Origin of the sequence: Nocardia alba NBRC 108234 (assembly GCF_001612665.1) — a bacterium.
GTDB classification, from domain to species: Bacteria; Actinomycetota; Actinomycetes; order Mycobacteriales; family Mycobacteriaceae; genus Nocardia; species Nocardia alba.
In genome coordinates this window covers 172,522-222,849 of the sequence record NZ_BDAX01000023.1, presented here as the reverse complement: position 1 = coordinate 222,849, position 50,328 = coordinate 172,522, and the positions used below count along the sequence as shown (strand labels likewise).

The window sequence follows — 50,328 nt, the reverse complement described above, 5'->3', positions numbered from 1 at the left end:
CTGGGACTACCGATCCTGGTACCCGACCCAGCCCTTCAGTTCCCCGCTCCCCATCGCCTACTCCCCCGGCACCTTGATCCGCCCTCGCCACTGCCCCAAGAACTCCTTCTTGAACTCATCGAAGTACCCACCCTCGATACTGCCCCTGATGCGGTCAACGAGCCGAATCGTGAACCGCTCGTTGTGAATCGTGCACAACGTCGCCGAAAGCATCTCCTTCGCCTTGAACAGATGATGCAGATACGCGCGGGTGTAGTGCGCGCAGGTATAGCAGTCACACTCCTCGTCGATAGGAGTGAAGTCCCGACGGAACCGCGCGGTGTTGATGTTGAACCGGCCCTCGTCGACATAGATCGCGGCATTACGCGCCACCCGCGAGGGATTGACGCAGTCGAACGTATCCGCCCCGTTCTCGATCGCCGTGAACATGTCCTCCGGCTCGCTGATCCCCAGCATGTGGCGTGGTTTTGCCTCGGGCAGCTCATCACAGCACCATCCGACAGTAGTGCCGAGGTTGTGCTTTTCGAGCGCTCCGCCGATGCCGTATCCGTCGAATTCCGTTCCGCCCACACCCCGGATCGACTCCAGTTCACGACAAGCCTTGCGCCGCAGATCTTCGTACTGCGCGCCCTGGATCACCGCGAACAGCGCCTGATACGGCCGATGCCCGCGTACCGCCGTGAGCCGTTCGTGTTCGTCGATGCAGCGCTGCGCCCACTCGTGCGTGCGCTGCAGCGACTTCTCCTGGTAGCCACGGGTATTCATCAAGGTGGTCAGCTCGTCGAAGGCGAACATGATGTCCGCGCCGAGTTCGTGCTGGATGCCCATCGACACCTCGGGTGTGAATCGATGCTTCGATCCATCCAGGTGTGAACGGAAGGTGACCCCGTCGTCATCGACGGTGGCCAGCCGCTCCTTGCCCGCCGCGATCACCTGATCGGATCGAATATCCACGGCCTCCATGGCGAGGACCTTCTTGAACCCCACCCCCAGCGACATGACCTGGAACCCCCCGCTGTCGGTGAAGGTGGGCCCCGGCCAGTTCATGAACTTCCCGAGCCCACCCGCCTCATCGACAACGTCGGCGCCGGGTTGCAGATACAGGTGGTAGGCGTTGGCCAGCAGCGCCTGCGCCCCGATCTCGCGCATCGTCTCCGGCAGCACAGCCTTCACCGAAGCCTTGGTTCCCACCGGAATGAAGGCGGGCGTGGCGATCTCGCCGTGCGGGGTGGAGATCACCCCGGTCCGACCGTGCCTGCCCCCGTCCAGACGGGTACCTACTTCGAAGGAGAACTCGCTGCGATCAGCCACCGCCCCATCGTGCCAGCCCTGCGCACCGCCCCCGGGGCCGCACTCCCCGACCCCGAGGAGGGGACGCCGACGAAGTCGGCGGTTCGCGCCCGTCCCGTCGATCAGGCGCCGTTGCGTAGGCGACGAAGGAGCAAGCAACGGTGCCTGATCGACGGGACCGCCAGGGGCGCGAACTCGAGCGCGCCAGCGCTCAATCAGATACAGCCGCGAACTGGGCGTTGTACAGGTTGTAATAGGGTCCGCGCTCGGCCAGTAGCCGATCGTGGGTGCCGTGTTCGACGATGCGACCTTTGTCCATCACGACGATCAGATCCGCGTCACGGATCGTCGAAAGCCGATGCGCGATCACGAAACTGGTGCGGTCGCGGCGCAGGGCCGCGGTGGCGTGCTGGACCAGCGACTCGGTACGGGTGTCGACCGAGCTGGTCGCCTCGTCCAGAATCAGGATCGACGGTTTGGCCAGGAACGCGCGGGCGATCGTGATGAGCTGCTTCTCGCCCGCGCTCACCCCGCCGCCCTCCTCGTCGATGATCGTGTCGTAGCCGTGGGGCAGCGCGTGCACGAACCGGTCGACGTAGGCCGCCGTGGCCGCGGCCTGGATGTCGGCTTCCGACGCCGTCGGGTTGCCGTAGGCGATGTTCTCGCGGATGGTGCCCTTGAACAGCCACGTGTCCTGCAGCACCATGCCGATGCGCGAGCGCAGGTGATCGCGGGTGATGGTGGTGATGTCGACGTCGTCGATCGCGATGGTGCCCGCGTCGAGTTCGTAGAAGCGCATCAGCAGGTTCACCAGCGTGGTCTTGCCCGCGCCGGTGGGGCCGACGATGGCGACCACATGGCCGGGATCGGCTACCAGCGAAAGCCGTTCGATGACAGGCGTTTCCGGGTCGTAGCCGAAGGACACCGCTTCGAACTCCACCCGTCCCCGATCCACCGGGCGCGCGTTCTCCAGCACCGGGTCGGGGGACTGTTCCTCGGCGTCGAGGATCTCGAAGATCCGTTCCGCCGAGGCGACGCCGGACTGGAGCAGGTTCGCCATCGCGCCGATCTGGGTGAGCGGCTGGCTGAACTGGCGCGAGTACTGGATGAACGCCTGCACATCGCCGAGCGACAGGTTGCCGGTGGCCACTCGGAGCCCGCCGACCAGCGCGATGAACACGAAGTTCACGTTTCCGAGGAACATGATGGCCGGCATGATCAGGCCGGAGATGAACTGTGCCTTGAAGCTCGCGTTATAGAGCTTGTCGTTGCGCTTGTCGAACTCCTCGCCGACCTCGCGGCCGCGGCCGAACGCGGTGATGATCTCGTGGCCGGTGTAGGCCTCTTCCACCGAGGAGTTCACCTCGCCGGTGTATCTCCACTGGTCGACGAAGTGTGGCTTGGATCGCTTGGCGATCTGCGCGGTGACCACGATCGCGGCGGGCACCGTGAGCAGCGCCAGCAGCGCCAGCAGCGGCGAGATCCAGAACATCATGATCAGGATGCCGATCACGGAGAACACCGAGACCAGCAGCTGGCTCATCGTCTGCTGCAGGCTCTGCGAGACATTGTCGACGTCGTTGGTGACGCGGCTGAGCACGTCACCGCGCGGCGCGGTGTCGAAGTAGCGCAGCGGCAGCCGGTGCAGCTTCTGCTCCACCTCGTCGCGCAACCGCTTCACGGTCTGGTTGATGACGATATTGAGCAGGTAGCCCTGCAGCCAACCGAACACCGCGGCGGCCACGTACAGCGCGAGCACGAGCATCAGCACGTGCCCGACAGCCTCGAAGTCGATGCCGGTTCCCGGGATCACGTTCATCGCCGAGAGCATGTCGGCGCGGGTGTTCTCGCCCTGGTCGCGCAGCAATTCGACGGTCTGGTCCTTGGTGAGCCCGGGCGCGAGCTGCTTGCCGACGAAGCCGTCGAACACCAGGTTCGTCGCCTTACCGAGCAGGTACGGACCCAGCGTATTGAGCACCACGGAGGTGATCACCAGCGCGACGATCACCGCGACCGTGAACTTCTCGGGAGCCAGCCTGCTCAGCAGTCGCTTCAGCGACGGCTTGAACGATTTGGCCTTGGATTGCGGGCCCCCGGGTACGGGTCCACCTGGCCTCATCGGGCTTCCTCCACACTCAGCTGGGACTCGACGATCTCGCGGTATTCCGAGCAGGTCCGCATCAGTTCGTCGTGGGTTCCGATGCCGGCCATCGCACCGTCTTCGAGGACGACGATCTGGTCGGCGTCGCGAATCGTCTGAATCCGCTGGGCCACGATGATCACCGACGCGTCGGCGGTCTCGGGCTTCAGCGCGGCGCGCAGCCGGGCGTCGGTGGCGACATCGAGCGCGGAGAACGAATCGTCGAACAGGAAGATTCGTGGTCTGCGGACCAGCGCGCGGGCGATACACAGCCGCTGACGCTGACCGCCCGACACCGTGGTGCCACCCTGGGCCACCGGAGTATCGAGCCCCTGTGGCATCTCCCGCACGAAATCGGCCGCCTGGGCGACCTCGAGCGCGTGCCAGAGCTCGTCGTCGGTGGCGTCGGGCTTGCCGTAGCGCAGGTTGGTCGCGATGGTGCCGGAGAAAAGGTATGCCTTCTGCGGCACCAGTCCGATCCCATTTCGCAGGAGTTCGAGGTCTAGATGGCGCACATCGGCGCCGCCGATGTAGACCGCGCCATCGGTGACGTCGATCAGGCGCGGGATCAGGTTGAGCAGCGTGGTCTTGCCGGCTCCGGTCGACCCGACGATGGCGGTGGTGGAACCGGGTTCCACCTGGAACCGGATACCGCGCAGCACCGGCTTCTCCGCGCCGGGGAAAGCGAATTCCGCGAACCGCATGTCGACGGTGGCCTGGTCACCCGCGAACGACTGCGGCGACCCCGGCGGCTGGACCGAGGACTCGGTCTCCAGCACTCCGCCGATCCGATCGGCGGAGACGGCCGCACGCGGGGCCATCATCGCCAGGAACGAAGCCATCATGACGGCCATCAGGATCTGCATGACGTAGGACAGCATCGCGGTGAGCGAACCGATCTGCATGGTGCCGTTGTTCACGTGGTGACCGCCGAACCAGATCACCCCGACCGCGGTGAGATTACTGATCAACATCACGGTCGGGAACATCAGCGCCATGAGCTTGCCGACGCGCACAGACGCGTCGGTGAGCGCGGTGTTGGCCGTGCCGAAACGCCAGATCTCCTGCCGCTCACGCACGAACGCGCGCACCACCCTGATACCGGTGATCTGCTCGCGCAGCACTCGGTTGACCCCATCGATGCGTTCCTGCATCTGCCGGAACCCGGGCACCATCCTGGCCACGATCGTGCCCATGGACAGCGCGAGGGCGGGCACCGCGATCAGCAGCAACCACGACAGCCCGAGATCCTCGCGCAGCGCCATGATGACGCCGCCGATACACATGATCGGCGCCATCACCAGGATGGTCACCGACATGACGATGAGCAGCTGAACCTGCTGAATATCGTTGGTCGAGCGGGTGATCAGCGACGGTGCGCCGAACATCCCCACCTCTCTGGCCGAGAAGGTCTCCACCCGGTGCAGCACGCCGCCGCGCATGTCGCGACCGGCGCCCATCGCCGCCTGCGCGCCGAAGTACACCGATGCCGACGATGCCACGATCTGCACGCAGCTCACCGCGAGCATCCACAGACCGGTGTTCCAGATATAACCGATATCGCCCTTGGTGACGCCATCGTCGATCAGGTCGGCGTTGAGACTGGGCAGGTAGAGCATCGCGATAACCGAGATCAGCTGGAGAACGAGGACACCCGCCAGCTGAGCGCGGTACGGGGCCAGATAGGTCCGCAGCAGGGAGATCAACATGATGGTCGAAGGCTACAGCGCGCGGGTGACCAGCGCCGAGCACTTTTACCCACCCTGTGGATAACTATCGGACTGTGGATAACCTCAGGTCCCCGCGGGTGTGCGCGGCTCGCGCCGCACCCAGGCGCCGGGGTCGGCGACCAGCTCACCGATGAAACCCGGCAGCCGGTCGGTGGCGACGTCGGCGATGGTGACGTTCTCCAGCACCGCCCGGATATTGACGCGCAGCGCGATCCACACCTGCTGCAGAGGTTCCGCCGCGCCGGGGTAGCGCACATCTTCGGGCCGCTGTCCGCGCACCGACGCCAGCGGCGATTCCACCGCGCGGATCACATCGGCCACCGAGATCTCGGTCGCGGGCCTGCCGAGGCGATACCCGCCGTCGGGCCCGCGCCTGCTCAATACCAGCTCGGCGCGACGCAGTTCGGCCAACACCGTCTCCAGCACCTTCGGTGGGATCTGCGCGGCGGCGGCGATGGCCTCGGACTTGACGACTCCATCGGCCGCGGCGAGTTCGAGCAGCGTTCGCACCGCGTAATCGACCCTGGCGGTGATATGCACGGTGTCGAACTTACGCGGTGCCGCATGCGGTCAGTACGCAGGTCGCCGCGTCGAGCAGGGTCCGCTCCACCAGCTCGTCGGTGGCGCCGGGCGCGAGTTCCGACGACACCAGCGCCACTCCGAGCACCTCGATCGCCGCCGAGGCTCGCAGCCGAGAGCTCTGGGTCGGGCTGGGCCCGGCCAGCCACTCCCGCAGCTCACGGGTGGGTTCCATCAGGTCGGGGTAGCGATCGGCGATGGCGTTGACGATGGCCGCGGTATCGCGCACGCAGAGCGCGCCCGCGTCGCGATGGCGGATCATGCCGCGCAGGTAGGTGCGCAGGACCGCGCGGATACCTTCGTCGTTGTACGGAACGGCCTCGATATCGTCGACGATGGCGCGCATGTGATCGATGATCGGATCGATGATCGCCATAAGCAGATCGAGCTTCGACGCGTAGTGGTAATAGAGCGAAGCCTTGGTGATTCCCACCACATCCGCCACTTCGCGCAGGCTCGTCTGCTCGAAGCCCTTGGCGGAGAACAGCTGCACCGCGGCGTCGCGGATCGCCTGTTTAGTGCCCCCACCTGCGGTGACGGTGTCGATGGTGTCTCGGGCGGGCATGGCGGAAATCCTCCCATGATTCGATGTGACGGATCCTGTGTCCCCGATATCGAGGTTGCTCCTCCACTTATTCACTAGGTAGTCTACCTACCGCACGGTAGGCAGAAAACGATGTTGTGGAGGCGGGTCCCGCTGGGGTGGCCCGCGAGTGCTGTCTACGAGCCATGCCACCCACCCGTTCTTCGCGCTAGGAGCACACGCGTGTCCGTATACCTGTACCGCTGGGGAAAGTTCGCTTTCCGCCGCAAATGGATTGTGTTGCCGGTCTGGCTACTGCTGTTCGTGCTGCTCGGCGGTCTCGGCGCCACGCTGAGCAAGCCGATGTCCAACGACTTCAGCATGCCCGAGCTCCCGTCGGCACGCGCCAACGAAATCCTCGACAAGCACTTCGAAGGCATGTCGAAGCAGTTCTCGATGGATGCCGTCACCGGCACCTACGTCATCGGCGCGCCGGAGGGCCAGAAGCTCACCGATCCCGCCAACCGGGCCGCGATCGAGGCGTTCATCGCCAAGCTCAACGACCTCGCGATCGTCGATCACGAGCAGAAGCTGTCCAGCCCGGTCGCGGCCACCGAGGAGATGGGCTGCCTGGCCGCCCCTGACCCGTCGAAGTGCTCGTCCGCCCCGCTCAACGTGCTGAACGAGACCGCGCCCAACACTGTCGGCGTGCTCAGCGTCCCGTTCACCATCAAGGCCGTCACCGACGTGACCGACGCCGAGCGCGATGCCGCCTACGAGGTCGGCGCCGAAGCCCGCAACGCCGGGCTGACCGTCGAGCTCAGCGGCTCGATCGCGATGAAGCAGGAACAGCCCAGCGGCAAGTCCGAACTGATCGGCATGGGTGTCGCGCTGATCGTGATGGTGGTGGCCTTCGGCGCCATCGTCGCCGCGGTCGTGCCCATCATCACCGCCATCGTCGGCCTCGGCGCCGCGACCTCGCTGATCATGCTCGGTACCTCGGTGATGGAGGTGCCCGCCTTCACCACCTTCCTGGCCTCGATGATCGGCATCGCGCTGTCGATCGACTACGCGCTGTTCATCGTCTCCCGGTACAAACACGAACTGGCCGTGCGTGATTCGGCCGAGGAAGCCGCCGGTACCGCACTCGGCACCGCCGGTTCGGCCGTGGTCTTCGCCGGTCTCACCGTCATCATCGCGCTCGGCGCGCTCGGCATCGTCGGCGTGGAGTTCCTGACCTTCATGGGTCTGGGTGGCGCCATCGCCGCCGCGTTCGCCGTGCTCACCGCCGTCACCCTGATGCCCGCGCTGATGGGTGCCTTCGGCAAGTCGCTGTTCAAGCCGAAGCTGCCGATCGTGGCCCAGCACGATCCGGAAGACGAGACCTCGGTCACCAACGGCCAGCGCTTCGCCAAGGTGATCGCCAAGGCCCCGTGGGTCGCGCTGGTCCTGTCGGTGGTCGTGCTCGGCGCGCTCGCCGCGCCTGCCGCCGGTCTGAACCTCGGCCTGCCCGGCGACGACAGCATGCCGAAGACCTCCACCATCCGTAAGGCCTACGACCTGCGGACCGAAGGCTTCGGCGAAGGCAGCAACGGTGTGCTCATGGTCGCCGCCGACCTGAGTGGCACGCCCGAGGCCGAGCGCAAAGCCGCCGTCGGCGCGCTGCGCGCCAAGCTCGAGTCCTACGAAGGCATGGACTACGTCACCGAGCCGGTGTGGAGCAAGGACAACCAGGGCGCCATCCTCAACGGTGTCCCGAAGTCCGGTCCGAACAACCAGGCCACCAAGGACCTGGTCGCCGAAGCACGTGGCGCGGAAGCGGATCTGAACGCGAAGTACGGCATGGCCTACGGCATCACCGGCACCACCGCCATCTACGCCGATGTCGACCATGTGCTGCTCAGCAAGATCCTGCCGTACCTGGCGATCGTGGCCGGTGCCGCGTTCATCCTGCTGATCCTGGTATTCCGCTCGATCCTGGTCCCGCTCACCGCCGCGCTCGGCTTCCTGCTGTCGATGGGCGCCACCTTCGGCGCGACGGTGCTGATCTTCCAGCAGGGCAAGTTCGGCCTGATCGAGGATCCGCAGCCGCTGGTCAGCTTCCTGCCGATCATGTTGATCGGCTTGGTCTTCGGCTTGGCCATGGACTACCAGGTGTTCCTGGTAACCCGCATGCGCGAGGAATTCGTGCACGGTAAGTCGGCCAAGGACGCGATGGTCTCCGGTTACCACCACGGTGCCCGCGTGGTGACCTCGGCCGCGATCATCATGATCTCGGTGTTCGGCTCCTTCATCCTGGAGACCGACGTCACCGCCAAGTCGTTCGGTTTCGCGCTGGCCGCCGGTGTGGCGATCGACGCGTTCATCGTTCGCATGATCGTGGTGCCGGCACTGCTGGTGATCATGGGCAAGTGGTCGTGGTGGATGCCGAAGTGGCTCGACCGCATCGTGCCCGATATCGACGTCGAGGGCGCCAAGCTCGAGCAGCTGCGCGCCGACAAGGTCGAAACGGTGAAGCACCCGGTTTCGGTCGGCTGACCCACCCATCACGAGCACGGCCCCGCAATCCGCTACCGGATTGCGGGGCCGTTCTTTTCGCTTGTCCGCGCTGCACCGGTGCTTGATATCGCCGTTGCTGGGCACCAGACTCAGGGCAGTTCGACCGGCTACACCTCCGATCCGCGCTTCGCACCGATCCACGAGGAGAAGAACCGTGTCCATCTATCTCTACCGGTGGGGCAAGCTGGCCTTTCGCCGCAAATGGGTTGTGCTGCCCGTCTGGTTGCTGTTCTTCCTGGTGCTCGCGGGGCTGGGATCCTCGTTGCAGAAGCCGATGACCGACGACTTCAGCATGCCGAACCTGCCCTCGGAGCGGGCCACCGAGATCCTCGACAAGCACTTCCCCGGTATGTCGGAGGCATTCGCGTTCGACGCGGTGACCGGCACCTATGTCGTCGGCGCGCCCCCGGGCCAGAAGCTCACCGATCCGGCCAACCGCGCCGCGATCGACGGCCTGATCGGCGACCTGGAGCAGCTCGAGATCGTCGACCATGCCGAACCGATCGTGAACCCGATCACCGCGACCGAGGAAATGGGCTGTCTCACTGGACAACCCGATCCATCGAAGTGCAGCGGCGCGCCCCTGAACGTGCTGAGCGAGACCGCGCCCGAGACCGTCGCGTACTTCAGCGTCCCCTTCGCGATCACCGACTTCGCCGACATCACCGCCGAGGCACGCGACGCCGCCTACAACGCCGGCGACTCCGCCCGCGCGGCCGGGCTGACGGTCGAGATCAGCGGCACCATCGCGATGGAACAGGAGATGCCGAGCGGCAAGTCCGAGATGATCGGTATGGCCGTGGCATTGGTGGTGATGATCGTGGCGTTCGGTGCCATCGTCGCCGCCTTCGTGCCGATCATCACCGCGATCGTGGGGCTGGGCGCGGCGACATCGCTGATCTTCCTGTCCACCTCGGTGCTCTCGGTGCCGAGCTTCACCACCTTCCTGGCCTCGATGATCGGCATCGCGCTCTCGATCGACTACGCGCTGTTCATCGTCTCGCGCTACAAACATGAACTGGCGGTGCAGGATTCCGCTGAAGAGGCGGCCGGTACCGCGTTGGGTACGGCGGGTTCGGCGGTGGTGTTCGCCGGGCTCACCGTCATCATCGCGCTGGTCGGGCTCGGCATCGTCGGGGTCAGATTCCTGACCTTCATGGGTCTGGGTGGCGCCATCGCGGCGGCGTTCGCCGTACTCACCGCGATCACCCTGATGCCCGCGCTGCTCGGCGCCTTCGGCAAGGCGCTGTTCAAGCCGAAGCTGCCGCTGATCGCCCAGCACGATCCAGAGGACGACAGCGTCGTCACCAACGGCACCCGCGTCGCCAGGGTGATCGCCAGGTTCCCCGCCGTCACGATGCTGCTGGCCATCGTGGTGCTCGGCCTGCTCGCCGCGCCGGCGCTGAACCTGAATCTCGGCCTGCCGGGCGAGGACAGCCTGCCCAAGTCGACCACCGTCCGTAAGGCCTACGACCTGCGCACCGAGGGCTTCGGCGAGGGCAGCAACGGTGTCCTGCAGGTGGCCGTCGACCTCAGCGAAACCCCCGTCGACCAGCGCGCGGCGGCGCTCGACGCTCTACGCGACAAGCTGCGGTCCTATTCCGATATGGATCTGGTCACCGAGCCGCAGATGAGCAAGGACGGCGCGGGCGCCCTGATCAACGGCATACCGAAGACCGGCCCCAACGCGCAGTCGACGAAGGATCTGGTGCAGTCGGCGCGCGCCGCGGAATCCGATCTCAACGAGCAGTACAAGATGTCGTACGGCATCACCGGAACCACCGCCATCTACGCCGATATCGACCATGTCCTGTTGAGCAAGATCGTGCCGTACATGGCGATCGTGGCCGGTGCCGCGTTCATCCTGCTGATCCTGGTATTCCGGTCCATTCTGGTCCCGCTCACCGCCGCGCTCGGCTTCCTGCTGTCGATGGGCGCCACCTTCGGCGCGACGGTGCTCATCTTCCAGGAGGGTGAACTCGGGCTGATCAAGGATCCCCATCCGCTGGTCAGCTTCCTGCCGATCATGTTGATCGGCTTGGTCTTCGGCCTGGCCATGGACTACCAGGTGTTCCTGGTCACCCGCATGCGCGAGGAGTACGTGCACGGCGCCGACCCCACCGACGCGGTGATCAAGGGCTATCACCACGGCGCGCGCGTGGTGACCTCGGCCGCGATCATCATGATCTCGGTGTTCGGTTCGTTCCTGCTCGAATCCGATGTCACCGCCAAGTCGATGGGTTTCGCGCTGGCGGTGGGTGTGGCCTTGGACGCGTTCGTCGTCCGGATGGTGCTCATTCCCGCTTTGCTCGTGCTGCTGGGCAAGTGGTCGTGGTGGATGCCGAAGTGGCTCGACCGGATCGTGCCCGATATCGATATCGAGGGCTCGCGGCTGCGCGAGGTCCAGGCCGCGCAGCGATCGGTCGTGGCGACACCCACAGGCTGAGCGTCGATGGCCGGGGAGCTCTGGTTCCCCGGCCATTTCCTACTGACTCGGTTGCGGCACTTCGCATTCGGTGACACGCGGATTGAGCCCGATGTAATTCGTCGGCCCCGCCGCGGCGGTGACCGCGATGGTGGCCCAGTCCGAACATTGCTTGGGCAGGTGGGCGAAGTGGTGGCGTTGCCCGGCGGCGAGCAGCCCGACGGCGAGCCAGCCGAGCACGACGAGGACCATAAGTTTTCCCCCGAGCCCCATCCCGGACTTCGCGGGTGGCGGCTGTCGCCCGCGCATAATCATCGTTCCTTCCAGGATTCGGTGTAACCCAGTCTATTACGCGAGGAATACACGGCAGGTCGGAGCAGGTGAATACCCGACGACAGTTCTCGCGCCCTCCCGGACAGGAAAAGCCCCGCCTGCTGCGCAAGCGAGGGGCTTTTGGCGCAAACTCAGCCGAGATAGGGCGCGATTCGCCCTTCCATGTAGTGAGCCAGCCTGAGCCGCTGCGTGTGGTGCATGTCGAGGCCGGCCAGCTCCGCCGGGGCCACGAACCGCAGCTCTGTGGACTCGTCGGAGATGGCGAGGCTACCCCCGGTGACACGAGCGAGGAAGCACACGTTGAACTGGCGCCGGACCTCACCGTCGCTGTAGGCAATGACGTGGCGCGGGTCGGTATAGGTCCCCACCAGCCCGGTGATCTCGATATCGAGGCCGGTCTCTTCCTTGACCTCACGCACCGCGCAACCGGGGAGGCTGTCGGTCATCTCCATACCGCCGCCGGGCAACGCCCACAGCCCATTGTCAGTGCGCCGCTGTAGCAGGATGCGCCCCTGGTCGTCACACACCACCGCCGACGCCGCGACGACGAGGCTGTTCGGCTCGGGTGCGTTGGGGTCGTCGTAGAACTCGGTGCGCGCCATCTGCTCAACCTTTCACCGGTCGGCCGGTCTGCCAGACCGCATCGAAACTGTCGGCGTAGGTGTCGAATAGGCCACCGTCGACGATACGGCGCAGGTGCCAGACGGGCGCGGCGTAAGCGTTCGTGCCCCACACGTGCGCGTTCACCATCATCTCGTCGTCACCCCGGTAGACGCTGTTGTAGAGCGTCGTCGAGTGCGTCCGTATCTCGATCCCGGGCGTCGCGTGCAGTGCTTGGAAGTGCAGCAGGGCCAGGCGGCAGCGCGATTCGATGCCGTGGCCGAACTTCTCTTCCCTGCCGCGCTGCTGGACGTTGGCGCTGTCGGCGTCGCCGACGGCGATCCGCACCGTGCAGCCGGCCGCGGCCCGCTCGACAAGCAGAGTGTTCAGCCGCGGGTACGCCTCGTGCAGGAACACCGCCGCGTAGACCAGGATGTCGATGCGCTCGTGTGCTCGTGCGAAGAGGTCGACGAACATGGACGGGGCAACGTCGGCGCGCTGGCCGTAGAGCGCGACGAGTTCGGGGCTTACCGCGCGGGCGGCGCGCGTCTGCCGGAGCTCGGGCCACAGCGCGTGCAGGTCTTCGCCGAGGCAGTCGGCGGCCTGGATTGCGGTCTGGCGCCTAGGAACTCGACCTAGGTTCACCCATCGCTCGACCGATTTCGGATCCACATTCGTCGCCTCAGCCAGGATCGCGTGTGTCCATCCGCGCGCGGCTATCGCGGCTCGCAACCGCTCGTTCGACATAGGGACGTTCTACACCCGTCGGGACGTCCTGAAGTGAGAAACGTAGGAGGTTCCGCTGTCTCGGTTATCGGCGGACGCTGAGTTCAGCCGCGCCGCCGGGTGGCCCTCATCCCCCGGCGGCGGAGGCACACCAACTCTGGAGAGAGAAGGCCGTCATGTGGGGGTTAGAGCGGGATATTCAGGTGCCGGAGCAACAGCGAGCGCGAGAGCCGCGCACCGCGGCGAACGCGGTCACCGTGCAGGAAATCATGGACCGCATCAACAGCGAGCACGAAGACGAGGGCCGCCCGTCACCAGTGCTCAACCATGCCGCACCAAGCGGACCGATCACGGTCGAATATGCGCGGATCCTGATGCGGCAGCATCGGGTCTGTAACCGAGACGAGTGCCCGGCGAAACGTGCAGCGTTCGCGTTACTTGTGGACAAGGGGATCATGTCCCCGAGCCCATCGGCCGGCCAGCTCGAACCGGGAAGGATCCGGGCGTCATGAATGACGAAGACCTGGCGCGCGAGCTGGCCGTGTTGCACGCCGACACAACCGCGGCGGTCGACGCGGCCGCACCCGGACCGACGGCCGCCCGACGACGACATGAACACGCCGAGCGTCCTCGCGAACGGCATGTGGGCCAACCGCTGGAACATGATCTGGCGCGTCACCGAGGACCGCGACAAACGAGCGCGGTTCGTGGCCGTGCACCTGGACGAGTGCCGCCGATGGGCAGGCGCTCAACTCCGGAACTCGAAACACTGAACGGTGCGCTGTGGCTACCCTGATATACGCAGACCGGATCACACTCGACGCGAGCACACCGGAAAGGCGCACCCCATGGGCGAAGACCGGCCGTATTCAGAGATCGAACTCCGTCGCCTGGCGAAACAACAGCGGTCGCCGGAATTCCGGGCGTGGCAGGAACGCGAAGCAGAAGACCTTGCCGAGCTCATCAGCGTGGTTCCCTGTTTGGCCGATCTGGATGACCCATGGACCGATGCCGGGCTGTCCGCGATCGAGGACGCGGCGTTGGCCCGTTTTCCGCATATCGGAGAGGAAGCCACACCCGAGGAAATGGCCTACCTCGCACTGTGTGCCCGCGGCATCGGACACATCTACCTCCGCACCATGGGCGAAGGCCACTGGGTTTGGGTCAAGCTGTACGAATCCGTCCCGATCGGCCCCGCGATCGAACTTCCGGGTCACACGTTCTGGACTGATCCGGGCCTGTCGATTCGCAAGATCATCCTCTACCGGAATGCTGGCGAGCTGGTGCGCGAACGTGATCGGCTCATCGCCTGGACACGCGAGGCCGCAAAACGCTCCATGGTGTAGCCCGCTCCCCCCGGTGACGGGGGCGCACGGTGACTGATCCCACCCCCGGCGGCGAGCAGTCGCATGACATTGTTCCCCGGACGGATCGCGGTCTCACGGAGGCCGGGGACGCCGGGCACAAGGCTTACGTGATGGCCAGGATCGCTGAGGCTGCCACCCAGCTCGACAAGATTCGCGACCCGCTGGACTGGCAACGCCAAGTCGAGTTGTGGGGTGACCGAAAACTCCTGCACGACACGATGATGTACGGCCACCAGCACCTTCAAGGCCGCACGGAAGCGCAGGGGTGGCGACACGAGCACCCGCAACCCACAACCTTGGGACCGCGCAGACACGACGCCGCGCAAGTCGTTCGGGTTGCCGGGGTCGAGATCGTTGGCACCACCACCGAATTCAAGGCCGGATGGGTCAGCAAGAAGGAAGGGCTGCGGCAGCTCTACAAAGAACGCGAACTCCTCGCGAAGGGCCTGACGCAGGACCGCAGCGAGTACATCATTCGTGAGTCACATCCCCCGCATCCAGAGGTAATGCGCGAAGCCCAGCAACTCGCGAAGGACTACCCCGGCAAGTTCGTGGTTGTCGAGCTGTCAGAGCCGCAGTTCGAGCGCGCGGTCGAGGCCGGCCGTCCGATCGTGCGCGCGAAGACGGTCGAGAAGCTGGGGCATTTGATCGAGAAGGTGCGTGACTCCCCCGAGTTGCGGACCGTGCCGCGCGCGCTGGAGCAGTTCACCCGCGAGATCGAGAAGGCGAAAGAGCGAGGCAACCCGATCGGGTTGGAGGCGTTAGTCCAGGCCCGCGATGATCTGGCGTACCTGGTAGAGGCCGACAAAGGGTTCACGCAGCGTGTCGACAAAGCTGCACGCGAAGCGTCGCAGTTGCGGTTGAAGGAAGCGCAGATCGTCGAGCAGGTACAAGCCCAGCAACGCGACCAACGCGCGCAGGCGTTGTGGCAGCAGGTGGCGCGGGTGGACCGGGAGATCGTGTTGTCCGCGGTGAGTTCGGTGCGTGCGCAGGTGCCCGCCAAAACCCCAGTGAAGCAGTTGGAGCTGCCGGGGGTCGATCCTGTGATGGCTCGTGCCATGGGCGGGATGCTGCACCTGATGCAGCAGCGCGAGATCGAGGATCGGTTGGTGTTGGAGCGGGAAGTGTTGCAGGGGTTGGCTTTACCGACACCAGTGCATCGTGAGGTCGCCGAACTCGTGCTGGCGCAGCAACGTGACACCCGCGGTCAGGCGGTCACGGTCGAGCATGTGAAGGCGGCGGAGCAGGACATTCGGGAGAAGGCCCGTGCGGTGCAAGCGCGGGAGGTTCGTGAGCGGGAGAACCGGGAGCTGATGGCCCGGATCGCCGACGCACACAACAAAGCCCTGGAGCGGGCTGCCCTAGAGCAGGGCAAGCCTCGCGGGGTAGACCGGCTAGAAGACAAGGCCCGAATGGAACGGGCCCCGGAGTTGGCGAACATCCTGCGGTTGGACGCGAAGCGGCTGGCAGAGCGAGGTATCGACCCACGGGTGGTAGACGCGATAGCGCGGGGAACGGCACGGCCGGACGACAAGGCTCATGCTCTCGTGGTCGAGGTCGGTGACGGTCCTCGCTGGGTGGACAAGCACAGCCCAGAGGTAGCGCTCGCCAAGCAAATTCAGATGGTCGACAAGGGCGTAGACCTGAACCTGGTGTACGTGCGGCAGGCGACGGACCGTGGGATGTCCGCGCCTGCTGTGGCACGGTCGCGGGAGGACTTGGAGCAGAAGCGTTTGGAGTTGGAGCGCGAGCGAACACTACAGCGAGAACCGCATCCCGAGCTGAAGTCACGGGCACGCGAAGGACCCGGATTATCGAAGGGGATCGAGAAGGGACTCGGACACGGGAGGTAATTGCGGGCGGCGTACGGAGGCCAACTGCCGCGACCGGAGTGTGGGCGAAATGTGGGTACAGACCGAACGGGTAGGCCGATACGGCATAAAAAAGCCTCTGACCTGGGCTTAGCAGGTCAGAGGCTTTGGCGGTGGCGGAGGGATTTGAACCCTCGGAGGGGGGTTACCCCTCACACGCTTTCGAGGCGTGCTCCTTAGGCCGCTCGGACACGCCACCGCCGACTACGGTACCGGAGCGGGTGGGAGATTGTTAAATCGGCTGGTCAGCGCTGGTTTTTGAAGAAGGTATCGAGGAGGGCGACGCAGTCGGATTCGAGGATGCCGCCGCGGACTTCGGGGCGATGGTTGAGTCTGCGGTCGCGGACCACATCCCAGAGTGAGCCGACGGCGCCGGTCTTGGGTTCCCAGGCGCCGAAGACGACCTTGCCGACCCGGGCCAGTACCAACGCGCCCGCGCACATCGTGCACGGTTCGAGAGTGACCGCCAAGGTCGCGCCCTCGAGGCGCCAGCCGTCACCGTGGACGGCGGCCGCCGCGCGCAGGGCGAGAACTTCGGCGTGTGCGGTCGGGTCACCGAGGGCTTCCCTGGCGTTGGTGGCGCGGGCCAGTTCACGGCCTCGCGCGTCGAAGACGACGGCGCCGACCGGCACATCGCGCGGGTCGGCGTCGGCTGCGGCCGCCAGGGCGGCGCGCATCATCTCCTCGTCGGTCACCTCGGCATTTTGTCCAGGACCGCGGCGAATTCGTCGGCGAAACCGAGGCGCTGGGCGATCATGCCGAGCTGCTCGTCGGGGTAGAGGTCGGTTTCGGCCAGGATCACACTGAAGACCGGCTCGGGCAGGCCGAGATCGGCCAGAACTCCGAGGTCGCCCTCTTCCCACGGCTCGACGTCGTCGAGGTCGTCGGGATCGATGTCGGGAATCTCGACATTGAGCACGTCGAGGACGTCGGCGGCGATGTCGTAGTCGATCGCCGCGGTGGCGTCCGAGACGAGCAGGCGGGTGCCGCTCGGCGCGGGACGCAACACGATGAAGAATTCGTCGTCGACGTCGATCAGGCCGAAGACCGCACCTGAGCTGCGTAAAGCCTTAAGTTCGGTCTCGGCCGCCGACAGATCGTGCAGGGCATCGGAGCTGAGCGGGCTGACCCGCCATGTGCCTTCTTCGCGGACCACGGCCACTGCGAACCCTTCGACGTCGAAGTCGTCATCCGACGTCGCCCTGTTCGTGCCCGAGCGCTGTGCTGCCATGGACCAAACGGTAGTCTGTCCCACCCCTAATGATGAACTCGTGTGCCAATCTGTTCAGATGAGCATCGACGAGCGTGGGGCTGTTTGCGTCCTCGGGACCGGCCTGATCGGCGGTTCGCTGCTGCGCGCCGCCGTCGCAGCGGGGTACCCGGCGTTCGGTTACAACCGCTCCGAGACCGGCGTTTCCGCCGCGCGCCAGGACGGGTTCGAGGTGTCAGGGGACCTGTCGGCGGTGCTGGCTCGGGCCGCCGAGGTGAACGCGCTGCTGGTGATCGCGGTGCCGATGCCCGCGGTCGAACACCTTCTGGCCGAGATCGCCGCACACGCGCCCGGCTGCCCGCTGACCGATGTGGTGAGCGTGAAGGGGCCAGTGCTGGACGCGGTGCGAAAGCATGGCCTGGAAGCCGACTACGTGGGCGGACATCCGATGACGGGAACAGCCGAATCGGGTTGGGCTGCTACTGATTCCGAACTTTTTCGGGATGCCGTCTGGGCCGTCGGAGTGGATGAGGGAACCCGGGTGCGACCGTGGTCGCGGGTGGTGGCGCTCGCGGTGGACTGCGGTTCGGTGGTGGTGCCGGTGGTGGCCGAGGAACACGATCGAGCGGTCGCGCGGATCTCGCATCTGCCACACATGCTGGCCGAAGCGCTGGCCGCCTCGGGTGCCGAGGGCGGCAGGCTGGCGCTCGGCCTGGCGGCGGGCTCGTTCCGCGACGGGACCCGTGTCGCCGCCACCGCGCCCGACCTCGTGCGCGCGATCTGCGAGCCGAACGCCACCGCGCTGGAACAGGTTCTCGACGAGGCCATCGAGACACTCGTCACTGCGCGCGATCGCCTGCGCGCGGACGGCGGTCTCGGCGAACTCGTCGAGACGGGTTTCCGCGGCCGCACCGCCTACGACAACCGCGCCACCTGGGACATCACCGGCATCACCCCCGGCGTCGGCGACTGGCTGGGCGAGCTGCACCGCGCAGGTCGCGACGGTGGGGTGCTCCGCACGCTCTGAGGATGAGTCAGGCGCGTTCGGCCAAGCCTGGGTAATCGAGGACGAAACCTTCCGGATCAACCGTGAGGGTGGCGCTCGAGACCGGTGAGAGGACGTTGATACCGTCGGACGCGCTCGAGTAGGTGAGCTCGGCCTCCTGCACCAGCAGGTCGGGCAGCCGCACATAGACGACGGGGACCTGGACGTCACCGACGGCGTTCTGCAGACCGAACCGGCGGATCGGCAGCGTGTTGAAGAACGGGCTCAGCACCACGTCGACATCGAGTGCGCCGCCGAAGGTGGAGCGCACGTGGGTGCCGCCCGCGTCGACGAGCCAGTAGTTCTCCTCGTCGCGCGAGATCGAGGCATGGCGTTCGCCTGCCGCCGTGGTGGTGCGCAGCGACAGCCGCCGCGTCGCGCCCGCCTCATCGGTGACCAGGTCGTAGGACGCGCTGAATGCCGGGTGCTCATCGCCGGCACAGCCGATCATCCGGCCCGCCGCCCTGATCCGATTGCCGTTCACTGTCACCCGCACCGATTCCATGCGGCTGTTGTCGTGGGCACGCCAGGTGAGCACCGCGGGCCACCGGGAGGCCGGTCTGATCTCGGTGGGGCCGTCGGCCGGGCCCGGGGCTGGGGTCGTCACCTCTCTACGGTAAGCGACACCAGCCCCGGTACCGCACAACACGGGCGCATCACACCAGCGAATCCCGCCATGCGGCGTGCAATCCAGCGAAACGGCCCTGGCCCGCGATCAGCTCGGCCGGTGCGCCGTCCTCCACGATCCGGCCACCGTCGAGCACCAGCACCCGGTCGGCAATGGCCACGGTGGACAGCCGATGGGCGATGATCACGGCCGTACGGTCGCGCAGCAGGGTCTCCAGCGCGCGCTGCACCAGCCGCTCACCGGGGATATCCAAGCTGGAGGTGGCCTCGTCGAGGACGATCACCGCCGGGTCGGCCAGGAACACCCGCGCGAACGCCACCAGCTGCCGTTGACCCGCCGAGAGCCTGCCACCGCGCGTGCGCACGTCGGTGGCGTACCCGTCGGCGAGTCCGCCGACGAAGGCATCCAGCCCCACCGCCCGCGCGGCAGCGGTGACCTCGGCGTCGGTCGCGTCGGGCCTGCCCAGCCGGATGTTGTCGGCGATGGTGCCGGAGAACAGGTAGGCCTCCTGCGTGATCATCACGACGTGCCTGCGCAGCTCGACATCGGCCAGGCGGCGCAGATCCACGTCGTCGAGGGTGATGACACCACCGCTGGGGTCGTAGAACCGGGTGAGCAGTTTCGCCAGCGTCGACTTGCCCGCACCGGTGGCACCGACCAGCGCCACCACCTGACCGGCCGGGATCTCCAGATCGAATTCCGGCAGCACCGACGTGGTGTGGTAGCCGAACCAGACCTTGTCCATCCGCACCGCACCGCTCGCCCGCTCGAGCGCGACCGGATGTTCGGGTTCGGCGACGGTCGGTTCTTCCTCGAGCACGCCGGAGATCTTCTCCAGCGCCGCGGCGGCGGACTGGTAGGAGTTGAACACCTGCGCGAGTTCGTCGAGCGGACCGTAGAACTGATCGAGGTAGAGCAGATACGCCGCGAGCACGCCGATCGCGAGGTTGCCCTCCATCACCTGCCAGGCACCGACCAGCAGCACGATCACCGTGGTGAGCTTGCCGATGAAGTTGGACAGCCCGACGTAATCGCCCATCCCGCGAATCGCGGTGGTCGTCGCCTGCTGGTACACCGAATCCTCGGTGCCGAGAACCTCGTCGTTGCGGTGTTCGCGCCGGAACGCCTGGACCGCCCGGATGCCGCTCATCGACTCGACGAACTGCACGACAACGCGCGCGATCGCTCCGCGCGTGCGCCGGTAGCCCGCGCGCTGACGCCGTTGCGCCCACCGCGTGACCAGCATCAGCGGCACGAACCCGATCAGCACGATCGCGGCGAGTAACGGGTCGAGCCAGATCAGCAGGGCCGCGATGGTCACCACCGAGATCACCGCGCTCAGCGCCTGATTCAGCGCGCCTTCGAGCAGCTCCTGCAGTGCTTCGATATCGCTGGTGAGCCGGGTGACGACCTTGCCCGAGGTGTACTTCTCGTGGAACGACACGCTCAATCGCTGCGTGTGCCCGAACGCGCGTACCCGCAGGTCGAACAACACCCGCTGACTCAGCGACCCTGAGGCTCGCAGGAACACGAAGGTGGTGAGGCCCGAGAACAGCGTCACCGCGACGAATCCCGCGACGGTCGCGACCATCGGTGTCCAATTACCTTGGCGGCCTTGGCTGATTCCGTGGTCGAGCCCGTAGGCGATGAACAGCGGCAGCGACACCTTGGCCGCGTTGTCGAGCACGATCAGGACGAAGGTGAGAATCGCCTGCTTGCGGTAAGGCCGCACCAGATCGAGGAGCAATCTCCGGGATCGCCCGGCCAGCACCAGGTTTCCGGTGCCGGTGACGGCATCGTCCTCCTTGGCGATGCCGCGCCAGTCGGCCGCCGCATCGACCTGCTCCGCTGGCGCCGCCTTCTCCGTTGTCACGGCGTCGGTGCTCATTGCTCACCTCCCATCAGTTCGCGGTAGTGGCTGCTCGTGCGCAGCAGCTTCTCGTGGCTGCCCTCGGCGACGATGCGTCCATCGGCGAGCAGGGCGACGCGGTCGGCCAGCGCGGCGGTGGACGGCCGGTGGGCGACGAGCAGTGTGGTCGCGCCGGAGAGCACCGACCGCAGCTGAACCTGTACGCGCTCTTCGGTTTCCACATCCAGCGCCGACAGCGGATCGTCGAGGACCATGATCCGGCCAGGGGTGGAGGTATCGCCGGTGAGCACCGCTCTGGCCAGGGCCAGCCGCTGACGCTGGCCGCCCGACAGACTCATGCCCTGCTCGCCGATGCGGGTATCGAGTCCCCATGGCAACGCGTCGACGAACCCGTTCGCCTGCGCGATCTCGAGCGCCTGACGCACGTCGGCGTCGGTGGCGCGCGGGTCGCCCAGTGCCACGTTCTCGCGCACGCTGGCCGAGAACAGCACCGGTTCCTCGAAGGCCACTGTCACCACCCGGCGCAGCTGCGCCAAGCGCAGCGTGGCGATATCGACGCCGTCGATGGTGATCCGGCCACCGCTGACGTCGTAGAGCCGGGGAATCAGTTCGAGCAGCGCGGTCTTGCCGCTGCCCGTCGCGCCGACGAGCGCGACCGTCTCCCCCGGCCGCACCCGCAGCGAGATCTCTTCCAGCACCGTGTTCTCCGGACCGTCACCCGATCGCGGGTAGGCGAAGCGGACCCGGTCGATGACCAGTTCCCCGTGCAGCGGCGTCGGTAGTTCCGCCGGGTGCGGCGGGTCGGCGATGTCGAGCGGGGTGTCGATGATCTCCCAGTAGCGATCGGCCGCGGTGCGTGCCTCGAACAGATCCGACAGCAGGAAGCCGAGCCAGATGATCGGCCACTGTAGGAACGTGGCCAGCGTGATGCTCGCGACGAGCGTGCCCATCGTCATCGACCCGTGCACCACCGCGTAACCGCCCACCCCGAGCGACACCGCGATCGACACGGTCGGCAAGGTCACCAGCGCCGCCCACAGCGTGGCGTCGAGGCGCACCTTTTCCATCTCCGTGCGCTGTAGTTCCCGGGAGAGCGCGGTGAAACGCATCCCGAAGAAGCGGCCACGCCCCAGCGCCTTGAGTACCCGCACGCCCTGCGCGGATTCCTGGGCGATGGTGGCAAGGTCGCCGGACTGGTCCTGCGACAGCCGCGAGGCCACCTCGAATCGGCGGACGAAGCGCGCGCAGAACAGCGTCAACGGCAGCGATATCACCGTGAAGATCAGTCCCACTTGCCAATTCATCGCGAACAAGACGATCAGCCCGGTGGGCAGGATCACCCCGTTGACGATGAGAAACGTAGCGGCGAACGCGACGAACCGCCGCAGCACCGACAGATCGTCGATGGCGCGCGAGAGCAGCTGCCCCGACTGCCAGCCGTCGTGGCGGCCGATCGACAGAGCTTGCAGTTGCGTGAAAAGCTTGGCGCGCATGGTGATTTCGAACATCGTCGAGGGCTTGGACACCAGCCATCGCCTGCCCCACATCCCGAACGAGTCGAGCGATCCGAGCAGGAAGATCAGCGCGACCGGCGCCAGCAGACCGACGAAATCCCGCCGCGCGATCGGGCCGTCGATCACCCGCGCGATGACCATCGGAATCGCGATCGCGGTGCTCGCGGTCAGGATCGCCAACGCGTTGGCCAGCAGAAACGGCACCCGGTAAGGGCGGAGAAAAGGCAGAAACCGCCTCAGCGACCGCAGTGCCCCACTCGACGGCGGCGCTGGCCGCTCCGGTCTGTCGGCCTCCGATTCGGCAGCCGCCAGCTCTGATGTGACAGACAAAACTCCCCCTTGATGCCCGGTCGGCTGGTTGGTTTTCCGGTACGGACGCCAGGTGATGTTCGCACCGGGGTCCGACAAGTTCGGCCCGTCCAGCGTCCCAGAGCACCCCCACCCCCGGCCACCGATTTTCCTCGTCACAGGCCCGCCCGTCCACCCCTGCCGAGCGGCGGGGCGCCCGCCATCGGAAAGGATCGTTCGCGGCCGGTGCGTGTTCAGCGGACCGATACACTTCGCCACAGGCGCGAGGGAGCGGGTCGCTGACGAGCGGACCACCCGAGTGGCCGCTGACCCGAGCGCGCCGGCGCTCCAGAACACAGGAGTCTCGTTGTCGCGGATGGTCGGGTTGTTCGCCGGGATCGGCGGGCTCGAACTCGGTCTGAGCAGGCACGGTTGGGCTTCGGAACTGCTGTGTGAGATCGATTCCGGTGCCCAGGGCGTCCTCGCGGCACGGTTCCCCGGCACCGATCTGCACGCCGATATCACCCGGCTGCGGTCCCTTCCCGCGGGCACCGAACTGGTCGCGGCAGGTTTCCCGTGCCAGGACCTCTCCCAGGCCGGACGCACCGCCGGCATCACCGGCCGTCGATCCGGCCTGGTCGACGAGGTGTTCCGGCTGGTCCGCAGGCAGCGCGGGCCGCGGTGGCTGTTGATCGAGAATGTCCCGTTCATGTTGCAGCTGGGCCGGGGCGCGGCCATGCGCCACATCACGGCCGCACTGGAGGAACTCGGGTACACCTGGGCCTATCGGGTCGTCGACGGGCGCGCGTTCGGCTTACCGCAACGACGTCAGCGGGTGCTGATGCTGGCCTCACGGACCGAGGACCCCCGCCAGGTGCTGTTCGGCGACGATGCCGGTCCCCGTGACTACGGCGATCCGGACCGCGATCCGTGCGGCTTCTACTGGACCGAGGGCGTGCGCGGCCTCGGCTGGGCGGTGAACGCGGTACCGACCCTCAAGGGTGGTTCCGGACTCGGCATCGCCAGCCCACCCGCGGTCCGGCTGCCCGCGGGCGAGATCGTGACGCCGGGGATCGTCGACGGTGAGCGATTACAGGGGTTCGACGCCGACTGGACCGCCCCCGCCCTCGATGTTCCCGGCGTGCGCCGAGGTCATCGCTGGAAACTGGTGGGCAACGCCGTGAGTGTGCGGATGGCGAGCTGGGTCGGCGAACGGCTGGCCGCGCCGTCGGACCCGCTGACCGTCGGCGAGCCGATAGCCGCGGGCCAGCCGTGGCCCAAAGCCGCCTGGGGTCACGCGGGCATCGTGTACCGCGTACCCCTGTCGACCTGGCCCGTCCACGAGCCCTACGAGGACCTGAAGAACTTCCTCACCGAGCCCCGTCTACTCTCCCCCCGCGCGACGGCGGGATTCCTGCGTCGTACCGAGATGGGCAGCCTGCGTTTCCCACCCGGATTCCTCGACGATGTGCGCGATCACCTCAACCGGATGGGCGGCTGGGCGGCGTGAGCGCGCGGCGGAAAGGCAACGGGGAATCGCCCGTCTCGTCGACGCCCTCCGCTGCGCGAAGGCCGGTGACCGACGCCGCGACAAGCGCGCGCATGTCCAAGCAGCGACGCGCTGATACCGCACCGGAGCTGGCGTTACGCCGTGAACTGCACCGCGCGGGCCTGCGCTATTTCGTCGATCGCCCACCCCTCAAAGGTCAGCGTCGCCGGGCGGACGTGGTGTTTCCACGACTGCGCATCGCGGTCTATGTCGACGGCTGCTTCTGGCATCGCTGTCCTGATCACGCGACCGATCCGAAGAACAACGCGCAGTGGTGGGCCGACAAGCTGGCCGGCAATGTCGCCCGCGATCGGGCCACCGACCTCGCGTTGACCGCGGCGGGCTGGGCGGTGGTCCGGGTCTGGGAGCACGAGGATCCGCAGGCGGCGGCGGAGCGGATCACCGCACTGGTGAAACGCGCTAGAGCTAGCTGATCTGCGGTTGTCGGGGTTTCAGCGACGACGCCGACCGCCGTCGGCGCGAACCCGCACCGGGGCGCGCGACGCGTCCGCGGCGACGAAGCCGGATACTGCCAGCGCGAGGATCGTGGCGAAACCGGCCAGCGCGATCACGTAGCTCATCGAGAACCTCTCCGTTGGTTATCAACCAGCCTGCACGGTGAACCTGAAAGCAACCTGTGCGTGCCTGTTGTGCTGCTCGATGAAATCACGTCCCGGCTCTCGACGCGCCTGATCAGGGCGGCCGAGGCCGGACAAGCACAATGGTCGGTGTGACCGAATCCGCACGGCACACCCGTCGCTACTCGTTGCTGATCGCCCTCGCGATCGCGATCGCGGGCCTGTGCTACTCGTCCTGGCTGCTGGAATTCGCGCTGCCGATCGACACCGACCCGGTCAACGACTTCCTCAGCGAACTCGACGCCGAGGGCAAGCCCTACCGCGCGGTGTTCGGCACCGCCGACAAGATCGTCGGCCTGTTGCTGATACCGGCCGCGCTGGGTGGACTGCTCGTTTTTCGGCGCCGCCGGTTGACCACGATCGGCTGGACGGCCCTGCTGTGCTTCGGTGCGTCCACCATCGCCGACGCCCTGCTTCCCCTGCACGACTGCGCCCCGGGCGAGAGCGCGTGCGGCGGCGACAGCGGGCTGTTCCCACAACTACACCAACCGCACGCGCTAACGAGCACACTGGCCGTCACCTCGATCGCGGTGGCGGCATTCGCGTTCAGTCTCGCCTCGTATCGCTACCATCGCTGGCGAATTCTGCGTGAATTCGGTGTCGCCGTGCTGGTCCTCGGGTCGGCGGCGACCATCTGGATGATGGTCGCCGACAACCTGTCCGGCTCCTATTCACTCGGCATAGCCCAGCGGATTCAGGTCGGCGCGATGTCGCTCTGGCTACTCGCCCTGGCCACCGCGGTCCTGCTCGAGGCCCGCGAGTGGACTACTTGACGGTGATCTTCACCGTGTAGCCGTCGATCTTCGCCGGCAGCTTGGTGGTGTCCACCGCGAGCACCTCGCCGGTGTCCTGCACGCCATTGGGCAACGTCTTGGGCTTCAGGCCGAACGGAGGCTGTTCGCCCTGACTGGCGGCCAGGCCGAAGTCGCTGTCGTTGGCGATATAGATGGTCTTGCCGCCGTCGAGGGTGGTGATACCTTCGATCTTGTCGTGACCGAAGAACCGGCCCTTCTCGTCGAGCGCGGCGACCAGCGCTGAAAGGTCCAGGTTGCTCTTCTTCGCGACCGGGGTGACGCCGATCTTGGTCAGCGCGGCAACGGCATCGGCGGTCGGGGTGACGCCGATCAACGTCTCCAGTGGCTTGCCGTCGATCAGCAAGCCGCCCTTCTCGGCGTCGTAGGTCGCGCCCGGCACGGCCGCCTGCGGACCGACATCGGTCGCACCCGCGATGTCGATGGTCCAGATCTTCTTGTCCGATTTGGGCGCGAGGTTGCCGTCACGCTCATCGACCAGGAACGTGGTGGCGCTCAGCGCGGTGATCTCCGAGACCGCGACCTTCGACTGCTTCGGGTTCTCCAACGGGTACAGGAATTCCCGCTGCGCCTTGGTCTTCAGATCGACGGTCACGATCCGCGCGAACGGCACCTCCTTGGCCGAGCCGCTCAGGCCGGGGGTGTTGAGCGCGCTCTGCACCACGCCGACCAGGGTGCTGCCGTCGGGGGTGATGGTCAGCCCCTCCATGCCCTGGTTGGGCGTGCGTAGTGCGATCTCCTTCGGCAGGCCGTTGCCGGGCGCGAGCCGCTCGATCTCGGTGCCCTTGGCATCGAAATGCACGAGAAACGGGCCGTATTCGTCGGAGACCCAGAACGTGCCGTCGGCCAGTGCGACGAGGCCTTCGGGATCGAGGCCGTGATCGGTAGGCGGCAGCACATTGCCCTGGAGGTCTTTGATGGTCTCGCCGGTACTGGCCGAGATGTCGACCTGTCCGTTGAACGGAGCGCCCGACTTGCTCCGCAGCTCGATGCTCGACTGCAGCACGGCCTTGTTGTCGACCAGCTTGAACCGACCGATCTTGGGCACGAAACTCGGTGTGGGCGAGAGCTTCTCATTCTTGCCCGGACCATCGACATTCGGTCCGCGGTCGGTGAGTCCGTAGAACTCGTCATGGCTACCGGGCACCGTGGTCCAAGCCGAGCCGAAACCACTGCCCTGCACCGTGGCGCCACCGAACTCGCCGAGCACCGGAATATCGGTCGTGTAGAGGCGAACCGCGTCGGTGGTGTTCACGGTGAACTGGTCGAGACCGGTGTAGCCGGTGCTCGGGGTGTAGACATAGGCGCCGTCGGCGCGGCGGGTGACATTGCCGTGCTCGGGCTCGAGGCTGACGCCGAGCACCGCACCGGTGCCCGCTTTGGCGACCAGGTCGTCGAGCGAGATCACCAGCGGCTGGTCCTTGCCCGCGGTGAAGCCGGCAGCGGAGTCGGGTGATGAGCAGCCTGCCACCGCGGCGGCGGCGCACAAAGCGGCGGTGAGAGGGAAAAGACGAAGACCTGGACGCACGTTCATTTCCCATGCATACCGTCGCGATCCGACCACGAGACGACCGGCAAATGAATTGCCCTCCACCACCCGGTGGACCATTCTGGCAACCATGACCACAACTCGGCGCAACATTTCCTCGGCCTCCGATTTCGAAGATGTCGTCGGGTATTCGCGGGCGGTACGGGTCGGCAACCAGGTCGTCGTCAGCGGCACCACCGCCGCTGTCGCCGGTGGTGGCGTTGTCGGCGGCGATGACATCGGCGCGCAGACCCGTGAGGTTCTGGCTCGCATCGCCGCCGCACTCGAGCAGGCCGGCGCGAGCGTGCGCGACGTGGTGCGCACGCGCATGTTCGTCACCGATATCGCCCGCTGGCCCGAGGTCGCGGCGGCCCATGCCGAGGTGTTCGGCACGATCCGCCCCGCAGCCTCGATGTACGAGGTCACCGCGTTGATCGCCCCCGACCTGCTGGTGGAGATCGAGGCCGACGCGATCATCGCTGGCTGAATCGTCACACGAAGCCGCGCCGGCGACCCGGCGTCGATCGTCGAATCATCCCCAGTTATCCACAGGCTCAGAGTTATCCACAGGGCGGATTCGACGACGTCGTTCTCCCGTACGCGCCAACGACAGCGCACTACCCTCGAATCCGTGACCAGCGAAACGGCAACTCCCACAGACCTGCTCGATCAGGTCGCCGCGTCCACCGCGCGCTTCGATACCGCCATCGGCGCGCTCACCGACGCCGCCGTGACCGAACCATCACTGTTGCCGGGGTGGACGCGCGGTCATGTGCTGGCGCATCTGTCCCGCAATGCCGACAGCCTGCTGAACCTGCTGCTGTGGGCCCGCACCGGCATCGAGATCCCGCAGTACCCGAGCGTGGAGGTCCGCGACGCCGACATCGAGGCGGGCGCACCCCGCCTCCTCACCGTGCAGCACGCCGACTTCACCGCCTCCGCGCACCGCTGGCAGGCAGTCGCCACGACCATGGCACCGGCCGACTGGCGGGCCGAGGTCCGCAATCGCCAAGGCGGCACCCTCACCGCCGACAAGATCGTGTGGATGCGCCTGCGCGAGACCGAGATCCACCACGTGGACCTCGCCGTCGGCTACACCCCCGCGGACTGGCCCGCCCCCTTCGTGGCCCGCCTACTCCCCGAAGCCATCAACGACCTCGCCGACAACCTCCACCCCGAAGCCACCCCCACCTTCGACATCCAATCCACCGACACAGATTTCACCGCCACCATCGGCCCAGGCCGCCCCCACCACACCGTCCTCGGCCCAGCCACCGCCCTCCTGGGCTGGCTCCTCGGCCGCACCCCCGGCACCGACCTCACCGGCCCACTACCACCACTCCCTGCCTGGAAGTAATCCGAGATCAACGAACACCGATCCTCGCCCAGAATGGCAGCGTTCCCGCACGAAAAAATCGACCCCGCATCTACTGATACGGGGTCGATTTCGGTGCGCCCGAAGGGATTCGAACCCCTAACCTCTTGATCCGTAGTCAAGTGCTCTATCCGTTGAGCTACGGGCGCATGGTGGTGCATCTTCAGTTGTTACCCAGCAAGCTGGGTATGGCGGAGGCGAGAGGATTTGAACCTCCGGTCCCCGTGAAGGGACAACTCATTAGCAGTGAGTCCCATTCGGCCGCTCTGGCACGCCTCCTGGAGCCTTCTCTTTCGAGGGCACCGGTCCTTGTCGAACCGCCGGGAATGAAGATTACACGAGCAGTGGTAGTAGTCCAAAACGCCTGGTCAATCAGCGTAAATTGCTGTCGAACCAGTCGTAGACGCGGGTCTGGGAGTCGATGCGGATGGCGGCGGTCGCGTCGTCTTCGGGTTCGGTTCGGTCGATGCGGTGACTCAAGCCCGGATAGGAGACTGTGAGACTGGCCACATCGGCTTTCGCGGCGGCCTCGCGGAGGCGTTCGACCGCCTCGGGCGGGGTGGCCGGGTCGTCGGCGCCGAAGAGGCCGAGCCAGGGTGCTTTGAGGTCGGCGGCGATATCGATCAGGGCGGTGTGCTGGTCCGGGAGCGGTTCGGTGAGGCCGGGGGCGCCCACGCTCACCGCGGCGCCGATCGGGCGGGTGGCGGCTACGAGGAAGGCCGCGGTGCCCGCGCTGTCGAAGCCGAGGACGCCGATCGTGTCGGGGAAGACGCCGCGGCCGGTGAGCCAATCGAAACCGGCGTCGAAGTCGTCGAAGAGTTCCTCGCCGAATACCTCACGCACCTGCGCGTCGGCGATCCGGTCGAACAGATGCGGCGCGACGACGATCCAGCCCTCCAACGACAGCGCCCGCATCAGATCGAGTAGCTGGGGTGAGAAATCCCGGGATTCATGCAGGACGACGATGCCGCCGCGGGCGACCCGTTCGGGCTCGACCACCGTGATCGGCACGGCGGTGCGCCGTGTGACGGCGGCCGTGTCTACCTCCACCGGCCGCAGGGGGGCGACGTCGTCGTAAGTGCCCGGCATAAACCCAGCGTAGGCGGCAGAACAGGACTTGGGTAGGGCTGGACGGCCGCGCCGCATGTCGCGACGGCCGATCATCGTAGGGTGGAGGCGTGACCGCGCGTATCCGCCCCGACCTCGCCACCATTCCGGCCTACGTTCCCGGCCGTAACCACCCGGATGCGGTGAAGCTCGCATCCAACGAGACGACCTTCGGTCCGTTGCCGAGCGCGGCCAAGGCGATCGCGGAGGCCGCCGAGCTGGCCAACCGCTACCCGGACAATCAGGTGAGCGAGCTGCGCGCGGCGCTGGCCGAGTTCCTCGGGGTGACCGTAGCCGAGGTCGCGGTCGGTTGCGGCAGCGTGGCGCTGTGCCAGGAGCTCGTGCAGATCACCTGCGACGCCCCCACCGACGAGGTGGTGTTCGCGTGGCGCTCGTTCGAGGCGTACCCGATCGTCACGCAGGTGGGCAACGCGACCGCGGTGCGGGTGCCGCTGACCGAGGGCCACCTGCACGATCTGGACGCCATGGCCGGCGCGGTCACCGACCGCACCAAGCTGATCTTCGTCTGCAACCCGAACAACCCCAGTGGCACCGCGCACGGGCGCGCCGAGCTGGAGCGGTTCCTCGACCGGGTGCCCGCGCACGTTCTCGTCGTGCTCGACGAGGCCTACTACGAGTACCTGCGGCTGACCCCCGAGACCCGCCCCGACGGCGTCGAGATCGGCCGCACCCGGCCGAATGTGGTTGTGCTGCGCACCTTCTCGAAGGCCTACGGCCTGGCCGGGCTGCGCGTCGGCTACGCGGTGGGCCATCCCGAGGTGATCACCGCGTTGCTGAAGGTTCACATCCCGTTCAGCGTGAACCGGGTCGCGCAGGCCGCCGCGATCGCCTCGCTGCAGGCGCACGGCGAACTGCTCGATCGCACCGATGTGCTGGTGGCACAACGACATCAGCTGCGCGCGGCGCTGCTGGCGGCGGGCTACGAGGTGCCACCGAGTGAGGCCAATTTCGTGTGGCTGCCGCTGCGCGAGCGCAGTATCGAGTTCGCCGAGGCGAGTGCGCTCGCGGGCGTGCTGGTTCGGCCGTTCGCCGGCGACGGCGTGCGGGTCACGGTCGGCGATCCGCACGAGAACGAGCAGTTCCTCAGCTTCGCCACCGCACCCGAAACGGCGGCCCGATTCCGTTAGCCCGGCGCATGGTCAGCAACCCTTGACGTGGGTTGCCGTGGGATTACCTCGAATTCGAGCACACTGCCAGCACACCGGCCGTAGGCTTACCGAAGCTGATCTCGGGGTGATCGATTTCCCGGTCGGCGCGCGCCACCGGTCGAGTGAAATGTGTTCTCGGCGGGCATTCTTCCCGCATCGGAGGGTGCACCCGCACGGCCCAACCTGCTGCCTGACCGGAGATACACCGTGAACCAGAGCTCTCGTCCTGCCGTCTGCGAAAAATCAACTCCCGCAGTGACTTCGACGTCCGATATCGACGTCGCCGGTCTGCCTCCGGCCGAGTTGGACCGCCGCTTGCGCGACTGCGACGAGTTCTTCCGCTACCCCGAACTAGGGCATCTCCCCACCCATCGTCGCCTCGGCGCGCTCGCCGAACTGCGCGATACCGGCACCTACCTCCAGACCGCCGAGGAGATCTTGATCGGCGCGAAATTGGCGTGGCGCAACCATGCTCGCTGCGTCGGCCGCAAACACTGGCGCTCACTGAAGCTCCTCGACGCCCGCCGAGTTACTTCCGCGCGGGAACTCTCCGAGGTGTGCTGGCAACATCTGCGTCTCGCCACCAACGGCGGTGCGATTCAGTCGATGATCACGGTCGGACCCACGCCCGAACCCGGCGGCGGCGCGTACCGGATCGAGAGCTCGCAGCTGATCCGCTATGCCGGTTACCGCAACGGCGACGGCACCGTCACCGGCGATCCGGCCAATATCGCGGCCACCGAGCAGGCGCTGGGGCTCGGCTGGCACGGGGCGCGCACGCCGTTCGATGTCCTGCCGGTATTGATCAGCACACCCACCGAGGGCGTGCGGTACTTCGATGTTCCGCGCGAGCTGGTCCGCGAGGTCGACCTGATCCACCCCGACTACCCGTGGTTCGCCGGGCTCGGGCTGAAATGGCATGCGCTGCCTGCTGTTTCGAATATGAACCTCGAGGTGGGTGGGGTTTGCTACCCCTTCGCTCCCTTCAACGGCTGGTACGTCGGCACCGAGATCGGCGCGCGTAACCTCAGCGATGCCGATCGCTACAACATGCTTCCGCTGATCGCCGACATGATGGAGCTCGACACGTCGTCGGTGCGGACGCTGTGGCGGGACAAAGCGTTGATCGAGCTCAATCACGCTGTGCTGCACAGCTTTCGCTCATCGGGTGTGCATATGGTCGACCACCACACCGTGGCCAAGCAGTTCTGCGACCACGTGCAGCGCGAGGAAGCCGCCGGGCGCGCGTGCCCCACCGACTGGAGTTGGGTCAATCCGCCCATCTCATCCGGGCTGACGCCCACCTTCCACCGCTACTACGACGAGCCCGACCTGGACATTCGACCGAACTTTGTCCACCGGGACTGATCCGCGGCGGGCTGTTTGACTCCTACCCGACCGGGTATTTGCTGCGATGTAGCCAAGTCCGGCCGTACCGGGCGCTACCGACCGATTGATCACCCACAACCCAGCGGAGTCCGGCCGACGAGCCCGAACATGCCCGCGACCGGCCTCCGCACCAGGTAGGAGGGATCATCATGACCGAATCGACCCTGGAATCACTGATCGGCGCCGCCGCCTATGACGAACGCGGCGACAAGATCGGCAAGGTCAAGCAGATCTACCTCGACAACCACTCCGGCGAGCCCACCTGGGCCGCTGTCTCGACCGGCTTCTTCAGCCACGACTCGCTGGTTCCGCTGGCCGGCGCCGAACACCTGGTGGATGACGACTCGATCAGACTGCGCGTGGACAAGGAGTTGGTGAAGTCGGCGCCGCATCACGACGGGTCCCGGATCAGCGCACAGGCGGAGCAGGAACTGTTCCGGCACTACCACGTCGATCCGCGGGCATCCGGATGGAATACCGAAGGTAGCCCGCGCATTCGACCCGGAGACGACTCACCGATGACCCAGGGCAACCGGGCATTCGCCGATCAGTCCGACACCGTTCGCTACGGTGACGACTCGATGGTGCGCTCGGAAGAGCAGCTGCGCGTCGACACCGAGAGCGAGGAAGTCGGCACCGCACGGTTGCACAAGACCGTGGTGAACGAGGAACAGACGTTCACGGTGCCCGTGACACACGAGGAAGTACACATCGAACGCGAGCCGATTATCGACCGCACCGGGCGCGCGACCATCAGCGAGGAGGACCGCGAGGTCGTCCTGCACGCCGACCAGGTGCACGTCGAGAAGGAAACCGTCCCGGTGGAGCGGGTACGGCTGGCCGTCGATGAGGTCGCCGACGAGAAGACGATTTCCGAGACGGTTCGTCAGGAACGCGTGGAAGCCGAGGGTGTAGACGACCACCGTCGCCAGCAACCCTGACACGGCAGCGCGACCGGCCACCCGCCTACCGGTGGGTGGCCGGGTTAGGCACTGTCAGCGGAAATCGGCGACGTGATCGGCTGCCCATCGGCGATAGTCGCGGGCGGGCGACCCGGTGACGTCGCGCACCGTGGAGGTCACCGGGCCGGGTGTGTCGACGAAGCCGGCGAGCGTACTCAGCACCACGCGCGCGATGTCGGGCGGGAGCCAATCCATGTGCGCCACAGCCGCTTCGGGGCTGATCTCCTCCCAGATCAGGGTGCGCCCGAGCACCTCACCGATGGCGGCGATCTGGTCGATCCGGCTCAGTGCGGCCGGGCCGGTGAGGGTGTACTTCGCCCCGGCGTGCCCGTCGGTGGTCAGTGCGCGCACCGCCACCGCGGCGATATCCGCCTCGTGCAGCAGGGGCACCGCGGCAGCACCGTACGCGCCGCGCACCACATCGCCCGCGCGGATCTGCGACGCCCATTCGACAGTGTTGGTGGCGAAACCTCCGGGACGCAGGAAGGTCCACTCCAGTGACGATTCGGCGATCGGCCGCTCGATGAGGGCGTGTGCCCGGCCGATCGGGTGGTTCTCGTCGCGGACGGCGGCGGAGGAGAGCAGCACGATGCGGCGCGCGTGTTCGGCGATCAGGGCGACCACCCGCTCCGCGATCTCCGCCGACAGCATCGGCCAGGTCAGATAGACGGCATCGATGCCGTCGAGGGCGCTGTGCAAGGTGTCCGGGTCGGTCAGGTCCCCCCGCACCACCTCGACCTCCGGGGGTAGCGACGCCGAGCGCGGATCGCGAGCCAGGGCCCGCACCCTCGTTCCACCAGCCGCGAGCTGCGCCGCCACCTGACCGCCGACATGACCGGTCGCCCCGATCACCAGAATCCTGCTGCTGTTCACCATGGGCCAACCGTACGAAGGGGACTTTCGATGAGAAAGGGCATACCGATAGGTAAGCTCATGACATGACGGTAGGAGTCCCGGACAGCGACCGGCCCAGGCTCGGTGAACGTGATGTATTCGACAAAGAGTGCCCGGCCCACGCCATCCTCGGCAAAGTCACCAGCCGCTGGGGCGTCCTGATCCTGGCCGCACTGCTCGACGGCTCGATGCGATATCACGTGCTGCGCGATCGGATCGGCAGCATCAGCGAGAAGATGCTGTCGCAGAACCTGCGCACCTTCACCGACTACGGCCTGGTCGAGCGCACCGTCGAACCCACTGTCCCCCCACAGGTTTCCTACGCCCTGACCCCGATAGGTCACGAGGCGGCGGAAAAGCTCCACGGACTCCTGGAATGGGTGAGCACCCGGGCCGAGGAAATCGAAACCTTCCGGCTGACGAACAGCCCAGCCTGATCGACACGCGAACTGAACCGCCGACGATGGCTGCGAGGAAGGATTCACATGGACCAGCCCGGGGCGCGAGCTCGCGGGCCTTGGCGGAGACGGAGGGATTTGAACCCCCGATGGTTTTACCCATGCTCGCTTTCAAGGCGAGTGCATTCGGCCGCTCTGCCACGTCTCCCTGGGAAGGATCGTAGCTGACGGGATCCGGATTTCCGCAAGTCCGGGCGGACCTGGGGCGGGTTGAGGGGAACCGGCGGCGACATGGGCGCGCAGGGTCTGGCTACCGGGGGGAATGGGGGCGAGGATTGGGGCATGTATGCGATTGAGCTGAACGGGTTCGGTGGGCCGGAGGTCATGGAGTGGACCGTGGCGGTCGATCCGGAGCCGGGGCCGGGGGAAGTGCTGGTGGAAGTTGTTGCGGCGGGGGTTAATCGGGCCGATGTGATGCAGCGCAGGGGGTTCTATCCGCCGCCCGCGGATGCGAGTTCGATTCTCGGGCTGGAGTGTTCGGGGACGATCGTGAAGTTGGGCGCGGGGGTTGTCGACTGGCAGGTCGGGGATCGGGTGTGCGCGTTGCTGTCGGGGGGTGGGTACGCCCAGTTCGTGGCGGTGCCGGTGACGCAGCTGTTGCCGATTCCGGCGGGAATGGATTCGGTGGCGGCCGCGGGGTTGCCGGAGGTGGCGGCGACGGTGTGGTCGAACCTGGTGCTGACGGCGGGACTGCGAACGGGGCAGCTGGTGTTGATCCACGGCGGCGGTGGCGGGATCGGGACGCACGCGATCCAGGTGGCTCGGGAGCTCGGGGCGCGGGTCGCGGTAACGGCGGGGTCGGACGCGAAGCTGACCAAGTGCGCCGAGCTGGGGGCGGAGATCTTGATCAACTACCGGACCGGCGACTTCGTCGACGAGATCGCCCAGCAGGGTGGGGCCGACGTGATTCTCGACAACATGGGTGCGAAGTACCTGGAGCGGAATGTGGAGGCGCTCGCGCCCTATGGGCGGCTGGTGGTGATCGGGATGCAAGGCGGGGTCAGCGGAACACTGAATATCGCCGCGCTGCTGGGTAAGTGGGGCACCGTCGCGGCGACCAATGTGCGCAGCCGACCACGATCGGGGCCGGGGAGCAAGGCCGAGATCATCGCCGCGGTCCGCGCGCACCTGTGGCCGCGGGTGACGGCGGGCGAGATCGTGCCGGTGATCTCCGCCGAGTTGCCGATCACCGAGGCAGCACGCGCGCACGAGATGCTCGACGAATCGCAGACCTTCGGCAAGGTGATCCTGCGGGTTCGCGACTAGCTATTCGAGTGCGCTGAGGGCGCGGCCGAGTTGGTCGATCTCATAGCGGGTCGTGTAGGGCGCGAGCCCGATCGTCACCGCACCGCCCTCATCGTTGACACCGAGCGCGTCGAGTAGTCGACTGCCGCCGTGCACACCGCTGACCGTGCCGATCCTGGCGTCGGCCAGCTTGGCCGCCACCTTCTCCGCCTGCATCCCGGCCATCGTGAAGCTGACCGTCGGAATGCGGGTGGAGGCCCGGCCGATCACCGTGAGGTTGTCGATCTTCTCCAGCACCTGCATCAGGTGATCGAAGAGCTGGTCGTGATAGTCCTGCAGCGAGGTGATCGATATCTCCAGGCGTTCGCGCCGGGTGCCGGTGGCGCGTTCGTCGAGCCCGGCGAGGAAGTCGATCGACTCGGTGAGCCCGGCCAGCAACGCGTACTGATGCCCGCCCACCTCGAGACGTTCAGCACCCTTGGCATAGGGGTTGAGCGACATCGAGGGGATGCGGTCGAGGAACGCGGGGTCGCGGAAAACCAGCGCGCCCACCTGCGGTCCGCCCCACGACGGCGCACTGAGCGCGACCACGTCGGCATTGAGGTCGTCGATGTCGATCAGCGCGTACGGCGCGGCGCCGAACGCGTCGGCGACCAGCAATCCGCCCACGTCGTGCACCCGATCGGCGGCCACCCGCACACCCGGCGCAGACCCGACGATCGGCGAGGCGGCGGTGAGCGCGACCAGGCGCGCGGTAGGCCCGATCAGCTCCTCGAACTGCCACGACGGCATCTCACAGGTCTCGATCTCCACCTCGGCCCACCGCACGTGCGCGCCGTAGCGGTTGGCGATGCGCAGCCAGGGGGCGACGTTGGCTTCGTCGTCCAGCCGGGACAGCACGATGCCGGTGCCCAGGCCCAGACGTGAGCTCAGCGATTCGGCCAACCAGGCCAGCAATACCGCGCGATCGGGACCGAGGACGACGCCGGCCGGATCCCCACCGACCAGATCGGCGACAGCTTCCCGTGCGGCATCGAGGATCGCGCCGCTGCGCGATGCCGCACCGTGGCGACCGATGTGGGAGAACGAGGAGGTGCGGAAACCCGTTGAGACGGCACGCGATACCGAATCGGGAACCAGCATCCCCGCCTGCGGGTCGAGATGGATCCAGCCGTCGCCCAGGGACGGTATCAGGCCCCGAACCCTCGCGACGTCATAAGTCATGGTGGCCACTTTAAGGGCAGGGGGCCTCCCGGTGTAACCGCGTGGGGGTTTTAGCGCGAAGCGGACACACACGCAATGATGGGGATATGACGCACTCGGAGGATGTCCCCGAATCCATCGTCGTGATCGGTCCCGACGGCCGTCCACTGACCGTGCCCACCGACGCCGACAGCGCGTCCGCCTTCACCGCACAGGTCGTGCCCGACGACGAGAAGGCCGCGAGCGAATCGGCCGAGACCCTGGCGGACATGGTCGAGCAGCCCGCCAAGGTGATGCGTATCGGCACGATGATCAAGCAACTCCTCGAAGAGGTTCGGGCCGCACCGCTGGACGACGCCAGCCGCACGCGTCTCAAGGAGATCCACAAGTCCTCGGTGCGCGAGCTCGAGCAGGGCCTGGCCCCCGAACTGCGCGAGGAACTCGAACGCCTCACCCTGCCGTTCACCGATGACTCGGTGCCCTCCGACGCGGAACTGCGCATCGCGCAAGCGCAGCTCGTCGGCTGGCTGGAGGGTCTGTTCCACGGCATCCAGACCGCCCTGTTCGCCCAGCAGATGGCCGCCCGCGCCCAACTGGAGCAGATGCGCCAAGGCGCCCTTCCGCCCGGAATGCACACGGCGGACGGCAAAGCAGGCGGCCATGTGGGCGGCGGCCAGTACCTGTAAACCCCAGAATCCCTCGTTCGCGGCCCGCCTCGATCTGGACTGACCGAAGGGTGCGACGAAGGAGTACCCGCAGGGAGGGAAGACCGAGGCCCCCCGGGGCCGCGAACACCCGGCGCCAGCCGGAAGACAACACTGTAAGGTCGGGGACCGTGCCCGCCGCTGCCGCCCGTCCTGATTCGGTCTCCGATGAGGGTGACGTGCGTACCGAAGAGAGCCCCGTGCATCCCGACGACGACACCCCCACCGACGCAGAGGTGACCGAAGCCGCCGCTGCCGAGCACACCACCGACGCCGCGCTGCTGGTGCGGACGCCGATGGTGTCGGATTCACAGACTTTCGGCCGCTCGTTCAAGGACATGCGAGACGGCCTACAACAGCGCGAGCTGTGGTTGTCGCTGGGCTGGCAGGACATCAAGCAGCGCTACCGCCGGTCGGTGCTCGGTCCGTTCTGGATCACCATCGCGACCGGTCTGCAGGCGCTGGCGATGGGCCTGTTGTATTCGACGCTGCTGGATCAGCCGATCAGCGAATACCTGCCGTATGTGACGGTCGGCTTGATCGTGTGGAATGTCATCAGCGCCTCGATTCTCGAAGGCTCCGATGTGTTCATCGCCAATGAGGGGCTGATCAAACAGTTACCCTCGGCGCTGAGCGTGCACGTGTATCGCCTGGTCTGGCGGCAGTTCCTGTTCTTCATCCACAATGCGGCGATCTACGTGGTGCTGTTGGTGGCGTTCTCGATCTGGCGTGAGCTGGACTGGTCGTTCTTCCTGGTGATCCCCGCCATCCTGCTGCTGTTCCTCAACGCCATGTGGGTGACGATCGTCTTCGGCATCTTCTCCACCCGCTACCGCGACATCGCCCCGATCCTCAGCTCGATGACGCTGATGCTGTTCGTGCTGACCCCGGTGATGTGGTCGACGAAGGCCCTGGAGAACTCGGTGAACGGCGCGGGCGAGCGCGCCAAGCTCCTCGAGCTCATCCCCACCTATCACTACCTGGAGATCGTGCGCGCTCCCCTGCTCGGTGAGCCCTCGCAGTGGCATCACTGGGCGATCGTCGGCGCGATCACCGTCGTCGGCTGGGCCGTCGCGATCCTGGCGCTCAAGCAGTACCGTGCCCGCGTCCCGTACTGGGTTTAGGAGCAGTCTCGATGAGCCGTGTGAGTATCGAAACCCATGACGCGTGGGTCGAGTTCCCGATCTTCGACGCTAAAACGCGGTCGCTGAAGAAGGCGTTCCTCGGCAAGGCGGGTGGCGCGATCGGACGCAACAGCTCCGACGTGGTGGTGGTCGAGGCGCTGCGCGACATCAATCTGTCGCTCAAAGAAGGCGACCGGGTGGGCTTGGTCGGCCACAACGGCGCGGGCAAATCCACGCTGCTCCGCCTGCTCTCCGGCATCTACGAACCCTCGCGCGGCAGTGCGCGCATCCGCGGCCGGGTGGCTCCGGTGTTCGACCTCGGCGTCGGCATGGACCCGGAGATCTCCGGCTACGAGAACATCATCATCCGTGGTCTGTTCCTCGGGCAGACACGCAAGCAGATGATGGCCAAGATCGACGAGATCGCCGACTTCACCGAGCTCGGCGAGTACCTGTCGATGCCGTTGCGCACCTACTCCACCGGGATGCGTGTGCGGCTGGCGATGGGCGTGGTGACCTCGATCGACCCCGAGATCCTGCTGCTCGACGAGGGCATCGGCGCGGTCGACGCGGAATTCATGAAGAAGGCCCGCACCCGGCTGCAGTCGCTGGTCGCGCGGTCGGGCATCCTGGTGTTCGCCAGCCATTCCAACGAATTCCTCGCCCAGCTCTGCGATACCGCGATGTGGATCGACCACGGTCAGATCCGCGAACAGGGCGGAATCGAGGACGTTGTGCGAGCGTATGAGGGCCCCGAGGCGGGTAATCACGTGGCACAGGTGCTGCGAGATCTGGAAACCGAGGGCGCACTCGGCGCGACGGGCGAGAAGAAGCTGGAGCAGAAGCAGGTATGAGCGGTCAACGTGACGAGGCTGCCCCGGCCGCCGTGCCGGGTGGGTTCAGCATGACCGACCGACTAGAGGCGACCCCGGCACCCGTGGAGCCCGCCGCCGTGCTGCCCGCCGAACCGATCGTGCTGCCCGACGACGCGGAACTGCCCCCCGGTGCCGAACCCGCCGACATCACGACCGAGACCGGCCCGACCGCCCGCATCATCGCGGTGGTCGTCACGCACAAGCGTCGCGAACTGCTCGCCGAGTCGTTGAAAGTGCTCGCCTCGCAGACCCGTCCGGTCGACCATCTGATCGTCGTCGACAACGCCAACGAAGACGCCGTGGCCGAGCTGGTCGCGCAGCAGCCGATCGAGGCCACGTACCTGGGTTCACGCCACAACCTCGGCGGCGCAGGCGGTTTCGCGCTCGGCATGCTGCACGCGCTCACCCAGGGCGCGGATTGGGTGTGGCTGGCCGATGACGACGGCCGCCCCGACGGGCCCGAAGTACTCGCGACCCTGATCGATTGCGCGCGCAGGCACAACCTGGTGGAGGTGTCGCCGGTGGTCTGCGATATCGACGAACCGGATCGCCTCGCGTTCCCGCTGCGTCGCGGAGTGGTGTGGCGTCGGCTGCGTTCGGAGCTCGGCGACGAGGACTTCCTGCCCGGCATCGCGTCGTTGTTCAACGGCGCGCTGATCTCGGCGAAGGCCGTCGACCTGATCGGCGTGCCCGACCTGCGGCTGTTCGTGCGCGGCGACGAGGTGGAGGTGCATCGCCGCCTGGTTCGCTCCGGGCTGCCGTTCGGCACCTGCCTGCAGACCGCCTACCTGCACCCCAACGGCGCCGAGGAATTCAAGCCGATCCTGGGCGGGCGGATGCACACCCAGTACCCGGACGACCCGGTGAAGCGCTACTTCACCTACCGCAATCGCGGCTACCTGATGTCGCAGCCGGGAATGCGGAAGCTGTTGCCGCAGGAGTGGATTCGCTTCTCCTGGTTCTTCCTGGTGACCCGGCGCGACCCGGCGGGCCTCAAGGAATGGTTCCGGCTGCGCTCACTGGGCCGCAACGAACACTTCGGCAAGCCCGACTAGCCCCCGAAAGTAGGGGGTAGTTCCCTCTGGCAGCAATCGGCCGTTCAGTCCTACGATGCGAAACGTGACCTTCGCAAAGAGTTTCGCCTCCGCCGCGGCGACCGCGCTCGTCGGCGCCGCGCTCTGTCTCGCCGCACCCGGCACCGCCCAGGCGGACGACCAGTGCCAGCTCGGCTGGTCCAATGTCGGCCCGCGCTCCTGCGTGATGAACGAAGTCAAGACCGCGCCGGTGGCGACCTTGGGCAACGGCGTCTGCGTCGGCCTCCTGAACGTGGCGGGCACCGCGTTCGACGGACCGCTCAATTCTCCCAGCGTGGCGCCCGGCGCCACCCACAGCATCGCCCTGCGCGTCTCGCAGGGTTTCTCCCCGCTCGGCAACTGGGCGCCCACCGTGCTGGCATGCGATGTGAACGTCGTCGTCGACTGGCGCAACCTCGACAGCGGCGCCACCGGCTCGGTGACCCGCTTCATCCCGGCCACCAGCACCAGCACCTACCCGGTCCAGGACGTGATCGCGAACACCGGCCCCGGTCGTATCCAGGTCACGGTCCGCACCGACAAGCCCAACATCCCCCAGTCGACCGAAGTCTTCGTGCCGTAAATGAGTTGCCGGGTGCCTGCGTGGTCGGGCACAGTGGTGTTCGAACGTTGGAGAGGAGGTGGATGTCCGTGAGTACCCACGTGTGGATTGCCGTGGTCGGGCGGCGCGATTGTGCGCCCGCCCAGGCCGCTCCGGACAACACCTCTACTCGCTGAACCCGTCGATCGGGTTCGGCACCCGACGAAGGATTCCCCCATCATGGTCGACTACGACCTGCTCGTCCCTTACGGCTGGACCGAAGCCGTAGCTACTGAATATCTGCCGCTGGTCGACGATCTCGTTCCGGCTCGTATTGTGCGGATGGACCGCAGCGAATGCGATGTGGTGACCCCGCACGGCCCGGCGCGGGCCGCCTGCCCGCGCGACATCACCGGACTGTGCACCGGCGACTGGGTCGGACTCGATGCCGAACGCACTGTGCGACAGCTGCTCCCACGGCGCTCGGCGATCATGCGATCGTCGGTATCGGGACGCTCGGTAGCCCAGGTGCTGGCCACCAATGTGGACACCGTGCTGATCTGCTCTGCCGCCGATGGCGATGTGGATCTGGGGCGGATCGAGCGGATGCTCGCGCTGGCCTGGGAGAGCAATGCCCAGCCGGTGGTCGTGCTCACCAAAGCCGATGCGGCGGAATATCTTCCGCTCGACGAGGTGCGCGCGATCGCGCCCGGCGCCACCGTGGTGGCGGTGAGCGCCGCCGCCGCTGTCGGTCTCGACGTGCTCACCGCGGTACTCAGCGGCACCGTCGCCCTGATCGGACCGTCCGGTGCGGGCAAGTCCACTCTCGCCAACGCACTGCTCGGCGCGGAAGTGTTCGCCACCAACGCGGTTCGCGCGGTGGACGGCAAGGGCCGTCACACCACAGTGCATCGTGAGCTGCGACCGCTACCCGGCGGCGGCACGCTCATCGACACTCCCGGCCTGCGCGGCATCGGCCTCTACGACGCCGCCGACGGCATCGGCAAGACGTTCAGCGACATCGAATCCCTGGCTGCTGATTGCCGTTTCACCGACTGCGTCCACGAGACCGAACCCGGCTGCGCGGTCCAGGCCGGTCTCGCCGACGGCACCATCACCGAACGCAGGCTGACCAGCTATCGCAAACTCGCCAGGGAGAACGAGTGGATGGCGTCGCGCACCGACAAGCGGCTGGCCGCCGAACGCGAACGGGTCTGGCGCGACATCAACAAACAGCAGCGTAAGAGCTACCGCGAACGGGGCCGCCGCTGAACCAGGGCAGTTGATCATCAGGCACTCACGCGGGCAAGAGCGTCAGTGCCTGATGATCCTCGCTAGTCCTCTTCGAAGATGACGTGGGCGCGTTGTGACGCGGTGGCCGCTGACAGATCGATCAAGTAGTCGATGGTGCCTCGGTCGGAGCCGAAATGATTGCTGGCGTAGTAGGCATAGTTCACCATGAGTCGGCCGTCGTCCAGTGGCACCGCCAACGCGGGACGGTTCTCCGCTCGTGACCAGCTGTGGTCGATCTCCAGTCCGCCTACCGTGCGCAGCTCGTGACCGGACAGGGCGAGAGTCCAGCGGTTCTCCGGACCGTGGCCGAGGTATTCCTTGACGTAGATCGTCCGGAATCGCGCGGTGACCACGCGACCGTCGGGCAGCAGGATGAACGGCACCTCACCCTCGGCGTAGAGGTGGCCGGGCTCGGGATCGTCGTGGAGTTCGGTGTGCCACAGGTCGTTGAGTCGCGGTTCCGGCCAGCCCTTCTTCGCGGCTTCGGCGCGCAGCGCGGACCAGTGCCCGGCCTCGGCTCGCTCGTAGGCGAAGTTGATGACATGGGAACCGATGTAGCGCTCCACGGTCGTGAACACATCCGGGTCGGCCTGGTTCGGTTCGCTCACCGCTACCTCGGCGGCGCTCGCGATGTCCTGGATGGCGCGGAGCAGGGCCGCGCCCGCACCGGTACCGCGTGCCGACTCCGTGATCAGGAACTCCGAGATCCGTACATAGCCTGTCCCCCACTTGCTCGGCCGGGACAGATCATAGGTCGCGAAGCCGAGCGGTGTTTCGTCCTCGACGATCAGCAGCACCGGTTCCCAGGTCTGCTCGGTCACCCGCCGCGCACGCCGCGCGATGTCGGCCGGGCGGTGCACCTCGAAATGCGCGTGCAACTCGGCCAGCAGCGCGGCGGCCGCCTCCGCGTCGGACGCGGAGGCGGGCCGAACGAAACGGGTCACCGGTCAGCTCGGGTCGATGCCGTACAGCCGCGCCCAGTTCTCCCGACTCGTGAGTTCCGGTACCGCCCTGCGGTATTCGGCCTGCAACGCCGGAAGTTCCTTGCGGAGCTTGCGCAGGGTGCGGTAGGCGCGAATGAGCAGCGCGCGTGCGCGAGCCTTGTCCCGACGACGCACCCGCACGCCCGACTGCGAGGCATCGGTGACGACCACGTGCTCGAACAGGCCGATGTGCCACCAGTGCGCGTCCTCACGAGTGACCCCGATCAGACCGGGCTGCGTGCGGCCGGTCCACTGCGTGATGGCGCGCTTGATCAGCACCAGGGTGGTGCGGCTCGGTTCGCCGCCGGCCCGGCGCACGGAGATGTCGGCGGAGTTCACCGGCGGGGTGGCCGCGGGGTGCTTGATGGTTTCGGGGTAGTCGTTGCGGGTGCTGCGGGCGGCGGCGAGCGCGTCGATACCGCCGTCGCGCAACGCCTTCGGGCCCTTCAGGAAGTCCTCGATGCCCTGCAGGGTGGTGTGCACCAGCCCGTACTGCATGCCGACCAGGTGCTCGGCGATGTAGCGGAAGAACTCGCGCGTGATCGCCTTGCCGTCGAGATCGGTGTGCAGGGCGCCGACGATGAGCGAGTTACGGGTGGAGAAGTACCGCGCCCAGTCGTCGTAGTCCTTCCAGTAGAAGTCGGCGTGCCAGACGGCGGCGTTGGGCAGGGTGACGGTGACGAAACCGTGCTCGCGCGCGCGAATGCCGTACTCGACGTCGTCCCACTGGAAGAAGATCGGCACCGGCAGCCCGATCTTCGCCACCACCTCGGCCGGGATCAGGCAGGTCCACCAGGCGTTGTAGCCCGCGTCGACCCGCCGCTCCTGGTTCTTCTTGAGCATGGAGGTGTTGCGCAGCGCCTTGGGCACCTTCTGGCCGTGCTTGAGCTCGTGCAGGTGCACCTCCTCCGCGCCGACATTGAGGTAGTCGGGGTTGAGCAGGAACAGCATCTGCGCACCGACCAGGGTCGGTTCGACGGTGAGATTGGCGAACGCCTGCAGGCGCAGCACGGTCTCGGGCTCGCAGAGGATGTCGTCGTCCATCAGGATGACGTCGGCGTGCTCGTTGGCAGCGGAGACTTCGTAGAGCCCGCGGGTGAAGCCGCCTGCGCCGCCGAGGTTGGGCTGGCGGATGTAGCGCAGCTTGTCGCCGAATTCGGGCCGGACCTGCTGGAACAGCGGCCGATCCTCGACCAGGTCGGTGCCCTGGTCGACGACGTACACCGCGTCGATCGCGGCAAGCACCACCGCGTCCGAGGCCAGCGCCGCGACGGTGTGCGCGCAGTCCTCGGCCCGGTTGAAGGTGCAGATCGCGATGGCGACCGGGCGCACCTGCTCGGGGGCCTGCGCGGTCCAGGCGAGTTCGGTGATCTCGAGTTCGCCCCCGACGGCGTCGAACTCGAGCCACAACGCGCCACCGTCGACGTACTGGTCCAGCGGCGCCGTCAGCGAGACGTTGCCGCTGCTGGTCGCCACCAGCGAGGCGATGATCCGGCGGTGCCCGGCGATATCGGAGGCGACCAGACGCACGTTCGCCTTGCCGCCGACCACGAGCTGCGCACCCACCGACACCTCGGTGACGGTGGTCCAGCGCTGCCAGTAGCTGGCGGCGAACCGGCCGAAGTAGGTGTTGGTGTGCGCGGTCGCGCCCTTCGGCAGGTGCAGCGAGTGGCGTTCGCGGACCGCGGCACCGCCCTTCACGACGGCGTAGAGGTCGTCGCTCACCCGCGCCGACGGCCCGGTGAAGATGCCCCGAGCCAGTACGAGCCGCTCGGGCGCTGAGTGTTCACCCCGCAGCGATGCGGGCGCGGCCTCGCGCCGATCGTTCGATTCGGTCACGGCTTTGGTAGCCGACTGCTCCATGAAGTCCTCGAAATTCTCGGTATCGACTGCGCCGACGCAGGGGAGTCGCGTAAAAGTTTTGGCGTCGCGGCGGGCGGGGCGAGGATATCAATCGCGCGCTGCCCGCGCTTCGTCAGTGAGGTGTAGCCGCACCCCGCGCGTGTTGCTCAGCGCTTGCCGATGGGCCGGTGAAAACGAATTTCCCGTAGGCCCAATAGCGGAATACGACCGCCATGGTCTGCCCGATGATGGTGGCGGAAATGTTGTCCGCCAGCGGCGACGACAGGTCGAGCACATAACGGGAAAAGCCGAGGCAGCCGAGTTGCAGGAGGATCGCTACCACATTGACGATCGCGTAAAGCAGATATTCCCGAGCCGGGCTGCCCGACTCGCGATGCGAGTAGGTCCACCACTTGTTCCCGAAGTAGGTGACCACCGTCGCCACCACGATCGCGATGATCTTGGCGACCAACGGAGAGTGATAGAGCACACCTTCGGACAGGGACAATCCCCCGCCCCAGAACACCAACAGGTTGTAGGTCCCCGCGTCGACGAGAAACCCGATCGCCCCCACAACAAGGAATGCCGCCCCCTGCCGCAACCCCGCCACCACCTTCGACACAAAAGAAGCAGCAGGCGGTTCAACGGGTAGCGACACGCCACGACGGTAACCAACCCCCACCCGAGCCCCCAAGGGAGGGCAACCACACAGCGGCCGATCAGCCGGTCAGACAGCGACGCGCACGCCACAACGCCCCCCGACCATAGGAAAAGGGCGGCCACGCAACGGCCGGTTCCCCGGTCAGCCACTACCCCGCACGCCACAAGAACAGCCAGCCCCCACCCCCGACCCTTAGGGAGGGGCGGCCACGCAGTGGCCGGTTCGCGGCCGGGTCGCCGGTTAGCCGCCGTTGCGTACGCGACGAAGGAGCAAGCAACGGCGGCTAACCGGCGGCCCCTCGGGGCCGCGAACACGCGGCGCCCGCGCCGCCGATAATCCTGTAGCCTCCCGGTGTCCCACTGCTGCCTAACTTCGAGGATTGACCGGGTGGACTCCACCGAGCTTCGTATTGCCGCCGTGGTGCCCTGCCACAATGAAGAGGCCGCGGTCGCCAAGGTCGTCACCGACCTCAAGGCCGCTGTGCCGGGGATCGTCGTCTATGTCTACGACAATCTGAGCACCGACCGCACCGCCGAATGCGCCCGTGCGGCCGGGGCGATCGTGCGTTTCGAGAACACCAAGGGCAAGGGCAATGTGGTGCGCCGTGCCTTCGCCGATATCGACGCCGACGTGTATCTGATGATCGACGGTGACGACACCTATGAGGCGTCGGCCGCGCCGCTGATGATCAAGACTCTGCTCGAGGGCCCCTACGACCATATTCTCGGCGTGCGCAAGCAGGACGACGCCGACGCCAGCGCCTACCGCAGCGGTCACGAGACCGGCAACAAGGTGCTCAACGGCGTGGTCGGCAAGGTGTTCGGCGAGAACGTCGAGGACATGCTGAGCGGTTTCCGGGTGTTCTCGCGCCGGTTCGTGAAGAGCTTCCCCGCCGTGTCGCGCGAATTCGAGATCGAGACCGAGCTGACCGTGCATTCGCTGCACCTGCGGGTGCCGCGGACCGCGGTCACGGTCGGTTTCCGTGACCGCCCCGCCGGTAGCGAGTCCAAGCTGCGCACCTACCGCGACGGCACCAAGATCCTCGCGCTGATCCTCGGCCTCGCGCGCCACGAACGCCCTGTCGCGTTCTACGGCCTGTTCGGCACCGTGGCCTGGCTGGTGTCGATCATCTTGACCGTGCCGATCGTGATCGACTTCTACAACACCCATCAGGTGGCGCGGTTCCCGACGCTGTTCCTGGCTTTCACGCTGTTGCTGCTGGGCAGCCTCGCGTGGACCGCGGGCCTGATCCTGGACGGCATCCGCCGCTCCCGCCACGAGACGGCACGACTGGTGTACCTGCGTTACGCGGCCGTCGGGGTGAGCGAGGATCTCGCGGCCGGAGACCGTCGGTGACCACGTCCACCGAACCCGAGAAAACTGTCGAACCCAGCCGGACCCCCACACGCGGAGATCGAGCGCTGGCGCCGATTCGGACGGTGACCCGGCGGTTCGGCGCGGCGACAGTCGCGTTCGCGTTGGTCGCGACCGTGTTCGGCGCCGTGTTCGCCGTGCTCACCCCGGCGTTCTGGGGCCACGACGAGATCACCCAGTTCGGCCGCGCCTACCAGGTCGCCCACGGCGGGGTTTTCCCGCAGCGCATCGTCGACGATCGCGGGGTGGCCTACGGCGGGCAGATTCCGGTCAGCGTCGACGAGCTGATGGGGTACGCCTTCACCGACTACAACGACAACCCCGATGAGCCCGACGCGATGGTGGCCGACCCCGGCGCCTACGACCGGCTCGGCGCGGCCGAGGTCTCCGCGACGACGCGGCAGATGTGGTTCACCAACACCGCCGCCTACTCGCCGGTGCCGTATGTGCCCGCGGCCGTTGGCATTCGGCTGGGCGAGGCACTGGGCCTCGACGTTGCCGGCCTGTATTTGCTGACCCGCTTCGCCGGGCTGGTCGCCTATCTCGCGGTGGTCGGATTCGGGCTCTACGCGCTGCGCGAGCGGCGTAGCCAGTGGCTGGTATTCACCGTCGCGGTGCTGCCGATCGCGCTTTTCCAGGCGGGCACCGTCACCGCGGATACGCTCACCAACGCGCTCGCCATCATGGTGTCCGCGCTGCTGCTGAAAGCGCTGTTCGTGGGCGATCGTTTGCATCGGGCCGAAACCGCCGCGCTGCTCGCCGCGACCATCGCGCTGCCACTGAGTAAACCGACCTATGTGCTGCTGGCGATGCTCGTTGTGGTGGTGCCCGCCGACCGCCTCGGTTTCACCGGAAAGGCGAGATTCGTCCCGTGGGTATTCGCGGTGACGGGCGGGGTGCTTTTCCTCGCCTGGACGAAGATCGCGGCCCCGACCGGCGACGGTATGGGCCTGATGCGCCCACCCCATCAGTGGGGTCAGGTGCGCCCGGGCGATCAACTGCGCGGAATCCTGGGTGACCCGGTGCAATTCGTGCACACTTTCGGGGAGAGCATCGCGTTGCGCGATCATCGCTGGTTCAACCAGTTCTTCGGTGAACTCGGTTTCGCGTATGTGGACGTGCCTGCGATTTCTGTGCTGGCGTGCCTGCTCGCGTTCGCGGTGAGTTTCGGCATCGTCGACCGGATGAGTACGGCCACAGCCACTTTCCGTCGCACGCTGATCGTGGCGCTCACGGTGCTCGCGAGTGTGGCGATGATCTATGTGACGCTGTACATGTCGTTCACGCCGGTCGATTTCTATCTCATCGACGGTGTGCAGGGCCGGTATTTCGTGCCGCTGGCAATCATGGGGCTGGCGGTGCTGGCTCGTGTGGTGCCGTTGCGCACCACTGATTCCGACGGCGTGATTCCGACCCGGGGAACCGCGATCACCGTTGCCTGCGCGTCGACTTTCGCGCTTATCGCTACCGCCGCAACGTATTACACCGTCGTCTGGGGATAATTCCCCGGACGACGGTGGGGATTACAGCGTCTTTTCACCCGCGGCCGCGTAGGCGCGTTCGGTTTCGGCCTTCTTCGGTCGCCACCAGTCTTCGTTGTCGCGGTACCAGGCGACGGTGTCGGCCAGGCCGACGCGGAAGTCCGCGTAGCGCGGTGACCAGCCCAGTTCCTCGCGCAGCAGGCTCGCGTCGATGGCGTAGCGCTGGTCGTGGCCGGGGCGGTCGGTCACGTGATCGAAGTCGGTGGGCTCGCGATCGAAAGCTCGCAGAATGAGCCCGACCACAGCGAGGTTGTCGAGTTCGCCCTGCGCGCCGATGAGGTAGGTCTTGCCGGTGCGTCCACGCTCGAGAATGTCCCAGACCGCGCGATTGTGGTCGTCGACGTGGATCCAGTCGCGCACCTGATGGCCCGCGCCGTACAGACGGGGGCGTACGCCGTCGATCAGATTGGTGATCTGGCGGGGGATGAATTTCTCGACGTGCTGGTACGGGCCGTAATTGTTCGAGCAGTTCGACAGGGTGGCGCGGATACCGAAAGACCTGGTCCAGGCGCGTACCAGCATGTCGCTGCTCGCCTTGGTCGCCGAATACGGGCTCGACGGGTTGTAGGCGGTGGATTCGGTGAAGCCCGGCTCGTCGGGGGTGAGATCGCCGTACACCTCGTCGGTGGAGATGTGGTGGTAGCGCACATCGTGGCGACGCACGGCTTGCAGCAGCGAGTAGGTGCCGACGATATTGGTCTGCACGAACGGCCACGGCTCGGCCAGGGAGTTGTCGTTGTGGGATTCGGCGGCGAAATGCACGACCGCGTCCACCCCGCTGACCAGATTGTCGACCAGATCGAGATCGGCGATATCGCCGTGCACGAATTCGATCCGATCCGCGACCGAGTCCAGCGAGGCCCGGTTGCCCGCGTAAGTGAGCGCGTCGAGCACGGTCACTTGGACATCCGGGCGCGTGGCCACGGTCTGCTGGACGAAATTCGCACCGATGAACCCGGCCCCGCCGGTTACGAGCACTCGCACTCGGTCAACGATACGGGCATTCCGCACACGCTCCTGACGAAAGTGCCACCGTTATGTGTTGCTGGAACGTCTCTGACCTGTGACCCGGTATATATTAGCGCTGTGATGTCCATCACATTACCTAGCGGTAGGTTAAGACTCAGGGTTGGTTTTCCCGAGAAAAAGCCCGGTCAACGCTCAGGTTTCCAGCAGCGCACAGGCATCGGAGTATCAATGGTGAACAAAACTTGAACTAACAGTCACAGCAGGTTCACCTCTGGTTAGCTGCGGGAGCTTTTGATCTACGAGTCCCCTCCGCACGCTCCA

At 66.6% G+C, this 50,328-nt stretch carries 47 protein-coding genes and 4 tRNA genes; 25 read left to right on the top strand and 26 right to left on the bottom strand.

The annotated features are described in order from the left end of the window. Positions 1-57: 57 nt before the first annotated feature. From tgt to NA12_RS24685, 5 genes are all read right to left on the bottom strand, one after another. Positions 58-1,311 (bottom strand): tRNA guanosine(34) transglycosylase Tgt, encoded by a 1,254-nt coding sequence (gene tgt, locus NA12_RS24705; protein WP_067455942.1) that lies wholly within the window; start codon positions 1,309-1,311, stop codon positions 58-60. Between the two features lie 190 nt (positions 1,312-1,501). Continuing rightward, the gene (locus tag NA12_RS24700; RefSeq protein ID WP_067455939.1) at positions 1,502-3,409 is read right to left on the bottom strand and encodes an ABC transporter ATP-binding protein; all 1,908 of its coding nucleotides are present in this window, start codon (positions 3,407-3,409) and stop codon (positions 1,502-1,504) included. Then, entirely contained in the window at positions 3,406-5,139 is a 1,734-nt protein-coding gene (locus NA12_RS24695; protein ID WP_067455936.1) for an ABC transporter ATP-binding protein, read from the bottom strand. The genes NA12_RS24700 and NA12_RS24695 overlap by 4 nt, the downstream gene beginning before the upstream one ends. Before the next feature lie 84 nt (positions 5,140-5,223). Next, complete coding sequence (locus NA12_RS24690) at positions 5,224-5,700, bottom strand: RrF2 family transcriptional regulator (protein ID WP_067455933.1); 477 nt, start codon at positions 5,698-5,700, stop codon at positions 5,224-5,226. A gap of 10 nt (positions 5,701-5,710) precedes the next feature. Continuing rightward, a complete protein-coding gene (locus tag NA12_RS24685) occupies positions 5,711-6,304 on the bottom strand; it encodes a TetR/AcrR family transcriptional regulator (protein WP_067455930.1) in 594 nt (197 codons plus the stop codon). Between the two features lie 201 nt (positions 6,305-6,505). Between NA12_RS24685 and NA12_RS24680 the strand changes: the two genes are divergently transcribed. Both NA12_RS24680 and NA12_RS24675 read left to right on the top strand, forming a co-directional pair. Continuing rightward, positions 6,506-8,800 carry an MMPL family transporter gene (locus tag NA12_RS24680; protein ID WP_067455926.1) on the top strand — a complete coding sequence of 765 codons (2,295 nt, stop codon included), beginning with the start codon at positions 6,506-6,508 and terminating at the stop codon, positions 8,798-8,800. 175 nt (positions 8,801-8,975) lie between these two features. After that, positions 8,976-11,267, top strand: coding sequence for an MMPL family transporter (locus NA12_RS24675; protein ID WP_067455923.1), 2,292 nt, complete (start codon positions 8,976-8,978; stop codon positions 11,265-11,267). 39 nt (positions 11,268-11,306) lie between these two features. Here the strand turns inward: NA12_RS24675 and NA12_RS24670 are convergent, their stop codons facing one another. The 3 genes from NA12_RS24670 to NA12_RS24660 all read right to left on the bottom strand — a co-directional run bounded on the left by NA12_RS24670 (position 11,307) and on the right by NA12_RS24660 (position 12,926). Next, the gene (locus tag NA12_RS24670) at positions 11,307-11,555 is read right to left on the bottom strand and encodes a hypothetical protein (protein WP_307188360.1); all 249 of its coding nucleotides are present in this window, start codon (positions 11,553-11,555) and stop codon (positions 11,307-11,309) included. 155 nt (positions 11,556-11,710) lie between these two features. Continuing rightward, complete coding sequence (locus NA12_RS24665) at positions 11,711-12,181, bottom strand: NUDIX domain-containing protein (protein ID WP_067455917.1); 471 nt, start codon at positions 12,179-12,181, stop codon at positions 11,711-11,713. A gap of 4 nt (positions 12,182-12,185) precedes the next feature. Beyond that, entirely contained in the window at positions 12,186-12,926 is a 741-nt protein-coding gene (locus tag NA12_RS24660; RefSeq protein ID WP_067455915.1) for a DUF5919 domain-containing protein, read from the bottom strand. Positions 12,927-13,081: 155 nt separating this feature from the next. On the opposite strand from NA12_RS24660, the gene NA12_RS33855 reads away from it, so the two are divergent. From NA12_RS33855 to NA12_RS24650, 4 genes are all read left to right on the top strand, one after another. Beyond that, positions 13,082-13,417 carry a hypothetical protein gene (locus NA12_RS33855; RefSeq protein WP_132369750.1) on the top strand — a complete coding sequence of 112 codons (336 nt, stop codon included), beginning with the start codon at positions 13,082-13,084 and terminating at the stop codon, positions 13,415-13,417. 99 nt (positions 13,418-13,516) lie between these two features. Next, complete coding sequence (locus tag NA12_RS33850; RefSeq protein ID WP_157106412.1) at positions 13,517-13,678, top strand: hypothetical protein; 162 nt, start codon at positions 13,517-13,519, stop codon at positions 13,676-13,678. 75 nt (positions 13,679-13,753) lie between these two features. Beyond that, positions 13,754-14,251 carry a hypothetical protein gene (locus tag NA12_RS24655; RefSeq protein ID WP_067455912.1) on the top strand — a complete coding sequence of 166 codons (498 nt, stop codon included), beginning with the start codon at positions 13,754-13,756 and terminating at the stop codon, positions 14,249-14,251. A 29-nt stretch (positions 14,252-14,280) separates the two neighbouring features. Beyond that, a complete protein-coding gene (locus NA12_RS24650; RefSeq protein WP_067455909.1) occupies positions 14,281-16,125 on the top strand; it encodes a hypothetical protein in 1,845 nt (614 codons plus the stop codon). A gap of 126 nt (positions 16,126-16,251) precedes the next feature. Here NA12_RS24650 and NA12_RS24645 read toward each other — a convergent pair. The 3 genes from NA12_RS24645 to NA12_RS24635 all read right to left on the bottom strand — a co-directional run bounded on the left by NA12_RS24645 (position 16,252) and on the right by NA12_RS24635 (position 17,374). Then, positions 16,252-16,342: transfer RNA gene (locus NA12_RS24645), tRNA-Ser, on the bottom strand. Positions 16,343-16,388: 46 nt separating this feature from the next. Next, a complete protein-coding gene (locus NA12_RS24640) occupies positions 16,389-16,823 on the bottom strand; it encodes a nucleoside deaminase (RefSeq protein WP_132369802.1) in 435 nt (144 codons plus the stop codon). Positions 16,824-16,834: 11 nt separating this feature from the next. Further along, positions 16,835-17,374, bottom strand: a complete 540-nt coding sequence (locus tag NA12_RS24635) for a tRNA adenosine deaminase-associated protein (protein WP_067455904.1) — start codon at positions 17,372-17,374, stop codon at positions 16,835-16,837. A 58-nt stretch (positions 17,375-17,432) separates the two neighbouring features. Here NA12_RS24635 and NA12_RS24630 point away from each other — a divergent pair, with 58 nt between their 5' ends. After that, positions 17,433-18,380, top strand: coding sequence for a prephenate dehydrogenase (locus tag NA12_RS24630; protein ID WP_067455902.1), 948 nt, complete (start codon positions 17,433-17,435; stop codon positions 18,378-18,380). A gap of 7 nt (positions 18,381-18,387) precedes the next feature. On the opposite strand, the gene NA12_RS24625 is transcribed toward NA12_RS24630, so the two are convergent. The 3 genes from NA12_RS24625 to NA12_RS24615 are packed head-to-tail and all read right to left on the bottom strand — an operon-like array spanning position 18,388 to position 22,614. Beyond that, positions 18,388-19,005: a putative glycolipid-binding domain-containing protein gene (locus NA12_RS24625; RefSeq protein ID WP_132369749.1), complete on the bottom strand. Its 618-nt coding sequence runs from the start codon at positions 19,003-19,005 to the stop codon at positions 18,388-18,390. A gap of 49 nt (positions 19,006-19,054) precedes the next feature. Next, entirely contained in the window at positions 19,055-20,914 is a 1,860-nt protein-coding gene (locus NA12_RS24620; RefSeq protein WP_174551127.1) for an ABC transporter ATP-binding protein, read from the bottom strand. Continuing rightward, complete coding sequence (locus tag NA12_RS24615; RefSeq protein ID WP_084473069.1) at positions 20,911-22,614, bottom strand: ABC transporter ATP-binding protein; 1,704 nt, start codon at positions 22,612-22,614, stop codon at positions 20,911-20,913. The genes NA12_RS24620 and NA12_RS24615 overlap by 4 nt, the downstream gene beginning before the upstream one ends. Before the next feature lie 460 nt (positions 22,615-23,074). On the opposite strand from NA12_RS24615, the gene NA12_RS24610 reads away from it, so the two are divergent. Further along, positions 23,075-24,208 carry a DNA cytosine methyltransferase gene (locus NA12_RS24610; protein WP_067456050.1) on the top strand — a complete coding sequence of 378 codons (1,134 nt, stop codon included), beginning with the start codon at positions 23,075-23,077 and terminating at the stop codon, positions 24,206-24,208. Between the two features lie 65 nt (positions 24,209-24,273). Continuing rightward, entirely contained in the window at positions 24,274-24,681 is a 408-nt protein-coding gene (locus NA12_RS24605) for a very short patch repair endonuclease (protein WP_255284099.1), read from the top strand. Positions 24,682-24,699: 18 nt separating this feature from the next. Here NA12_RS24605 and NA12_RS34725 read toward each other — a convergent pair whose 3' ends face one another. Beyond that, positions 24,700-24,828 carry a hypothetical protein gene (locus NA12_RS34725; RefSeq protein WP_255284098.1) on the bottom strand — a complete coding sequence of 43 codons (129 nt, stop codon included), beginning with the start codon at positions 24,826-24,828 and terminating at the stop codon, positions 24,700-24,702. A 149-nt stretch (positions 24,829-24,977) separates the two neighbouring features. On the opposite strand from NA12_RS34725, the gene NA12_RS24600 reads away from it, so the two are divergent. Further along, positions 24,978-25,658, top strand: a complete 681-nt coding sequence (locus NA12_RS24600) for a DUF998 domain-containing protein (RefSeq protein ID WP_243654794.1) — start codon at positions 24,978-24,980, stop codon at positions 25,656-25,658. On the opposite strand, the gene NA12_RS24595 is transcribed toward NA12_RS24600, so the two are convergent. Further along, complete coding sequence (locus tag NA12_RS24595; protein ID WP_067455896.1) at positions 25,651-27,231, bottom strand: esterase-like activity of phytase family protein; 1,581 nt, start codon at positions 27,229-27,231, stop codon at positions 25,651-25,653. The genes NA12_RS24600 and NA12_RS24595 overlap by 8 nt on opposite strands. Before the next feature lie 85 nt (positions 27,232-27,316). Here NA12_RS24595 and NA12_RS24590 point away from each other — a divergent pair, with 85 nt between their 5' ends. Then, positions 27,317-27,712 carry a RidA family protein gene (locus NA12_RS24590; RefSeq protein WP_067456044.1) on the top strand — a complete coding sequence of 132 codons (396 nt, stop codon included), beginning with the start codon at positions 27,317-27,319 and terminating at the stop codon, positions 27,710-27,712. A 144-nt stretch (positions 27,713-27,856) separates the two neighbouring features. Further along, a complete protein-coding gene (locus tag NA12_RS24585) occupies positions 27,857-28,582 on the top strand; it encodes a maleylpyruvate isomerase family mycothiol-dependent enzyme (protein ID WP_067455894.1) in 726 nt (241 codons plus the stop codon). A gap of 94 nt (positions 28,583-28,676) precedes the next feature. Here NA12_RS24585 and NA12_RS24580 read toward each other — a convergent pair. The 3 genes from NA12_RS24580 to NA12_RS24570 form a co-directional block, all read right to left on the bottom strand. After that, a tRNA-Arg gene (locus NA12_RS24580) sits at positions 28,677-28,749 on the bottom strand. 40 nt (positions 28,750-28,789) lie between these two features. Next, positions 28,790-28,879 (bottom strand) — tRNA-Ser (locus tag NA12_RS24575). 93 nt (positions 28,880-28,972) lie between these two features. After that, positions 28,973-29,689 (bottom strand): dienelactone hydrolase family protein, encoded by a 717-nt coding sequence (locus NA12_RS24570; RefSeq protein ID WP_067455891.1) that lies wholly within the window; start codon positions 29,687-29,689, stop codon positions 28,973-28,975. 89 nt (positions 29,690-29,778) lie between these two features. On the opposite strand from NA12_RS24570, the gene hisC reads away from it, so the two are divergent. The 3 genes from hisC to NA12_RS24555 all read left to right on the top strand — a co-directional run bounded on the left by hisC (position 29,779) and on the right by NA12_RS24555 (position 33,206). After that, positions 29,779-30,855, top strand: a complete 1,077-nt coding sequence (gene hisC, locus NA12_RS24565) for a histidinol-phosphate transaminase (RefSeq protein ID WP_067455888.1) — start codon at positions 29,779-29,781, stop codon at positions 30,853-30,855. 309 nt (positions 30,856-31,164) lie between these two features. Further along, on the top strand, positions 31,165-32,244 hold the full coding sequence (locus NA12_RS24560; RefSeq protein ID WP_443093719.1) for a nitric oxide synthase oxygenase: 1,080 nt from the start codon (positions 31,165-31,167) through the stop codon (positions 32,242-32,244). Positions 32,245-32,414: 170 nt separating this feature from the next. Continuing rightward, positions 32,415-33,206 carry a DUF2382 domain-containing protein gene (locus NA12_RS24555; protein ID WP_067455882.1) on the top strand — a complete coding sequence of 264 codons (792 nt, stop codon included), beginning with the start codon at positions 32,415-32,417 and terminating at the stop codon, positions 33,204-33,206. Positions 33,207-33,260: 54 nt separating this feature from the next. Here the strand turns inward: NA12_RS24555 and NA12_RS24550 are convergent, their stop codons facing one another. Beyond that, positions 33,261-34,103 carry an NAD(P)H-binding protein gene (locus NA12_RS24550; RefSeq protein ID WP_067455879.1) on the bottom strand — a complete coding sequence of 281 codons (843 nt, stop codon included), beginning with the start codon at positions 34,101-34,103 and terminating at the stop codon, positions 33,261-33,263. Positions 34,104-34,165: 62 nt separating this feature from the next. Here NA12_RS24550 and NA12_RS24545 point away from each other — a divergent pair, with 62 nt between their 5' ends. Beyond that, positions 34,166-34,558, top strand: coding sequence for a winged helix-turn-helix transcriptional regulator (locus NA12_RS24545; RefSeq protein WP_067455876.1), 393 nt, complete (start codon positions 34,166-34,168; stop codon positions 34,556-34,558). An 81-nt stretch (positions 34,559-34,639) separates the two neighbouring features. On the opposite strand, the gene NA12_RS24540 is transcribed toward NA12_RS24545, so the two are convergent. Beyond that, positions 34,640-34,727: transfer RNA gene (locus tag NA12_RS24540), tRNA-Ser, on the bottom strand. A 134-nt stretch (positions 34,728-34,861) separates the two neighbouring features. Between NA12_RS24540 and NA12_RS24535 the strand changes: the two genes are divergently transcribed. Continuing rightward, a complete protein-coding gene (locus NA12_RS24535) occupies positions 34,862-35,845 on the top strand; it encodes an NAD(P)H-quinone oxidoreductase (RefSeq protein WP_067455873.1) in 984 nt (327 codons plus the stop codon). On the opposite strand, the gene NA12_RS24530 is transcribed toward NA12_RS24535, so the two are convergent. Beyond that, on the bottom strand, positions 35,846-37,048 hold the full coding sequence (locus tag NA12_RS24530) for a cysteine desulfurase-like protein (RefSeq protein WP_067456041.1): 1,203 nt from the start codon (positions 37,046-37,048) through the stop codon (positions 35,846-35,848). 86 nt (positions 37,049-37,134) lie between these two features. Here NA12_RS24530 and NA12_RS24525 point away from each other — a divergent pair, with 86 nt between their 5' ends. The 6 genes from NA12_RS24525 (at position 37,135) to rsgA (ending at position 42,616) form a co-directional block, all read left to right on the top strand. Next, on the top strand, positions 37,135-37,713 hold the full coding sequence (locus NA12_RS24525; RefSeq protein ID WP_067455869.1) for a bacterial proteasome activator family protein: 579 nt from the start codon (positions 37,135-37,137) through the stop codon (positions 37,711-37,713). A 314-nt stretch (positions 37,714-38,027) separates the two neighbouring features. Continuing rightward, positions 38,028-38,855, top strand: a complete 828-nt coding sequence (gene wzm / locus NA12_RS24520; RefSeq protein ID WP_067456038.1) for a galactan export ABC transporter permease subunit Wzm/RfbD — start codon at positions 38,028-38,030, stop codon at positions 38,853-38,855. 11 nt (positions 38,856-38,866) lie between these two features. Beyond that, complete coding sequence (wzt, locus tag NA12_RS24515) at positions 38,867-39,709, top strand: galactan export ABC transporter ATP-binding subunit Wzt/RfbE (protein ID WP_067455867.1); 843 nt, start codon at positions 38,867-38,869, stop codon at positions 39,707-39,709. Beyond that, complete coding sequence (glfT1, locus tag NA12_RS24510; RefSeq protein ID WP_243654793.1) at positions 39,706-40,785, top strand: galactofuranosyltransferase GlfT1; 1,080 nt, start codon at positions 39,706-39,708, stop codon at positions 40,783-40,785. Before wzt ends, glfT1 begins: the two co-directional genes overlap by 4 nt. A gap of 64 nt (positions 40,786-40,849) precedes the next feature. Beyond that, positions 40,850-41,386, top strand: coding sequence for a hypothetical protein (locus tag NA12_RS24505; RefSeq protein WP_243654792.1), 537 nt, complete (start codon positions 40,850-40,852; stop codon positions 41,384-41,386). 198 nt (positions 41,387-41,584) lie between these two features. After that, the gene (gene rsgA, locus NA12_RS24500; protein WP_067455864.1) at positions 41,585-42,616 is read left to right on the top strand and encodes a ribosome small subunit-dependent GTPase A; all 1,032 of its coding nucleotides are present in this window, start codon (positions 41,585-41,587) and stop codon (positions 42,614-42,616) included. Between the two features lie 62 nt (positions 42,617-42,678). Here the strand turns inward: rsgA and NA12_RS24495 are convergent, their stop codons facing one another. The 3 genes from NA12_RS24495 to NA12_RS24485 form a co-directional block, all read right to left on the bottom strand. Then, positions 42,679-43,581, bottom strand: a complete 903-nt coding sequence (locus NA12_RS24495; protein WP_067455860.1) for a GNAT family N-acetyltransferase — start codon at positions 43,579-43,581, stop codon at positions 42,679-42,681. A 3-nt stretch (positions 43,582-43,584) separates the two neighbouring features. After that, positions 43,585-45,483: a glycosyltransferase gene (locus NA12_RS24490; RefSeq protein ID WP_067455855.1), complete on the bottom strand. Its 1,899-nt coding sequence runs from the start codon at positions 45,481-45,483 to the stop codon at positions 43,585-43,587. 112 nt (positions 45,484-45,595) lie between these two features. Beyond that, a complete protein-coding gene (locus NA12_RS24485; protein WP_067456030.1) occupies positions 45,596-46,120 on the bottom strand; it encodes a GtrA family protein in 525 nt (174 codons plus the stop codon). 390 nt (positions 46,121-46,510) lie between these two features. Here NA12_RS24485 and NA12_RS24480 point away from each other — a divergent pair, with 390 nt between their 5' ends. Continuing rightward, complete coding sequence (locus NA12_RS24480) at positions 46,511-47,479, top strand: glycosyltransferase family 2 protein (RefSeq protein ID WP_067455852.1); 969 nt, start codon at positions 46,511-46,513, stop codon at positions 47,477-47,479. After that, a complete protein-coding gene (locus NA12_RS24475; protein ID WP_067455851.1) occupies positions 47,476-48,999 on the top strand; it encodes a DUF2142 domain-containing protein in 1,524 nt (507 codons plus the stop codon). The genes NA12_RS24480 and NA12_RS24475 overlap by 4 nt, the downstream gene beginning before the upstream one ends. Before the next feature lie 21 nt (positions 49,000-49,020). Here the strand turns inward: NA12_RS24475 and rfbB are convergent, their stop codons facing one another. Next, on the bottom strand, positions 49,021-50,022 hold the full coding sequence (gene rfbB / locus NA12_RS24470) for a dTDP-glucose 4,6-dehydratase (RefSeq protein WP_067455847.1): 1,002 nt from the start codon (positions 50,020-50,022) through the stop codon (positions 49,021-49,023). Positions 50,023-50,328 lie beyond the last annotated feature (306 nt).

Bases quoted from the DNA above. Each gene is read 5' to 3' on its own strand.
- NA12_RS24700 (WP_067455939.1), bottom strand. From the start codon at position 3,409: ATGAGGCCAGGTGGACCCGTACCCGGGGGCCCGCAATCCAAGGCCAAA.
- NA12_RS24695 (WP_067455936.1), bottom strand. From the start codon at position 5,139: ATGTTGATCTCCCTGCTGCGGACCTATCTGGCCCCGTACCGCGCTCAG.
- NA12_RS24685 (WP_067455930.1), bottom strand. From the start codon at position 6,304: ATGCCCGCCCGAGACACCATCGACACCGTCACCGCAGGTGGGGGCACT.
- NA12_RS24670 (WP_307188360.1), bottom strand. From the start codon at position 11,555: ATGCGCGGGCGACAGCCGCCACCCGCGAAGTCCGGGATGGGGCTCGGG.
- NA12_RS24665 (WP_067455917.1), bottom strand. From the start codon at position 12,181: ATGGCGCGCACCGAGTTCTACGACGACCCCAACGCACCCGAGCCGAAC.
- NA12_RS24660 (WP_067455915.1), bottom strand. From the start codon at position 12,926: ATGTCGAACGAGCGGTTGCGAGCCGCGATAGCCGCGCGCGGATGGACA.
- NA12_RS33855 (WP_132369750.1), top strand. From the start codon at position 13,082: ATGTGGGGGTTAGAGCGGGATATTCAGGTGCCGGAGCAACAGCGAGCG.
- NA12_RS33850 (WP_157106412.1), top strand. From the start codon at position 13,517: ATGAACACGCCGAGCGTCCTCGCGAACGGCATGTGGGCCAACCGCTGG.
- NA12_RS24655 (WP_067455912.1), top strand. From the start codon at position 13,754: ATGGGCGAAGACCGGCCGTATTCAGAGATCGAACTCCGTCGCCTGGCG.
- NA12_RS24640 (WP_132369802.1), bottom strand. From the start codon at position 16,823: ATGATGCGCGCCGCCCTGGCGGCCGCAGCCGACGCCGACCCGCGCGAT.
- NA12_RS24635 (WP_067455904.1), bottom strand. From the start codon at position 17,374: ATGGCAGCACAGCGCTCGGGCACGAACAGGGCGACGTCGGATGACGAC.
- NA12_RS24630 (WP_067455902.1), top strand. From the start codon at position 17,433: ATGAGCATCGACGAGCGTGGGGCTGTTTGCGTCCTCGGGACCGGCCTG.
- NA12_RS24620 (WP_174551127.1), bottom strand. From the start codon at position 20,914: ATGAGCACCGACGCCGTGACAACGGAGAAGGCGGCGCCAGCGGAGCAG.
- NA12_RS24610 (WP_067456050.1), top strand. From the start codon at position 23,075: ATGGTCGGGTTGTTCGCCGGGATCGGCGGGCTCGAACTCGGTCTGAGC.
- NA12_RS34725 (WP_255284098.1), bottom strand. From the start codon at position 24,828: ATGAGCTACGTGATCGCGCTGGCCGGTTTCGCCACGATCCTCGCGCTG.
- NA12_RS24595 (WP_067455896.1), bottom strand. From the start codon at position 27,231: ATGAACGTGCGTCCAGGTCTTCGTCTTTTCCCTCTCACCGCCGCTTTG.
- NA12_RS24590 (WP_067456044.1), top strand. From the start codon at position 27,317: ATGACCACAACTCGGCGCAACATTTCCTCGGCCTCCGATTTCGAAGAT.
- NA12_RS24570 (WP_067455891.1), bottom strand. From the start codon at position 29,689: ATGCCGGGCACTTACGACGACGTCGCCCCCCTGCGGCCGGTGGAGGTA.
- NA12_RS24555 (WP_067455882.1), top strand. From the start codon at position 32,415: ATGACCGAATCGACCCTGGAATCACTGATCGGCGCCGCCGCCTATGAC.
- NA12_RS24550 (WP_067455879.1), bottom strand. From the start codon at position 34,103: ATGGTGAACAGCAGCAGGATTCTGGTGATCGGGGCGACCGGTCATGTC.
- NA12_RS24545 (WP_067455876.1), top strand. From the start codon at position 34,166: ATGACGGTAGGAGTCCCGGACAGCGACCGGCCCAGGCTCGGTGAACGT.
- NA12_RS24535 (WP_067455873.1), top strand. From the start codon at position 34,862: ATGTATGCGATTGAGCTGAACGGGTTCGGTGGGCCGGAGGTCATGGAG.
- NA12_RS24530 (WP_067456041.1), bottom strand. From the start codon at position 37,048: ATGACTTATGACGTCGCGAGGGTTCGGGGCCTGATACCGTCCCTGGGC.
- NA12_RS24525 (WP_067455869.1), top strand. From the start codon at position 37,135: ATGACGCACTCGGAGGATGTCCCCGAATCCATCGTCGTGATCGGTCCC.
- wzm (WP_067456038.1), top strand. From the start codon at position 38,028: ATGGTGTCGGATTCACAGACTTTCGGCCGCTCGTTCAAGGACATGCGA.
- wzt (WP_067455867.1), top strand. From the start codon at position 38,867: ATGAGCCGTGTGAGTATCGAAACCCATGACGCGTGGGTCGAGTTCCCG.
- glfT1 (WP_243654793.1), top strand. From the start codon at position 39,706: ATGAGCGGTCAACGTGACGAGGCTGCCCCGGCCGCCGTGCCGGGTGGG.
- rsgA (WP_067455864.1), top strand. From the start codon at position 41,585: ATGGTCGACTACGACCTGCTCGTCCCTTACGGCTGGACCGAAGCCGTA.
- NA12_RS24490 (WP_067455855.1), bottom strand. From the start codon at position 45,483: ATGGAGCAGTCGGCTACCAAAGCCGTGACCGAATCGAACGATCGGCGC.